This is a genomic window from Paenibacillus taiwanensis DSM 18679 (assembly GCF_000425125.1).
GTDB classification, from domain to species: Bacteria; Bacillota; Bacilli; order Paenibacillales; family Paenibacillaceae; genus Paenibacillus_B; species Paenibacillus_B taiwanensis.
Genome location: NZ_AULE01000023.1, coordinates 57,672 through 115,342 on the forward strand (window position 1 = coordinate 57,672; position 57,671 = coordinate 115,342).

Genomic DNA, 57,671 nt, shown 5'->3' on the forward strand with positions numbered 1-57,671 from the left:
GTGAACAGTATAAGTAATGCAATCATAAAGACAATAATTTTTTTCATAGTCTCTCCATTCCGAAAAACTCCCGTACGGGAAAATATAAATAATCCGCAGTACGCCTTATTCCCCTAAAGTGTAATAAGATATATATTATGAAGCTTATTAGCAAAATCTTGTTGTATGTGAAGAATCATACAATATAAAAAATTAGATTGCTATGATAATCTTCTACTTACTACGAACTATTCTGCTAGGAACACAAAAAGCCCCCTCTGCTTCATTAGCGGAAGGGGCAATAGTTTAGAAGTATTCCTCAATTTTCTCATCAAAGGTTAGCTCGATCTCTTTGTGATGCACTTATTTACTGCTACAGTCAGATAGAAACACTGCATTTAGTCAAACTTGACAGTTCAGGTAGCAGTGTCATTATCAACAGAACAACCAGAACACAAGCCATAAGCTGTGTTACCTTTTTACACATTCTTTTTCTACTTCATAGGGTCTTTCTCCGATAAAATTCATTCTTGCTTCAAACAATCCCTCTACTATTTCATCCAGATGGGCCAATAGAACGTGCTTTTCCTTATGATTGACACAGATAAAGTAAAAGCGGTAAAGTTATCCTATTCTAGCCATGTTATTGGAGGATCATTTCATGAAAAAACTAAGTTCTGATTTTGAATATTTAAAAGATATGTATATTGATGGATACTTCCCTAATTTTCTTGTGGATAAAGTCAAAGCTGAACTAGTTAAAGTTGTTGAATTTTTGGAACAAGGTAATCAAGATATCGAGGAAATTCAATCAAAGCTTAATTCCGCCATCAATGCAATCAATGATCTTGCAGAAGAGTTTGACGAAAATGACAGCGAAATTGAAACAGTTGGCAGAGAATCAATTGCACAAACTGTTGAAGATATTTTAGCCTTTTTTGGTATCGAAATAGATACAGAAGTAGCCATTCGTGAACGTGATTGGTAGTTTGTTAGGGGAATATATTTTTATTTCATCATCATTATACGCCAACATATACCTTAATATTGGTGAAGAGCGTATGTGAACATGGAGTGCTGAGGTTTTTGGTAATGACACCTCGTGTGAGATCAAGGAATATTTCTATGAGCAGTACAATCGGGGTTCGGAAGTTACTCAAATTGTAAGTATGTACACCCAACGCTTACTATCTACAGTTGGCATTGGAGTTCAGTACAATCTTGCTTATCCTTAGTTCGCAATCTCTATGAAATAGGCATTGCTACACTGGAAGCAAAATGAAGGCCTATAGAGTGAAGAAGTTTCTAAGGAAACGATTACTAGATTATACGGCTTTTTGTCCTCAACAAGTAGCTGTATATATTAGTAACTTAAGATATAAAGGGGATATATTATGAATATTGTTGTTGCGGAACATTGGAATCTTGAAAAGCATGAACTGCCCGGCGTTAATAGCATCATCTTTCCAAATGGCGCTGTAACTATCTTAAGTTGTTACAGCTTATATAACCCCAACACAAATGAAAGTAAACTTTATTGCTCTCCCTTGTGTGACACAACCATTGAAAGCATATCAAAGTATAATGTTGAATGTTGGACGATCGTTGATGAATGGGTCAGTATTGATTATCAAGACGGGAAAATCTGTGGCGGTGATGGTCAAATGGGAAATGAAGGATTTATTGCTTGTACGGATGCTGAAGACCGTTTGGTATGGGGAATATTTTTTGAAAATTCAAACCCTATAAAAAGCTTAGAAATTAAAGATAAAATCTTAATCGCTATTAATGAGCATAACGAATTACAAATTGAAATCAACTTAGAAAACCTCACCCAAATTAAAATGATGCCCATAAAATCCAAAAACGAGCCAACTAATTGATGAAACAAATACCAAGCACGAAATTTCCTAATATAGATTACTCACCTGGCTCCTGCGATTTTCTCGATCGATGGATGCCCCTCGTTTACCACTTAGTAATACAAGGTGAACCGTACCATAAGTAACGGTAAGTTTTTCGGATAATCCCGCAGCAGGCTTGGAACGGAGCCTTGAAGGACATAGGTTGAGGCGGGGTCGCGAGTAGCAGCGAAGATGGGGAAAACGGACTTTTGCGCTTTTTGGAATTACAACAATGGAGGGCTATAAATGAAGTACTTTTACGGAGTATTATCTTTTTTGGGACTCGTTTTGCCCTATTCGCAATTCATCCCTTGGGTCGTGCACAACGGCCTCGATTTGACTCTACTATTTAAAGCCATAACCAGTTCGCGTATCGGAGCTTTTGCATGGATGGATGTTTTAGTTACCGCGATCGTGCTTATGGGATTCATTCTGTTAGAAGGCACCAGAAAGAGAATGAAATATTTATGGCTGCCGATTGCAGGTACGCTACTGGTAGGTCCTTCACTGGGTCTTCCCTTGTTTTTGTTTCTTCGACAATTACACTTGGAGAAAAACATTCTAAAATAACATCAAAGGTGGTTTCTTTCGGCTTGGTCTTTCAGCCATTGTTCGACCTCCTCGTCATGCGCTTTGGCCTGCGTGAAGAACGTCATCATGTAGTCGTTATCGTACAGCAACGCTATTTTGTACTCATGGAGTCCTTCGTCTATGTCAGTTGTGAATCTAGGTGTTGAGGTATCATTAGTCATAGGTGGAGGGAATATTTTTCGCGGTAATATGGCGGAAAGCTGGGGAATAGAAAGAGCAGAAGCTGACAACATCGGGACGCTTGCTACTGTTATTAATAGCTTGATGCTTCGAGGAGTTCTTAAAGCCAAAACAGACAAAGAAGTTCGTGTGATGACAGCAATACCTATTACTTCAGTTGCAGAACCATATATCAGACTAAGAGCAGTTCACCATCTGGAAAAGGGCTACATAGTAATTTTTGCAGGAGGAAACGGGCAACCCTACGTTACAACGGATTACCCTTCCGTTCAAAGGGCAATCGAAGTTAATTGTGAAGCTTTGTTAGTAGCAAAACAAGGCGTAGATGGTGTTCTCAATGCAGACCCTAAGTTCGACAAAGAAGCAAGAAAGTTCAGGTCCCTTCACTACAACGATGTTTTAAAATATAACTTGAAGGTAATGGATCAATCAGCTTTCATCTTAGCTAGAGACTACAATCTGCCAATGCATGTGTTTAATTTTGACAAGCCGGGCTCGATGAAAGAAATTTGTGAAGGGAAAGTTAATGGTACAATAATTAGTGGTGAGTCAATTTTGGAGTTGGAATGAGTTGAAAATTATGAGGGAGTACAACAGCGCTCCCTCTTTTTCGTGATACTTGCCGTTACTGACAGCGCGGAGAACCGTATCATTAGTGACATTGTTCATTGTTCCAGACAGTTCTCTCAATTAACCGGAATACATTGCAGGGGGATATCTGAGGACTCGAAGGATTTGCGGGTTCTGGATGCTGCCATAAAGTATGGACCCTCATCACAAGAGGCGTTTACACGAGCATTTAACAAGGCTGTTCAGCTCATCCCTGCAACCTCCTCAAAAGCTTCCCTACCTATTCAGTTGGCTATTCGTCAGGAGCTAGCAAGGAACTTTGACCCCCAACGGATGGGAATATAAATGAATTGAAGTTGGGTGTAAACAGTGTTACTCTAACAACGGTAAACTCAAAAGCTATGCTCTACGATACGTTCACTAATAGTCACAAATTTAGTTATCAAGAAAGGTAATACTTATGATAAAAGTTGAAAACTTATCCTTCTCATTCCCACAAAAAGAACTATATACAAACATTTCATTTACGTTAGAAGAGGCACAGCATTGCGCTTTTATAGGAACAAGTGGCAGTGGTAAAAGTACACTGATCGATATACTGATGGATCCAGAAAAATATTTGTTCGAGGGCAAGTTAGAGATAGATCCAACCTGCACAATTGGGTATGTAAGTCAGTTCTCCCAACTAGACAGAACAAAAGAAACAACCGTTTTTGAATATATTGGAGAACAATTTATTGAAATACAAAATGAAATACAATCTCTTTGTACTGAAATGGAAACATCATCGGATATTGAGCCGTTACTCGAAAAGTACCAATTAGCTTTAGACGCGTTTAATGCAATTGGCGGCGATAATTTTGAAAGCAACATTAATAAAAAACTAAATCTAGCAAACCTCATGAAGCTAAAAGATGTTAGGGTATCCGAGCTGAGTGGTGGAGAGTTCAAGCTTATTCAAGTGATGAAGGAGATGCTTAGTAGTCCCGACTTGATGATTATGGATGAGCCCGATGTATTTTTAGATTTTGAAAACCTAAATGCGCTTAAAAATCTTATTAATTCTCACAAAGGCATCCTGCTAGTTGTTACCCACAACCGATATTTATTAAATCATTGTTTCAACAAAATTATTCACCTTGAAAACATGGAGATCCAGGAGTTTGATGGGCGATATATGGAATATAATTTCTCATTACTTCAGACAAAGATTGAGTTGCAAGAAATCGCAGTCGCTGAACAAGAAGAAATTGAGAGATACGATAACATTATTGATAATCTTAGAGCGATCGCAACTATTAATTCAGAAGCATCTAGGGGGAGAGCGTTAAAAGCTAGAGTTAGATTTCAAGAGAGATTGGAAGCGCGTAGAATTAAAGCACCATTTGTTGATATTAAGCAACCGAATATTCGTTTTGATATGGATCATGAGATTGAAGAAGACACGATTGTTGTAAATGTTAGAAATTATAGTGTTGCCTTTGATGAGCTGCTGTTACACAATGTTAGCTTTGAGATAAAATCTACGGATAAAGTAGCCATTATCGGTCCAAACGGTACGGGAAAAACGACTTTACTCCGAGATATCTTTAACAATAATCATGATTCAATTGAAATAAATGCTGAAGTGAAAATGGCTTATCTATCTCAGCTTCAAGGCGAAGTGTTAAAGGATTCTAATACAATACTAGAAGAATTCATTGATGCTGGGTTTAGCACTTATGATGAGGTTAGATCGTATATATCACACTATGGCTTTGAAGGAGAAATCGTTAATCAGAAGATAGCATCTTTATCTGGTGGAGAAAAAAATATACTCCAATTAGCTAAAGTTTCTGCTAGTAAGGCAAACGTGTTGCTTCTTGACGAACCTACAAGCCATTTAGACACCTATACACAAATTGCGCTGGAAAAAGCCATTGAAGCTTATAAAGGTGCGATTCTCATGATATCTCATGATTTCTATTCTGTTGTAAATGGTATGGATTATGTATTAATCATTGACGATAAGACGATTAGAAAAATGAGCATGCGAAAATTTAGACAAATGATTTATGCTAACCATTTTGATAAAGATTATTTAGAAGCGGAACAAAACAAAAAAGCAGTTGAAATGAAAATAGAATTGGCTTTAAAAAATACTGATTTTGAACTTGCAAAAGTATTAGTTGATGAGCTAGAAGAACTGATTAAGTTGCTTTAAATTACGATCCTCTGATTTAAGGAAGTCCCCACAGCAATTAAAAGAGAGGGCACCCGATCCGGGTGCCTTCTCTTTCACTCAATAGATGATATGCTGAACGGTATCACAAGTAGCGGCAAGTTTTTGTGGTTTCCTTGTAGGGGTTGGACTTCGTGAAACTCCCGTGCCTGTTCAAGTTGATTTTTCACTTTTTTGACCTCTGATTTTCTCATGATTCAGCAGCCATTCTTTGCGTGCGACTCCTCCGCCGTACCCGCCGAGTTTGCCAGAGGTGTTAATTACGCGATGACAGGGAATGACGATCGCTAGTTGATTGGCACCATTCGCTTGTGCTACCGCACGATATGCGGTGGGCTTACCAAGCGCCAGTGCGATATCGGCGTAAGAACGGGTTTCGCCCGGTACCCCTTGGTAACGACGTCGGTAGCCGAAAATCAGGCACCTATTTTGTAATAACACCATGCACACCGTAGGAGCTGGCGGGTCACACTCCAGCCGGATAATGCATAAAAGGATTGTACTCGTCTTTTTTTGATTCTATTGGAGAAGGGTGAGGATCAAACGCCCCTAAGAAATCGCAACCATGCTTCTGGGTAGTGCGATGCAGGCTGCTGCCTTTGCGTCCCTTTTCAGACTACCCAAATTGCGTTTCACTGCATTCAATAATGCCGTTGAGTTGATGATACATTGACCCCATAAAAGCAATAATTTATATGAAAAAGTATTTTATTTACAGGAATTTTCCACCTAATTGCCGAATTATGACTCTACATCATTCAGATTGCAACGGATAGCAAAGTCAATTAGGAAAGGAGCGTAACTTGACCATATAAAAGTTGAAGTATCGATCAACAGACATTGTTTCGCGTATTTTGAATAACATAATGATTGGTGCAACAGCCGTGTGATTTGAATACTTCTCAGTCCCAGTCGCCTCATGATTTGCCAGTTAAAGGCGTTGTACGATGTTGTACGAACGAAACGCTAAAGAATGCTGCTGCGGGCGAGCTTGCAGTATTAAAAGCGTTAACTACTAGGGAGTGAGAAAGGGGCACAATTCGTGGAAGCATTACGTATTAGCCGAAGCAAAAAAGGATTTAAAGCGAGGATAAAAGGTTACTTAATGGTGGTAGCTATTCTCGTTTCGTTAATGGCATTCGGATCTTCGTCATTTGCTGGCGGAGATATAGGGGCTGATAGCCAAAAGGTCGTGACTTATAATACAAACGGCGGTTCAACGATTCCCCCTGATTTTGTGTCGCCTGGTAGTACAATATATTTTCAACAAATCCCGGTTAAGAAATGCTCCAGCTTCAACGGCTGGTTTTACGACAGTGCACTAACACGAGCCTACCTTGCTTCAGATCCAATTAATAGTAACCTAACGCTGTATGCGAAATGGAAGGTCTCAAGTGCAGACGCGCAGTGCGGCGCAGCTATATTGACATTAACTTCGACGATCGGTACGGTAAGCGCTGGCGGTACGGTAAATGAGACGATTATTGTCGGGAGTGACGTCAAGCTAGCCGCGTTGAAGGCCGCAATCACACCGTCAGCGAATGCATCCTTTGAGATCTACAATGCAGACGGAATTACGAAAGCGACGACACTAGCGACGGGAATGAAGATCATCTTAACCTCGCCAACCGGTACGAATAAGGTGACGTACACAATAACGGTGAGTTCTCCGAACTTAGCGTTAAATAAATCCGCGAAGGCGGACAGTACATGCAACGCTTCGGAGACGGCGGCCAAAGCCGTGGATGGAATCGTTGCCAATGATAGCAAATGGTGCTCCAAATCCAGTAACCGTTGGCTGCAGATCGATCTCGGCTCCGTGAAGCAGGTGAACCAATTCGTTATCAAGCACGCATCAGAAGGCGGAGAGATGTCCTCCTACAACACGAAGGCTTATAATATCCAGGTTAGCACGGATGGTTTGAAGTGGAATAAGGTCGTGAGCGTAACTAATAACGTAAGCGGTATTTCTTTGGACAACATCACTACTGTGACGGCTCGATACATCAAGTTGAACGTTACGGTGCCTACGCAAACTACCAACCTTGCAGCAAGAATCTATGCTTTTGAGGTATACGGACCTGCAAATGAAGCATTAAATAAACCCGTAACGGTTGATAGTACGTGCAACGCCTCGCAAATCGCGTTCAAAGCTGTGGACGGCAGCGTAACCAATGACAGCAAATGGTGCTCCAAATCCAATAACCGTTGGTTACAGATTGATCTCGGCTCCGCGAAGCAAATAAACCAATTTGTCATCAAGCATGCATCGGAAGGTGGCGAGACCGCCTCCTACAACACCAAGGCCTACAATATCCAGGTCAGCACTGATGGAACGAGCTGGAACACGGTGGTCAGCATAATCAACAATACAAGCGGCATTACTGTAGACAAGATAACGGAAGTAACAGCTCGATATATTAAGCTGAACGTAACGACGCCTACACAGACCACAAACCCCGCAGCAAGGATTTATGAGTTTGAGGCTTACGGACCTGATTTTACGACATAACCCTTGACTGATATGATAGTAAAGATTTATTGCCTCTGAGACTTTAAGTTTCAGGGGCTTTTTGATTTTTCACAGGGAGGCCTTTTTCATACATTCAATGTTCGGTAAGATTTTTTATTTCCTTATGTTATTCCTTTTGAACTTTTCGTTTTATGCCTTTTGTTGTGACATTCCGTAGTATACTTTTATCACAACGAACTAAAGGGGTACATAAATGCTTCAATTTAATTCCAATTGGCTTGCACATTGCACAGAAATAAAAGATTTAGCCAAATCATTATTTCAAACATCAACGATACATCTTGATCGTGCGGCACTCTTACTAATTACGGATGGTCAAACGACTTTATCCATTAATGGGCACAAGGAGCATATTGTATTTGGACATTTTATTGCCCTTGAAGCTGGTGCAGTTATCCAACTTTCAAATACAAACCGCCTTGATTTTTCAGGTTATTTACTTAGCTTAGTGCTGTATGATACAGAAATGAAATCAACCTGTAATTGGTTTATCGATACAACAAATGGGTACTACATGCAACGAGTGCCTGAAGCGGTCATTGCAGATATTCGGTTATCACTCGCTCAAAACATAGACCACCTCCACATCACCCTTAAACAATTTATAGTATACAGCTTGTTAAAAGAATTACATCAAGAGCGATCAGCAGATGAATACACACTTGAACAAAGAATAGAACATACGGTTATTTATATGCATAAAAAATACAATCAAATGATGACCAGAGATGAACTGGCAGCTATCGCTGGGTATAGTCCGTGGTATTATTCGAGAAAGTTCATTGAGTTATATGATCAAACACCGATAGCCTATTTAATTCGTTATCGTATTTTCCGCGCGCAAGAAATGCTATTAACAACAGATGATTTATCACAAAATATCGCAAAAAAAGTTGGCTTTGATGATGTACAAAACTTTAGTCGACAGTTTAGACGCGTTGTTGGTCGCCCACCTAAGCAATTCAAAAATAAAGTTGGCGACTATCGCATTTGCTTTCTTTCACCTGCACACGCAGAAATTGCGATTGCATTAGGCGTTGTACCTAATTGTGTTACTGTGACTAGCTCCCTGACTCCAAAGTATCAACAGGTTCTTTTTCATGAAGCCGGTACTGCCATTTTACAAATGCCTCAATATGTAATTCAACAAGACATCATCGTACAACAGCAACCCGATTTAATTATCGGTGTCGACTTAACGGAAGAGACTAAACAGCACTTCCAAACGATCGCCCCTGTTATTACAGGGCTGCCTTATGATTTAAACGCACTAATACGTTATTTTGGTCAATTATTTAATAAAGAGAATGAAGCTGCACAAATCATTCACGAACTTACAGTAGAGGTAGATGCTCTAAAAAATAAAATACAACATTATATTGCAAAGGATGCTACTGTACTTTATTTACGTGTGGAGGAGCTGGGTTATCGCTATGTCGGTGAATCGTCTAGTGACTCGGCTATCCTTTTATATGAGGAACTTGGCTTACAAATGCCTGAACTATTACGCGCCAATAAAAATAGTTTCAACACATGTTCATTACAACAATTAGTGGCAGCTAATCCTACTTATTTGTTTATTGAAAAACGAATAATGGATTATTATACGGCCGACCTTAGCTTAGCTACTTTACAAAAAAGTGGGCAATGGGCAAATTTGGATGCTGTGAAAAATAAGCGTGTTTTTTATGTGGATACGGGTTTGTGGATTAACAATTGCAGTGTGTTTGGAAAAAGGGAAATTATGAAACAGATTGAACAATTGATTGTAGATCGTGTTTGCCCTAAAACACAATAATCCAATTTTTAAGGCACTTTATGCTATAGTAGGCACGCAAAATACCTGTTATTATTTGATAGTGATAATCATTATCAAATAATAAGGAGCTACAATCAATGAAAAAAACGATGCAATATATATTTTTAATGTTTCTTGCTTTAACATTAGTGGCTTGCTCAAGCACAAACAAGGAAATCGGTATTGAGGCAAACAATAAAGAACCAAAAAGCGAGCCTACAACGCGTATTGTAAAAGATGCTTACGGTGAGGTCACGATCCCTAACGAACCTAAAAATATGTTAGTCCTTCGTTCTAACTATGCTGAAAACTTAATTGAAATCGGTGTAAAGCCTCAAATGGTGACAGTCGTTGAAGAAATCGAACCTGAGTATCGCCCCAAATTATTTAAGGAAAACAACGTTAAAATCATTCCGACTGTGCAATATGAGGATAATTTAGAAGTTATTGTTGAAGCAGCACCGGATGTCATTATTGCTGAAGGTGCAGCTATCGATGCTAAAAAATACGAGGCTTTAAGTAAAATTGCCCCTACTGTTGCTGTTGATGCCGGCGTAGCAATAGAGGAGTATGTTCCTGTGCTTGGTAAACTGTTCAATAAAGAGAAAGAAGCTGAACTTGCACTCAAGAAGTTTAGCGAAAAAATAGAAGACACGAAGCAGAAACTACACCATGCTATAGGTGACGAAAAAATTCTCGTATTACGAGTAGAGCAAAAACAATATCGTGTGCTAGGCACTGAAAAGGGCAGCCCTGGTAGTGACATGTTATACACAAAGCTTGGATTAAATATACCTACTAAGTTAAAAGACAATAAGGAATGGTTTACGCCCATTTCCTTAGAGGTGTTACCTGAGATTGACGCAGACCATATTTTTGTCGAACAACGTCAAATGCAAAATTATAGTAGTGAGCAATCCATGAAAGATTTAGAGAATAGCCCGATGTGGAAAAATATGAATGCTGTGAAAGCAGGAAATGTTTACCCATTAAAAACAGCCGATTACGTTGTAGGTGAAGGTTTGATTGGCTCTCCACTATTTCTTGACTATTTAGTTGAAAAGTTGGTGCCTTAAATGGAACAACAAATCTATGATGTAATTATTATCGGTGGCGGTCCAGCGGGCATGTATGCTGCTTTTTACAGTGGCATGCGTGAAATGAAAACAAAAATGATCGAAGTAAAGCATGAGTTAGGTGGTTTTATGCGCACCTATCCTGAGAAATTAGTTTGGGATGTCGGTGGCATTGAGCCTGTTCGCTGTGAACATATTATTCAATCCTTAATCCAGCAAGCTATGACATTTAATCCAACTATCGTATTTGGTCAAGAAGTTGTCGGCATGGAAAAACGTGAGGATGGCATCTTCGTCTTAACAGCTAGAACAGGAGAGAAACATTTTACGAAAACGATTATTTTAGCTACAGGACGCGGTATTACACGCATTCAGAAATTGACAATTGAGGGCGCAGATCGCTATGAACTGAACAACCTTCATTATACGGTAACAAACATCAATAAGTTTAAAGATAAACGTGTACTCATTTCTGGCGGGGGGGATTCAGCTGTAGATTGGGCTATTGAAATGGCTCCTATCGCCAAAGAAGTGTACGTCGTTCATAGACGAGATGACTTTAGTGCTTTTGAATCGTCCGTGACGCGCATGAAGTCCGTCGCAACGACGTTTGTTCCGTATACGGTTTCTCATTTACATGGCAATGGCAACAAAATCGAACGTGTCACATTACAGCATGTGGATTCAAATGAGACGACAAAAATTGAAGTAGACGAAGTACTTGTCAATCACGGGTTTGAACGACACTTTGGTGGCGCCATTATGGATTGGGGTTTAGCCTCTGAAGAATGGGGCATTTCCGTTACACCCAAAATGTGCACAAGTATGCCAGGCATTTTTGGCGCAGGTGATATAGTAACAAATGATGGGAAAGTAAGACTGATTGCAGGTGCATTTAACGATGCCGTTCTCGCTGTAAATAGCGCCAAATTGTATATCGACCCTACACAATCAAAAATGGCGGGCGTGTCTTCTCACAATGACATCTTTGCTGAAAAAAATGACGCGTTACAACAAAAGAGTAAAGCTGAAACCACACCTTGTAACATTTCCACTTCGCCCGCAATATGATGAGTCTAGCTAGAAATTTAAAGAGGTGAGCCTATGGCAGTCGTTAAAGCCAGGAACCAAGATATTGATATGTTGGCAAGGTTGCTTCGAGCTGAAGCTGAGACTGAAGGCGAAATGGGCATGCTCCTTGTTGGCAATGTTGGTATTAACCGAATAAGATCAAATTGCTCTGATTTTAAAGATATTCGGACCATTCCCCAAATGATCAATCAGCCACATGCGTTTGAAGCCTTGCAGCATGGTATGTACTATCAAAGGGCAAGAGATAGAGAACGTCGTCTGGCGCAACGGGCAGTAAACGGGGAGCGAAATTGGCCAGCCAAGTTCTCCTTATGGTATTTCCGTCCAGGATCATTCGAAAATCCCGGGCCATGTCCGCCAACTTGGTATAATCAGCCGTTTGCAGGGCGATGGAAGAAGCACTGCTTTTATGAACCAACCGCGGAAGAATGTGAAGAAGTATACAATACACTTTAAGTGTATAAATGAAAAAACGATCAGGACCTCCTAACCTGACGTGATCCCCCTATGCTAGGGTAGACAAAGCCATATTTATCTCAAGAATTGCCGCGTAAATCGCGGCTTTTTTGGTAGGATTAAACATGTTACACTAAACTAATATGAAGTGACGGCTTGTAAATGAAGTGCCTTAATTTGAGTTAGGTGGTTTGCTATGAGTAAATTAGGGGCATCCATTATGTCTGCTCTATTCATGACTACAATTAATACGATATAAACCGTTAAATCCAGAGGCCGTATCTGGATCATACGGTCTCTGGAAGAAGGTACTTTTTATTGTTGCAGCCACTGTTCCAGCTTTATCGCGACACCGTCCTCGTCGTTGCTCGCTGTTGTATCCTTCGCAATGGAGGCCAGCTCAGGTATGGCGTTGTGCATTGCCACCGAATGACCGCAGTATCGGAACATAGCCATGTCGTTATAGTCATCGCCAAATGCTCCGATTTCCACGCTTGATAATCCATGCCTAAGCGCAATTCCTTCAACGCCAGATGCTTTGCTGATCGTGCGTGGAGCTAACTCCACACAAGGTGCGCTGGACAGCCTATACACATTCAACTCGCTTTGGAAGGTATCCGATAAATTATCTACATCATAAATGCGAGGCAGCAGCATTTTAGAGGGCTTCAGCTCTCGAATGGACTGTTCCGATAAAATAAGGGGTTCCAATTGATCAGCGGGGCCTAGGAAATAAGCTTTTTCCTCCTCAGAGAGCGGACGGTTGGCATGCCAGGTGTCAGCCACCTCCCATATACATATACCATCCGAATGATGGTTTAGCACATGCTGGTGGAGCCGATAAGCCGTATCGTTAGAGATAGGCTGTTCTACACGCCAGTCCCCGCTCATACTGACCACAACAGCTCCATTGTTATAAATGAAATAGTCCGCTACCGCCAATTGCGGAAATAACGGGAGCACTAGCCGCGGCGGTCTGCCTGTCGCTACGATGATGATACCGCCGCTCTCACTGTAAGCGCGAAGCGCTTGCTCTGTACGCGCCGACAAAGTTCCATCCGAACGCAGTAGCGTCCCATCCATATCAAAGGCCGCTGCCTTGGGCCTCCTCCTCGTTACGTGAATCGACATTCACATTCCCCCTATAAGATTCCAGTTTGAAGTATGCTCGATCCGCAGCATGTGCTGTGAACTGGCGTTACGCTCTAGCAGCCGTGCAAGCGGCTCTTTAAACTCGTACAGCTTGTTCATTCCACGAAGCATGGGATACCGATAAGCCTGGCTTGCCAAGTAGTCGGTCATTACAATTGTATAGGTATCGAGATGCTGTACCGCTTGTCCGTGATAGTGACATTTAACAAGACGCGATCCAATAGGCAGTGACAAATCAAAAGTGTACTGGATGCCTTCAAACATGATGAACTGGTACAGCAAAAGCTGCGGTTTTAACCAATCGGCATGCGGCTCTTGCGAGTTCTCATCATACCAAGAGGCACTAATTTCGAGTGCGGAGAGCAGTTCCGTCCCTTTTATTTGAAAAACACTGAGCGTATCCATATACGGAAATATCCGCTTGATGTCCGCTCGCGTCAATTGTCCCGATGGAAGCTTAACCTGTTTCTCACCCGCATAGGCTACAGCAGACAATTGAGCGCTGCTCTCTTTGAGCTGCACCCGATGCATCCACTCCACAAGAGGATGCTCACTGCGTGTTAAGTCGTGCCAATCATGGAGTTGCAAGTGCGAATCGCACGGACATAACACTTTGCCTAGTTCCGCTTCCGCTCTACTGCGGATCTTTAGCACTTCTGCAACGACCTCTACAGACTCCTCTTGCCCGGTTATATCGGTAATACTTCCTTCTATCACGATCGCTTCCGAATGTTTCACAGTGGAAAATGTAAGCGTAACTTCCCCTACGCTAGTACCGTGCGAGCCAGGTTGCAGCATTAACGTATTCCCTTCCCACCGGACAAAACGTTCGTGCTGATGGCCCGTCAGCAGCACATCGATTCCTTCCACTTCGCGCGCCATACGAAGCGCAGCATTTTCATGATCCAGCACGTCTTTTTGCTCCACGCCGCCGTGATAACATACAACGACAGCATCCACATGGGGACGAAGCTGGTCTACAATCGTTTTGACCGTCACAACCTCGTCATGCCACGTCCAGTCCTGCAGCCGATCCGGGTATTGCCACGCAGGGACGCGTGTGGTAACACCAATGAACGCGATTCGCTTGGCTCCGAATTGAGCGATATGATAAGGCTCTGCCAGCCTTTTTCCCGAACGGTGACCAACATTAGCAGCTAACCACACGCAGGAGGATGACGCGATGACACCCTTCAAATAAGGAATGCCGTAGTCAAAATCATGATTTCCAGGTATTATCATATCCACTCCGCTTGCCTGAAGCAGATCGCCGATCATCTCCGCTCCTCGTTCCCCTTCGTCCAAAGCGACATGACTTGCAAGTGGCGTGCCCTGAAGCAGGTCACCATTGTCGATCATCCATACGTGTTTGCGCCTATTTCTAATAGTCGCGGCATATTGGGCAGCACAAGCAAGCGACCCGCCCGACTGCCCTTCCGCGCGTGCCCAATGCCCATGTACGTCACTGGTGTATAGCAAAGTAATACGATTCTCATCGTTATGGGGCATGGTGTTCGCGCTCCAGCATCTTCCACTCGATTGACCAAAGTTCGGATTGGCTGGTCGATACCGCACATGCTCCTGCTTCATACAAAGCCCCGACTTCCTCTGGCAGCGTAATAAGTCCACTCGCGATAATAGGCACATCGTATTGCTCGGACAGCTCGCGGACGTTCTTAGGCAAGTTGCCTGGCGCAATGTTAATGGCGTCTGGCCGCAAATCATTAATTACTTTGCCGCTTAGTTCAAGGGAATAGCTATCGAGCAGAAACATCGTTAATATGCCGAATACACCAAGTCTTTTCGCTTCCTTAACCACATGAGCCTTATTGCTTACAATACCACAGATGGTAACTTCATTTAGCAGAAATTGAACAGCTTCCTTGTCCTGTGACAGTCCGCGAATCATATCAAAATAAACGAATAAGCGCATGCCATTTTTTTCAACTTGCTTGCTGTATACCTTTAATTCATTCAACGAGGATCGAACCAGAAACACATTACGTACACCCATGCGCTCAGCTCTTGCCATATCCAGTTCCGTTTTAACTGCTGCAATAACCGAAAAAGGGCTAAACAGATGATGTAATTTCATCAGGCTACTCTCCTATCGATAGATGGAATACGCAGCACCCCGAACAATGCCGCTGTAAATACAAGAAACAAACCTGCTACTACCATAATGGCATCGCTGAACGAGGCGGACTGCTGTAGTGCGCCGATTAGCCAGGTGGAGCATGCACCTCCTGCAAAGCCGCAAGCAAAAAATAAGCCCATACGCGAAGCAGCAAGCTCCCCCCAATAACGAACAGAGAACGCCGTCATGGTCGGAAAAATCATAGCAATCGCTATTAAAAACATCGCGTATCCGACAGCACCAAGCACGCCTGGGACAAAGCCTCCCCACGCGAGGCTTAGGATCGCAAGCGCTGCACATCGGGTGAGAACACCGTTGTAGCCCCAACGCTTCACGCTGCGGTTGACGCCAAGCCGCAGCGCCGTTAGGCCGGCAAAAGCGACTGCGTACAGCAGCGTTGCAAGGGCGGGCTCCAAGCCATAATGTTGGAGCAGCAAGGGGCGATACCATACCGTAAGACCAACCTCGGCCCCAACGTAACAAAAGTACAAAAGTCCGAAGCAGGCAAGCGGCAGAACGGAACGGGTATTTATTTGTTTCCTGAGCGATGTTCCGTCCTTATTTTTTCGTGCGGGCTTAACCCTTTCAGATTTGGTTTGCACGTCTGGCCAGACCATTTTGCTCCCGCCAAAGGCGAGCAGTGCGCCGAATACGGCAAAAAGAAGCAGGATCAGCGGCCACGTTTCCGCAGCCTGCGTTGTGGGCTTTCCGCTCACGGTCAACTCCAGCGCAAGCGGTCCCATCATAAAGCCGCAGCCCATCATAAAGTGCAGCCGTCCGAGCAATTGCCCCGCTCGCTCCGGTGAAGCGAGCGGAAGCGCTACGTTGCACACCATGCCGACAATTCCGTTGGCGTAACCCGTCATAAGAAACAGTCCGCACCATACTGCTGCGGAAGAAGCGGACAGCAGCGCCAATAGGGCCATGCCTACTGCAAAGATTACTTGATGTATACAAAAGGCTCTCTGCCATCCCCACAATGCCGTTACACGGCCGGCAAGCATATTGGCTCCTAGCAATCCGGCGGAGCTAAACGCAAAGATTAGTCCGCTTGTTTGCGCGTCAAACTGGTAATGGTTCAAAAAGAAGTCTGGCAGAAATCCTTTCATGGATTCCATTAAACCAGTAACCAGCATCGACAAGCCAGTCAGAAGAGGCAGCGCCCAACCCATTGCAGCTGGACGCTTCACCTGTTACCACCCCAATATCTTTTTGATTTCGGCAGCCGCCTTATCAAGCGCTTCATCACCCGTCATGTCGCCGGAGAAAGCGCCTTGAATATGGTTAAGCAAGGTGCGCGTTGCTCGCGTGCCCGCATCGCCAGGCCAGTTGAACCAAGGCACAATATGCTGCGCTTGCTTATAAGTAGCGGCTGCCATCGGGTTCTCCTTTAAGTAATCGGCCATAAGCTTGTCGCGCGCACTGTCGCGTACTGTCATATAACCCATCATTTGCGCCAACTGGGACGAGCTTTCTGGCGAGGTCGCGAACTTCACGAAGTCCCATGCCGCAGCTTCCTTCTCTTCGCTGCCTTGGAATACATACAGTCCTGCTCCGCCAGCTGGCAAGCGGAGAGGCGTTTGTTCACCCTCCCAAGTTGGAAGCAGCATAATGCCAAGCTTAAAGGAGGAGTTTTTGGACAAATTAGCTAGATTTCCTGTAGTAGCTACCAGCATGGACAGGTTGCCGCTTTGAAAAGCTTCCGCTGCTTGCGTGCCATTCATTGACGGAATGGACTTATCTTGTTGCATCATATCGAGCCAATAACGAAGAACTTCTTTGCCCTTGCTGTCATTAAACTGAATAGTCTTATCTTTAACGGAGGCGTAGCTTCCACCTTTCGTTTCCAGAAGCGTCTGGAACATCCAAGTATCAAAGTCCAACTGGAAGTAGACGCCACCACGGCCTGGTGCTGCCGCCGCAAGCTGCTTCGCCCAGCCACGTACCTGCTCCCAGCTTTCGGGCTGCTCCACGACTGGAATGCCTGCATTTTTGAAGTGATCCAGATTAACATAAATTAAAGGTGTACTCACTAGAAACGGCAGAGATTGCTGTTTGCCTTCCGCGTCTTGTCCTAGCTTGAGCATTTGAGCCGTATAGTCTTCGGTTGAATATCCTTCCTTGTCAATAAAGGTATGTATGGGGCGGATCGGCATGCGGGTGGACATAAACTCCCCGTTTGCGTAGCTGCCAATCGCGACTTCTGGAAGCTGCTTGGACACCGCCAACGTTTGGAGCTTCTCCAGCAGGCCGTCATAGAAGCCCTGCGTTTGCTCGGCTTTGACAATGACCTTGCTCTGGGAGGCGTTATAACGATCCACCATCTTTTGAATCGCCTCGCCTTGCGTACCACCAAATACATGCATAAATTTGATCTCTATCGGTTGCTCCGACTTGTTCTCTTTATTGGAAGCGGCTTCTGTTGTTTCTGCTGGTGAAGTCGAAGGGGCGGCACTGTTCCCTGAATTGGCGTTCCCTTGACCGCAGCCAACTAGAAGCAACATTAACGTAAATACTATCATCATATTTAAGCTGATACGTTTTTTCATTTTGGTTCCTCCTGTAGTTGTTATTTAATTCCGCTTTGCAATGAACTTTCTGTAAAGTAGCGCTGGGCCAGTACGTAAATTCCGATAACAGGCAGGACAGACAAAGTCGCGGCTGCCATCGTAGGCACCCATTCGATATAGCTGTCGTTGCGGAATTGGACGATAGCTACTGGCAGCGTCATTTTCATTTCATCGCTCAAAATGAGAAACGGCCAATAATAATCATTCCAGTTGTTAACAAATTGGATGAGGCCGACACCAAACAAGGTAGGTACCGAGGCCCTTAAATAAATGTGATACAAGGTTTGGACGGAGTGGCAGCCGTCAATTGTTGAAGCCTCCTCGAGATCCCGTGGAATAGCCATAAAAAATTGACGAAGTACAAAAATGACGTACGCACTTGCAATATGAGGTATAATCACCCCCTTATATGAATTGACCCAGTCAAACGAGTTGATGACCAAATATACGGGCAGCATGATCGCTTGAGGGGGGATCATCATCGTGCACAAGACGAAGAAAAATAAAGTTTCACGTCCCCTGAATCGGTATCTGGCAAATGCGTATGCGGCCAAGACACCAAGCAGTAGCTGCCCTGCTGTCAATACGCTCGTCAACAGTACACTGTTCATAAACCAGCGAGCTATCGGGGCTTGCTGGAACACTTGCAAGTATCCCTCAAAACTAAAGCTTGTCGGAATGAGCAAGGCTATGCGCTGGAACGGATCGGAGCTCGGAGACGAGGATACCGTTAGCATCCAGATGAACGGCACCAACACCACGAGCACGGATAATAGCAGAAATACATTTAACAACAGATTATTTCGTAACCTCAAGTTGCCCATCTCCCTACACCCATTGTGTGCGCTTCTGCATCCAGCGCACCTGAATAACGGTTAATCCTAGCACGATGACAAACAAAATCGTTGCCGCCGCGCTGGCAACACCCGTGTTGAAAAATTGGAACGCTTCCTGCCATATAAAGAAAGCCCAGACGTTCGTCGAATTGTTAGGCCCACCTTGCGTCATAATTTGAACGGTAGCGAACACCTGCAAGGAATGAAGCAGTGTGATCGTCCAGACGAACATATGAACCGGCATAAGCATCGGGAACGTCATATGGCGGAAGGACTGCCAGCCGCTCGCACCATCGATTGCCGCCGCTTCCTTTACCTCGTTATCCAACTGCTTCAAGCCAGTAATGTATAAGACGACGTTGTAGCCAAAGGACATCCATACCCCTACAATTGCTAGTGCGTACATGGCCAGCTGTGTGTCCTGAAGCCATGCCTTCGCACTGACTCCGAACAGAGCAAGCCATTCGTTGATGACTCCGTTTTGAGGGGAGAACATAAGCGAGAAAACTAGACCTGCCACCGCAACGCTGACAACTACTGGCACAAAAAACAATACTCGATACAAAGACCGCAGTTTGCCCGCACGCTCAATTGCCACCGCATATACCAAGCCCAGAGCTGCGGAGATCGGTACCGTTAACGCCATGTACTGAATCGTATTGCCGATCACTTTCCAGAACAACGGATTGCCCAGCACCTCTTTATAGTTGCTCAAGCCGATAAACTGCTTTTTATCCAGCAGCAGATCCCACTCCATAAAGCTGATATAGAGAGAGAAAAAAAACGGGAACACAAAAAATATCGCGTAAAGCACTAATACGGGAGATAAATACAAGTAGGGTTGCCATGGTATTCGTCTCATCCTAAGCCTCCTCTAAGCTGAAATGAACGCAACAAAGCCCGTGACTCCCCCTATGGTTCCATCCAGAATGGAAAAAGGGGAATCACGGGCATTCTCTGCAATTAAGCCCATTGCTATCAAATATTCAATTGCTTGTTGACTCTACTTTAACTTGGCAGTGTTAACGGAGTATTTGCGTCATATGTAAAAATAGTAAAAGCACGTTTTTATGGCGTGCAACCAAAGAATGGAGGTCGATTAGACCTCCATCGCCATCTGGTATCGGTGGAAAGCTATTGTTTTATGCTTGCACCGCGACGCCTATGCTTCTTACTTTGCCAAGCTGCCCGCCGATTGCTTTTCCTTCCACATCACCGTAAAGATAAGACCAATAAACATAATGACTGCTGCAAAAAGATACGGATAATTGATGTTTACATCAAAGAGGATACCACCTAACGCAGGCCCGACAATATTGCCCAAGCTTGTATAAGTGGAGTTCATTCCGGCGACAAATCCTTGTTCTTTTTCAGCCGTTTTAGATAAATAGGTCGTTAATGCTGGTCGCAGCAGGTCAAATGCAAGGAAGATGAGGCAAGTGACGATCAATATGGCTGCATAACCAGAAATTATTGTCGATACTACCGCTAATCCTACGCCTGCAATAAGGCATATTTGGATAAGTCGTTTTTCTCCGAGTCTTTCCACCATTTTACCAAACAAAAACACCTGAACGATAACCCCGAAGATGGAACTGATTGTAATGATCGTTGCAATGTCTCTTGGCGTAAATCCAAATTTATGATCGGAAAACAGACTAAATACGGTTTCGTAAGCGGATAAACCAAACGCCAGTACAAACACAATAATAAAAGCAATTAAGTATTGTGGCTGAATGGATCGTTTCAGATCCGTTACAAAGCTAGTATCTTTTTTCAGTTGAGCGATTTCGAGGAGCTCCTGTTTGGTTAGGGGCTCTTTTAAAATAAATACGGATGAAATACAAGTTATTAAAGCGAAACCAGCAGCAAAGTAGAATGGGGCACGCACACCAAGCTCAGCAATAAACCCCCCGATGCCAGGACCAATAATAAAACCGATGCTAATAGCAGCGGAAATGTACCCCATCGCTTTGGGCCGTTCCTCTACGGACGTAATATCTGCCACAAAAGCAGTTACACCCGGCATAATAAATGCACCACTAATTCCGCCTAAAATTCTCGATAAATAAAGGACAGATACGTCTGTGCCTAATCCAAAAATGACCTCTGACACACTAAAGAGGAATAAGCCGATGACGATCATTTTCTTTCTGCCAAAAGTATCAATCCATCGTCCTGCTAGGGGCGACATGAGTAATTGTGCAAACGCAAAGGCCGCCATCAAATATCCCATCGTTTGGCCAGATAGGTGCATTATATTCATAAAGGATGGCATTACAGGGACGATAAGTCCAACACCTAGAAACACAATGAATATATTACTTAGTAAAATGAGTAAGACTGTTTTTTGTTCTTTTAATGGTTTCTTCATGAAGCAATACCTCTTCCTATTCAATCATGGCTGCGAAATACCTCTCCAAAAAACAGTCCATGAGGCATTTAGTTTATCTTTTAAACGTTTCTCATCATTCCCATATACAAGTTCTAACATGATTGAGTCCACTACACCTAAGAAGGCGAGCGTAGGAATGAGCGCTTCATCCTTCATAATGGCTTTGTTGTCGATCCAAGCTTGAAATTTGCTTTCTAGTACGGATTGAATTTTGGTTTCAATATCGATAACTTCCTCATTAATGGCTGCTGCCAAATGGACCGGTGGAAAAAAGGACATACGCAGCCAAAACTTCAATTGCTCACTCTGTTGAAACAAATCAATGACCAGTTGCAAATATCCATATAAATCCGCTTTCGGATTGTCGGTATCCACTTTTCTCAAATATTGCAGCTTCGATGACATTTCTGCTTCTTTGGCATCTTGTAGAACTTGCAAAAACAAATCATCTTTCCCTTTAAAATGAGCATATAGAGACTGTTTTTTCATCCCTACATGGTCAGCAATTTGAGACAAGGATGCTCCTTCGTACCCGTGAATGGTGAAAAATTTTAGTGCGATTTCTTTAATTTTGCTGCTTTTCAATACAACCACCCCTATATTGACGAACGTTCGTCAGTTATTTTATCAAATTTAAAATTTTAATACAAATGGAAGTCGCTCTCCATAGTTAAGGTCGAGGGGTTATTCTACTCTCAAGGGTGCCATTGGGAGTGTTCCAAGTTGTTAAAGCATAACGCATATTTATGAGACTCAAAACTTCATTACTAACTTACATAAATACAAGCCACTTTCAAGGTTGCGCATATTTATATGTAGTAGTGTTTTCAAAATGAAACATAGGGGTGATCATATATGTGTACAAATATATCCATTCCACGTAAATCAAGAAGTCTTCCTTTGATTTCAGCGCGGACAATGGATTGGGCTACGAAGCTTCCCACAGCCATAACCTTTGTACCACGAGGTCAATCGTTTCCGGAATTAGGGCAGCGTGGCGAAATACGTTGGAGGAACCGACTTGCATTTATTGGTGCAAAGAACTCAGGGGAATTTCCGAGGTTTTGGGACGGTATAAATGAGGCAGGATTGTCTGCTGCTAGCTTGTCCTTGTTTTGCAGCATATTCCCGGAGCCTCAAGCCAATACGCCCCTGCTTAGCAGCTACAATGTAGTGTCTTATGTGTTAAGTAACTTCAAAACTATTAAAGAAGTAAAGACCGCACTTTCTAAATTAACTATCGTTAATTCGTACAATGATGCCTACCACTATATAATAAGCGACGCTTCTGGAGACCATTTAATTATAGAGTTTATAAATGGGAAGATGAAGACCTATACGACCACAAGAGGCGTGCTAACCAATGACCCACCATATGATTGGCATCTTACGAATCTCAGTTTATATGAACAATTAAGTCTTGAAGATAAATGTAATACGCTTTGTGATGAGGAACTTGGTGGTAGTGGGCAGCTTGGGATTCCAGGGGACCCGACACCTCAATCCCGTTTCATCCGTGGAGCTTTGCTCCAACAAACCGCTTTTATACCGAACAGTGTTCAAGAAAGTATTGGAGTGGCGCGGCAAATACTACAAACACTCTCTGTGCCAAACGGGACAGTCTATTTGCGCAAGTACAAAGGTTTATACGATTGGACGCAGTGGGGGGTTCTGCGGGATCATACGAATTTGAGTTACTATTTCTATACAGACTTTAACAGTAAGCTATATGGCATTCACTTTCATGAACTAAATTTAAACGCTCGGAACCAAAAGCAAATCAATATCGACCAGCCTAGCTGGTACAAAGATATTTCAGATAGATTCACATCTCATTGATTGATATTTAGGCACTCAGGTAATATTTTGCGATTGCTTCCCAGCACGCTACTGGGGAGCGGTCGTTTAATTTTTTTGAGGAGGGGAGTAAACATTTGAACCGGTCATTCGCTGGAGGGAGGTAACAGCACAGTTTATAATTTATAACCATATAGAACATGTGATACTATCTCCTTACAATAGGCGAGAACGATATGCGCTAGCAAGGATGGTTGGACTGGGGGATTTCATATGTCGTTTTGGAAGAAAGAGACACAACTTGATCGAATAATAAACAAACTCGTACAGGCTATGCGCACAGATATGGACTTTTTGGTGTTTGGAGCATCATCACACAAGTACAGGGTTAATAAAAAGCTTACAGCAAAAGAGCTTGCGGAATGGCAAGCAAGAAATCAGGTTACGCTCCCAGAGCCGTATACGCAGTTTTTAATGAATGTTGGAAATGGAGGTGCCGGGCCTTATTACGGGATTTATTCGATTGGAGAGGCAACCTCTCATACGGATAGACTTGGGCTTGCTACAAAATGCGTTCTGTACCCTGGAATGACAAAAGAGGAGTGGAACCATCTGGCGGCCCCCCTGATCCATGATGAGGACATCTCGGACTTGGAATACGATGCCGCTCGTGATCGGGTGATGGGAGGCATGCTGTGCATCGGCACGCAAGGCTGTGAATACGATATGTATCTCGTACTAGAAGGGAAGCACAGGGGGAAAATTGTTTACACTTCAGCTTTTTATCCTGATCATCCCTTTTTCTTTGTGTATGAAGACAACTTTCTGGACTGGTATGAGCGCTGGCTGGACGAAATTATTCTGGAATATGATATCGGGTGGTTTGGCAGCAAAATGCCGGGCGATGAAAATGCGTTGATACAAGTTTATCAAAACGGCTCAAACGAAGAAACCAGATTAAAAGCGCTTGATGGAATGTTCAAGTTTAAGAAAATTTCGCAGCCAACCATTGATTTCTTAAAAAACGTTGCTGAGCGAAGACAAAGTGATCGCACCACAGCCATTCAGCTCATCTGCAAAACCTCCTTTGACGCGGGAAGAGTCTATCTTCTGGAGCTGCTGCATTCTGATCAAAATGAGGATTTTTTACAAGCTTTAATGACTTTAAACTGGTACGGTAAATCTTATGATTTAGAGGAATTTATACAAGTGATCTTACAAAGTCTTGACAGGGTTCATGATTTGGAAACGTTACGTCGTGTGGGGTATGTTTTGGAATGCTCCGACGCAATTACCCTTCAAAACTTTAAGGCCTTTTTGTGCCACACCGACACGAATATACAAAAAGCCGCAATCTATGCCACACGCAGTTGCGATAACAAATCGGAAAGTTGGGAGATCATTGAGCAGATGTTATTAGGTGGCGATAAGGAGGTCATGAAAAGCTCAATTTTATATTGGGGGCTGGTCCCTCACGAGAAGTTATTTCCATATTATAAAGCGGCATGGCCGGAATATAAAAGCAATAATAATTTCAGGGAAACATTTATTGAGTATTTGAATGCGTTAAATTTGCCAGAAGATTATTTTGACAGAGAATGATTTCACTGCATTTATAAGAACATTTAGCTAAACTTACTTATAGATCTATTGATCCGAGGGTAATAAACTATTTTTTAAACCAATGGAACATGTGCACAATTGTTCTATTGGTATTTTATTATGAAAATGAACTACAAGCGGCGGGTTTAATTTTGTTGGAATAACAATTAGTAATATTTCAGTTGACTTTGACGTCGTGTCGTACCTAAATATTAGGTGAACTAACTATAAAAATAACAAGATGAAAGGACTTGGAAAATTTAATCCAAGCCCTTTTTATTGAATTTCTTCTATGAATTGTTGTACTTCTTTAGGAGATTTTAATACCTAGAGTACCGTGAATGCGGCGATGAAGTCAAACTGCTTCTTACGGAGTACCTAATACAGACTTCATGTAAAACTTTTTATTTAGTACTGGAGGTTACACCTTCATCTTACTACTCGATTTCCGATCAGGTATTTTTGTTACTTTATCTAACCCGAAATCCAAGTGCCGCGTCATGTATTTATTAAAAAAGTCGGAATCAATTCCTGTCATGTGATAAAAGAAGGATACTTCTACTTTCCAATCGTTCTCAATCATTTCGCCGACGTCTACAAGACCTCTGGTTGAAACGAGATCAATGATTGTTTTGATTTTTAATGGTTTCTGAATCGGGATAACATCATCAAGCGGTTCCATTTTTAAATAACCTTTGCGATGCATGGCCGCGTAAAAGTTGCGATGATCTTTTGGCGTAAGGAGTCCGAGATTAGCTGCCCTATATCCCAACACTTGTAACGAAGCTTTCCATTTCTTTTTTAAATCCAAGTAGTCATCTGGTTTTGTAATATGGAAGACATCCTTTATGTCTAACCTAAACTCATCTTCTGGTAACAATAGTGCTCCAGCAAACATATCTGCTTCACGCTCAATAATATTGTGCTCTTTCCGATCAAAGTTAGCGAACTCAAGACGATAGTGTAGCAACAGGTGACCTAATTCATGCGCAATATCGAAGTTCCTGCGAACGGCTGCACGTTTCATATTGCCTAAAATGATATAGGCCCTGTCGTTGCGGGTCCAGAGGCTATATGCGTCAATCTCTTCACCAATAGCCTTCTCAAAAATGAACACTCCACTCTTTTCGATCAGGAACATAAGATCATCATTATTAGATTTCGATAAATCAAGTCTGGTTCGTGCTAGATGTGCAACATGATTGATTTGGGTGACTCTGTCGTCCTCTGTGTGATTGACATACTCAATAACTTCGTCCCTTAACTGAATAATTTTGAGAGCAGGGAGGTTCACTTTAGTCGTTATATAATTTACAAACGTATCTAGATATTCGACATGCTTTGCCTCTGCCTGTGTCTTCGAAATGACATTTAATACTTTTGATCGATAGGCAATATTCATTAAGTCGATATTGGCTGGCGTCATATGTCGAGCGAGCATGTCGTCTGTGTAAAAGTATTTACTTTTTACGCTAAAAATTCGCTTTAATTCGTTCACAATCTGCATCTTCGGTGATGTATAAGCGTTCTCGTACTGCCAGACGGCTTGTTCTGTAACACCTAACTTCTCGGAGAGCTGCTTTCGCGAATATCCGCGCATGATTCTTAAATTGGTTAGGTTCTCACCAATAAACATGCCTGCTCCCTCCTTACTTCACTTACACGCTTTGTTTGCTTATAAATATTGTTCCTCATCTTCGTATATCCCAATATCGAATGCAGCCGGATCCATAATCTCCTCATTCATCTGAGGTGCCACTACCTCGCGCTCCGCATCCGTTAAATCAGCTCCGGAGATAAAGTCGGAGAGATTCTCTACAAGATAAGCGATATTATCATTTGGATTAGGTAAATAGTGCATGATCTCAGAAATCTGATAGGCCTCATCAAGTGCATACGTAAGTATATGAAATTGAGTGTAGGACGATGCGAAGCTCACAAGTTCATCTCTTATCTGGCTTTCTAAAAGGAACAAGGAGAGCTGTTCAACGCGTTCCGTTTCTTTCCCTTGTTGTGCTGACTGCCGTGTAGAGGGGAAATCCAAGTCTTTATTGATTTTTGAGAGCTCATGAAGATAGGTACGACGTGGTCCCTTCTTCTCGTTATGGCTTGGCAGCATCGCCTGTGAAAAGCAATCTTCATTAAAATAAGCGGCATTCTTGATGAGAAAAAGAATGTTGGAGTCTCCATGGATGAATTGGAGATAGCCCCATGTTAATCCTGCTTTTGATTTCTTGTAGGTAAAGCCGTGACCAACACATTCTTCGGCAAGTTTGCTTTCGATAAAGTTACCTTTAGTCAAAGAGAAAGCAGAGCTTATCTTCATTTTAGCTTTACGATCTATACGATGCTCAATATAGTCACGATAACCATCTACAATAGCATCAACAATCATTTTATTGTGATCAGGACTAAACTTGTATGGATCCATAGCAAACACTCCAATTCAATAGAATGAGGACAGTCTATATTTTAATCGAAATTGGGGTGTGTGAATATGATTTTTTTTGAAATTTTTAAAGTTTTATTATAATTGCGATGAATTTTTATAGTTGTCACAGCTCTTACAAGCAGTTGTGTTAAGGCTTGTTTTTTACGGTTATTGAGGTTTACGGCAGAATTCTCACTCCTTAACTGCAACAATATGTCATCATTGAAATTTATCGTCTTTTAAATCGTATATAGCTGTAATATAATAGTAAATAACTATATCTAAATTTATAACTAATAGTGAGAGCCTACGCTTATTGAAACGCTTACATCATTTCTTCAAATATTAGCGCATAAGGACGGTAAACATGAGCAATAAACAAACCAAAACGGACGTTATCTTAATTGGTGCCGGAATCATGAGTGCGACTTTAGGGTCTTTGCTGAAGGAATTAGTACCCGAGTGGGAAATTACAGTGTTTGAGAAGCTCGCCAACGCAGGGGAAGAAAGCTCTAATGAATGGAATAATGCGGGGACGGGTCATGCCGCACTATGCGAGCTTAATTACACCGTTGAGAAGCCAGATGGATCGATAGATATTAGCAAAGCGATAAAGATTAATGAACAGTTTCAGGTTTCAAGACAATTTTGGTCTTATCTCGTAAGCAGCAATTTGATCCGTAACCCACAGGACTTTATTGTCCCTCTGCCTCATATGAGTTTAGTGCAAGGGGAGCGGAATGTAGCGTTTTTACGAAAACGTTTTGAAGCGCTGTCAAACAATCCTTTGTTTCAAGGGATGGAGTTCTCGGACGATAAGGCTACCCTGACCGATTGGATTCCGCTAATTATGAAGGGTCGAACATCGAATGAGCCGATAGCGGCAACAAAAATAGAATCAGGTACGGATGTCAACTTTGGTGCTTTAACGCGATTACTGCTTGACCATTTAAAAAGTAAAAATGTCGATGTCCGCTACCAACGTAGTGTAGACGATATAACACGTACCCGCGACGGTGCATGGGAATTAAAAGTGCGCAATGTCGAGAACGGTACCGTTGAACGCCATTGTGCAAAGTTTGTCTTTATTGGCGGCGGGGGTGGAAGCCTACATTTGCTACAAAAGTCGGGTATTCCTGAAGGAAAAGGTATCGGAGGCTTTCCGGTAAGCGGACTGTTTATGGTGTGCAACAATCCGGATATTGTAGCGCAGCATCATGCAAAAGTATATGGCAAGGCGCCTGTTGGTGCTCCGCCGATGTCTGTTCCGCATTTGGACACCAGATATATTGACAACCAAAAATCGTTGCTGTTTGGGCCGTTTGCCGGCTTCTCACCAAGATTTCTAAAAACAGGCTCGATGTTTGATTTGCTAACGACCGTAAAAACACATAATCTTGTCACGATGTTGGCAGCAGGCGCTAAAAACGTATCACTGACCAGGTATTTGATTCAGCAAGTGATGTTGTCAAAAGAAAAGCGGATGGGTGATTTGCGAGAGTTTGTCCCGAACGCCAAGAGTGAGGACTGGGATTTAGTAGTAGCGGGCCAGCGTGTTCAAGTCATCAAGGACACGGCTGATGGGGGCAAAGGCACACTTCAATTCGGTACGGAAGTGATCAGTGCTGCTGACGGGTCAATCGCTGCATTGCTGGGCGCTTCTCCAGGCGCTTCTACTGCCGTCAACGTTATGCTTGAGTTAATAACTAAATGCTTCCCGCAGCACATCAAAGAGTGGGAGCCGAAAATAAAAGAAATGATTCCTTCGTATGGCGTATCGCTAGTGGAACATCCAGAACTGTTCCACCAGATTCATACGTTAACGACGCGGACGCTTCGTCTAAACAGTGAACGGCAGCCTGTCACATCGACAGCACAAAAGTTAAAATAAGTGAAGCGGCCTTCGTCCTGAATTCCATCGGACTGAGGCCGTTTAGCATTTCTTGATACGGTCAAACGGTGATCGCCGCCCGACTTAAACAAGCGAATAATTACGTCCATTTGGAATCTTAATTGAGGCATATGGGACAATAAAAGAGAATAACGTATGTTTCAGTCCAATTCTGGCAAAATGGAATTAGGGATTAAACGTAAAATAGGTTATGATTGCATGTATGAAAACGAATATGATGGACAGATCATATAAAAATTAGCAGAAGTAGGATAAATGTAAATGACAGATAACAAAGAACAAATGTACCGTTTTAGTGAAGCCCCGATCTGGGATTTGCAGCGGACTTATTATGAACAAAAAGGTATGAAGGCTTGGAACAATGACCAAGTGCCTCAGTACATTACGAGTAATCCAATGATCGCCACCACATATGCAGAAATGATCTTTGGGTTTCTTCAAGATCGGGCTGATCAGGGACATCGCTCAGCGCCGGTCTGGATTGTGGAGCTTGGAGCAGGAGCGGGACGTCTGGCTTACCACGTGCTGCATGAATTAGGTCGGCTGAGAGAATATGCGGGCATAGAACTAGAGCTGCCTCCATTTCGTTATATTATGACGGATTTGGCTATGAGCAATGTGTTGGCTTGGAAGGAGCATCCTGCTCTACAAACTTTTATTGAAGCAGGAATACTTGATTTTGCACGTTTTGATGCACTTCAGGACACAGAACTCCATCTGGTCGTAGCAGACACAACGATTAGTGAGGGCGATTTAGAGCAGCCCTTAATGATAGTCGCCAACTACTTCTTTTGTGGTATTCCACAAGAGCTGATTTATGTAGGTGATGGTCAAATTTACGAAGCCGATGTTATCGTGGATCGTCCTGATAATATGGATTCCCTTCAACCGTCAGAAGCGTTACATCAAATATCTTTACGTTATGAGTATCGGCGAGCTCCTGAGTATGAACAAGAAACGTATCCATACCGGGATGTGATTACGGTTTATCAGGAACAGCTAGAAGATTCCCACTTTCTATTTCCTGTAGCGGGATTGACGTGCTTGGAACGTTTAAAACGATTGTCTCAGGCAGGCTTTCTATTACTAACAGCAGATAAAGGCGATCATTTGCTTGATAATTGGAAGTTCGCAGAACCGCCAGAGTTGATTTTGCATGGAAGTTTTTCTTTAACAGCAAATTATCATGCCATTCAACACTATTATGAGCAAAGAGGGGCCACAGCTTTATTTCCACCGCATCATTATAAGAACCTAAATGTGGGCTGTATTATTCATTTGGATACGCCAAAAACATATATACATACCAGATTAGCTTATCGCCGGTTTATTGAACGCTTTGGTCCGGACGATTTCTTTAGTATGAAGGAATGGGTAGATCGTAACATAGACAGTATGCAACTACAGCAAATATTAAGTTTTTGGCGTTTAGGCGGATACGATGCTGAATTTTTTATTCAAAGTGCGAGTCGGATTTCGAGTTTGCTGCCAGATGCAAATGATGAGGAAATACAGGATATTTGGTTAGGTATTCAGCTTATGTGGTCTTCGTACTACATTATGGAACAGCGTTATGACCTGGCACTTGATGCGGGATTGATTCTGTTCGAGATGGACATGTATGAAGAGTCAAAACGCTTCTTGGAACTGTCGATACATACAGACCAGGACCAGATCGTATCCACCGTATTTTATTGTCTTGCCATTTGTTGTTTCGAGTTAGAGTTGGAAGATGAAGCATTACAGTACACACGAAAGCTAGTAGAGCTTGAACCTGATCATGAAGAGGCGCTGGAATTGTTAAGCCGATTCGAATGATTCCGCTATTTAGCCAATAGTATTCTTTTGATGTTTTATGATAGGATAAAGACTTATAACAGAGAGGAAGTGCATGAAAATGATTAACATAACCATCCCCAAGCCGGATGTAACGATTTACAAGCAAAAAAACCCCCAGCTGAGCAACATCTATGGTTTTACTGATTTTCATTTGATCACTAGAGAAACCGGTGGTTTCTTTATGTTTTATAACGATAAGGATGAGCTGCTCTTTGTAGGTAAGGCAAGAAAGCTGAGACCTAGAATTAAGAAGCATTTTGAAGATTCCGTATCGGTCGTGAAAAACCATCGTAATGAGATTGCCAAAATTGAAGTCTTTGTTAATGAAGATGCTGTTGAGCGGGAAATTTACGAAACCTATCTGATCAACACCTATAAAGCCAAATACAATGTAGAGAAAGTGTTCTTCAAATAAATAAAAGTACACACCTAAAAACGATAAGCGCAGTCATGAGAACTGTACTTGTTGTTTTTTTGTATTCTGGGCAAGGTAGCAGGATGCCGTGAGGCTGCACATGATCATTAAAAGACAACCGAATAAGCCGCATGGCTATATCGGTTGCTTTGGGTTGGCTTGAAAAACGCAACATGCCATATCTACAGGAGATTGTATCATGTTCTGAACTGACGCCAGCTGTTAAATGATCTTTACTGTACGTTTACCGAACGGCTACTTCCTTGCCTTGCGCTTGATTTGGAGGTTTTTATTTTTAGCAAAATAAATAGGAAAGCAAGCAATGCAAACATTATGCCGCTCCAGATGAGCTGATGCATGCCCAGGTGAGAAATAAACCAGCCGCCGATTGAAGTCCCTATAGTAATACCAAGATTGGAAAAGGAAACAAATAAACTGTTGCCGAATTCGGGCGCTTCTTTGGTCTCTGTCGTTAACCAAGCTTGGCTGACAACCAGCCCGCCAGAATGCACTGCTCCCCACACGAACACAATAACTACCATTGGAATGAAATAAGTTCCCCCATAATAAGCCAATAAATACACTGCTGCATAGAGCAAGGGGAACAAAATAACGGTTTTTGTCATGCTTTTATGCAGTAATTCCCCGAATATAAAATTCCCTACGATCATAATTACACCAAAAGCCATCAACATCATACTAATCCATGATCCGTTCATCTGAGTTACTTGACCAAGGTATTCCGCAAAGTAGCTGTACACAGAAAACATTGCTGCGAAAATAAAAATAACGGTCACGATGTTTAACCACAATTGGGGTTTGCGTAATATACCCACCTGCTTGCCATAAGACATTTTTTCCTTAACAGGCATGGAGGGCAGCCACATTAATATGCCTACAAAGGCAATTAGACTTACTAATGCTCCGAACAAGAATGCTGCTTCTAACGATAACTTTTCGGCGAGGTAAGAGGTCAACGGCACGCCAAACGCAAATCCAACCGTTATGCCAGCAAACACCTTTGTAACAGCCTTGCCGCTTTTTTCCGAGGGTACAAGTTTAGCTGCGGTTACGAGGGCTACGGAGAAAAAGACAGGATGAAAAATGGCTGGGATAATACGGAAGGCTAACATAACTTCAAATGTCGTAGTATAGGCATACACAATATTGGATATCGCAAACAGAAGAACAGCCGTCAAGAGAATGACCTTGCGGTTAATACCTGAAGTCAGTAAGGTAAGGAAGGGACCAGAAATGGCAACGACTAAAGCAAATATACTTACAAGCCAGCCTGCCTGTGAGGCGGATATATTAAACTTTTGCGTGACTTGGGGCAGAACTCCTATAATACCCATTTCCGTTGTAATAATGCCGAACACGCCTAAAGCCAAAATCAAGATCAAAAGCGAGTTAACCTTTTTCATAATAGATGTAATTCTCCATTCATATTTATATATATAGAAATATAGATTTAAAAAACCAAAAAAAGATTCCCTTTCTGTTATAGTTTTTCCTTAATATACTCGGAAAATTTCTGTATAGTCTGTTCATTGCGACGATAGTACGTCCACTTGCCGATCCGCTCAGATTCCAACAATCCAGCCTTCTGCATGGTCACGAGATAACTCGAGATAACAGACTGCGCAAGTCCAGCTCTAGCCTGGATATCGCCTACGCATACACCGATCCGGAAATTGAGACCTTGTTGTAAATAGGGCTGTTCATCAAAGAATTGCTCAGGGTTCTTCAGCCATAACATAATCTGACTGCGAGTCTCATTAGACAACGCTTTATAAATTAGTAAAGGTTCCATATATATTATTATATCTATTTTTATAGATTTGTAAATATGAAAAGTGCTATTCACTTATCCCATACAGAGTCAAGGGAGACAATCCGAGATTTGCAGCGTTGTGAAACATAATGGTACCATTTTGTACGTGGTAGCCTCGATTAATCTGCTTCTTCCGGTCTGTATGATCTCCCTATATTGATATAAGGGGGATATAACCTATTTCTAACAATCCCCCACTCTGTAAATACCTGGCGGCTTACAGCTGCGAAGCCAGCTCCAATGGTAGAAAGGCGTAGTTGCCATCCCTTAGGATCTCACCATGACGAACCGGAATTGCATGTTTAAAAATAGGCCCATCGATAACGGTAGTATGGAACTCCCCACCTTCACCGCAAGGATCAATACCACGAGCTACTAGCTCCCTTACATATTCAGCAGTTAGTGTGCGCCCAAGATCTTCTTCCCGCATGCCTAATGATAAATTAACCGTTACCAGGATCGTTACAAACCCTAGATTGATGAACGTTTCGACGGCTTCTCGATGATCCATTTCCCATAAAGGCATCCCTAGCTTTAGTCCAGCGTTTTGGGTTACTTTGTCATGCCAACATCCGTGAGCGGGTACATCCAAGTCCCCAGTCACCAGTACCTCAGCACCTTGCTGTTTAGCATTAACGAGCAAGCGTGTAAATATGGCCTCATAATCGGACCAACTGGTAGCTGCCATATATAGAGGCAGACCAATTGCATCGGCTTGGGCACGAATAAGCTCTGGGGGCATCCCGTGTGAACGGGACCGTTTCCCTTCTTCCTCCAACATAACAATGAGTCCGATTGCCTCTCCGACACTCATCGCTTTGTAAAGCGCTAGCATGCTATCCTTGCCTCCACTAAAGGAAGCTATAAATTTATGCCCTTGGGCACCATTTTTCCAATCCGCTACTTCCGTCATCTGTATCTTCTCCTCTTGTTCGCATGATTTGTGGTGGGGACCCAGTCAATCCGTTATCTATACTATAAATGAGGAGTTAGAAGTCTGTATATAAGTTCGGTTACAAGTCATGATAAAAGAGGTTTTTCCAATTTTGTTCTACAGCGAGGTTCTTCCTCCAGGAACAAAAAGATTAAGATGGGAAGTAGAAGGCGGGGTCGTCGATCAATATGACATTTCATTTGAATGAAAAGGGGTGTGTCGGCAGGAACGGACCCTACGGAGTTGGAAGATGTCATTAGCGGAAATACACGCAGAGTCATAACCGCAAGATCACTTTACATCCATATAACCTAAATTAAGAAAAACCCCGCGAGATGATATTCCGCGGGGATAATCTCCGTATTTTGTTGGAGCACGAGTTAGCTTAGGCCTTAGAGCAAAGCCCTAATTCCCATGCTGCTTTACATCCAATATTACACGCCACCATAACGGGTGGCAGTGCAGCAAATGCGAGGCATGCAACTGGACATGCTAATGCCCCGGATAATGAGCAGCCTAAGCGAACCCAATCAATGTCAAGAGTTGTGAATTCATCTGTCAATCCCATTTTGGCTGCTACATCTAATTTAAGCAGAGTGAGATCCTTTAATGTGATAACGGAATAGCCATCTTTAGCATCTATGATGTCAAATGCGATACTTTCAGGATTGCTGCTGTCGATATTTTCTTTTAGTTTGACGAGTTGTAGAGATTCCAGAGTACCTTGTTTATTTGTGCTGCCGCTAAGAGATGCGGATTCCGATGCCGTGGCTATGGAGAAGGTGTACTTCGTGGCTCCATCTTGAACAGTGTGAATAACTTTAACGTCTTTTAAGCTGCTTAATTCTATATGTTGTTGGTTCAGAAAGTTTGTAAACAGGACATCCGTCTTTACATGCTGTGTAATAAACTGATCCCCTTCTTGTACGCTCAGAATTTGAATGGAATCAAGACCTGATGCTCTAGTGGCGAGCTCTAAAGCTTCATCGGTTACTACAGAACCAGGCGTACAACAACCGCAGTTATTGGAGGAAGGTAGTGTCTGACTAGTGCGGTCAAGAGCGTTCACTGGAGAGTATGTTACAAAAACAAAAGCAAAGATCATCATAACGGCGATTATTTTTTTGACCATAGTTAAACCCCCACCTTATATAAAATTGTTGATGCTCAACAAAAATACGGTTTAAGGAATAAACAGTTTTCGCATAAAGGTTGAATTTCTCCAGTCAAAATAAAAGGCAGATATCGTGGTGAGGGCAATTAGTGAGAACGGTATAATAAGCGCGGTTATAGAGAATTGTTGCAGGAGCATATAACAAAAAATAAACGAGAGGGGAAGATAAACAACAAAGTTGGAAAATACGATTTCTTTGAAAAATGACTGGTCATAACGGTATTTGTAGAAGCTAGAAATAGTCGCGATCAAGAGGATACAGATGATGCTAGTATGGAGCCAAAAGGAAGTTTGGAATTGCCAAGCACTCAGTTGATGGTACAAGTCACTATTAAGTGTCCAACTTATCGTTAAAATATATGGCATAAAGCCCATGCCTCGCTTGAACTTTCCATTTGTGGGGGTCAATGAGCCTTCTAGCCCGTGCATTTCTTTTTTAACAATGTCTTTAGGGTTGCCGAGGTCAACGAATAAAGAACGTAATTCCGAAAGGCTGCTCCTAGAAGTGGATTGCTCCTCAATTAATAACTGATACTGTTCAAAAAGCTCCGTTTTACGAACAGGGCTTAAGTCACTAATCCAGATATAATACTGAAGTGACCTTAAATAACCATTAATTAGTTCATGTCTTTCCATCTACCAAACCTCCTGTTGGCTAGTCTTCTTTTTAATTTCAATAAACCCTTACATTTACCCTAACGATGTGTACTAGCTGTAGATAACGTTTTAATAAAGGCGTGCCCCCCATTTTTTTGAAAAATGAGTATGGAGCTTCTTTCTCGCCCTGTACAGTAATTGAGTTAAGGCATGTTCCGACATTTTTAACTTGTGAGCGATTACTCTACATGATTTGTTTTCCAGATAGTATAGCCGAATTACGGTTTGGTACTTAGCATTTAGTTGCCCTAGTGATTGATACAACATTTCTTGGCGAATTTTCGATTCAATAAGTTTATCTACTAGAGTTGTATCAGCCTGAGTATGATGTTCCAGATACCTTACAAGGAGTGAGTGCGGTAAGGGATAATACTTTCGGTGTTTTTTCATATAATCATATGCAGTATTTCGGGCCACTTTTTTAATCCAAGCTTTAAGATTATTGGAATGATGCAGTTTGGGTGCCTTCATCATTACTTTTATGAAGGACTCTTGTACAACATCTTCTGCTAACTCATGGTTGCGAAATAAAAGATAAATATCACGATAGATCAGCTTCTTATAAGAGTCATACACGGATTGTTGAGTCGAGCTGTCAAGATGATGAATATTGTCGCGTAGAAATAATAACCAGCGCTCCATATAATCCCTCCAAACTAGCAAACTACTCGTTGACATAAATACGTGCACACATAACTATTATCGTGTTATCTACTGGATGAGTAAGTGGGGGAACAGATATCAAATGGGGACTATAACGAATCAAAGATAGAACTAAATTGAACATAGAACATCTAATCGCTGATTAATTTGGAAATACATTCATGATTTATATTAAATATACCTTATTTATAAAGCAGAGGAAAGTGCAGTCCTATGCCAAAAGGGATTATGTCTGAAAAGGGACGGACATTTCCGTCAACAGGCATATCGACATCGATGTGTCCTATTATAACTTCAATCCAAAGGCCAGCCCTTGCAGTCCCAGTAGAGGGGAACAAGGTGCTGGCCCTTATCATACCTATTGGATGAGGTTAACATGCTGCTCATCCATAAACCTCACAGACGCTCCTGCTGTCCACGTTCCAGACTTTGAGCAAAGCCTGTACGCCAGGTTGGATATAATGGAGTCCAACCGTAATCGCCACGCGCCTTCGCATTGGAGGCGCCGCGCTCCCCTCGATTGCGCCCTGATTGAAGCGCAGGTACAGGCGCTTGCAGCGCAGCCGCATATACCGGCAGCCACTCTGTTCCTGCGGCGGGCTCATCGTCGACCACATGGACAGGTCCGGTAGGCCATTCCAGTGCCAGCAGAGCTGCATTAGCGGCATCCTCCACATGAAGGAAGGAGGTTATGCCATCCGTTGCTGGCATTTGGCTCTGCATCACCTTCTGAGCAATTGTGCCCTTATGGTCATACCAAGTGTGCGGCCCATAAAGCGTGCCGTATCTTAGAATAACGTGCTCCGGGATTTCAGCCACAGCACTTTCCAATGCAGCCACACCGTCAACTGTAGTTTTTCTCGGCAATGGCGCGTGGATATCCAAAGGCACCTGTTCCCCCGCAGGATGCTCCCCTGGCTCATAAGCCCATGATATGCTTTGTGCAATCATGCGTTGTACTCCAGCAGCATGCGCTGCATCAACCAAGTTGCGGGTTCCTTCGATGCGTATGCGCGCATTCTCTTCAATACTCCCATTGCTCAAGGAAGTAAGCTGATGGATGATGACGTCTGGGTCGACCGCACCTACCGCTGCTAGAACAGCTTCTTTTTCAAACACATCGACTACGATCGACGTTGCACCCAAAGCCTGAATGTGCGTCTTACGCTCCAGTTTATGTGTCATGCCGACCACTTCATGGCCTGCCTGAACTAATTTACGAGTTAACAGCTTGCCGATTACACCTGTAGACCCTGCGACTAAAATTTTCATATCTATACCCTCCGTGTGTAAGAAATAAGGAGCTTTTACTCCGCCCAACCCCCACTTTATATAGGTTGGTGTCCGGCTGTATGGTTCAACTGGCGTGGGACCATCAAGATTTGTAGCCCCATCAATACGACTGTAAGCAAGCATAGTCCTAGCATCGCAATTCCAAATTGATGAGTTCTATCGTGCATCCATCCGATTAGGAGCGGACCTAGCGCACCGATCAAATATCCGATGGATTGTGTCATCGCGGCCCAAGAGGATGCTTCTTCGGGTGTAGATGCGGTATCAACCGGCAGTAATGAAGCCAGCGAAAACAGCATTCCTGAGCCCAATCCGCATATTGAAACCGCCGCCCAAGGGAGCGTTGAGCAGAGAATCAAGGCAAGCCCAAGCAACTGCATGAGGGAGGCGCACAACAGCCATATTTTTTTGGAAGGCACTCGCCTCAGCAGCAGTTGGAGCAAGAAGCCGCTTGGGATTTGAACAAAGGCATAAAGGGTAAGTAAATGGGCTGCATCAGCATGAGAATAACCCAAACTTTCCATAATAGGTGGCAACCATGCCATTAAGGAGTAGAAAATCATCGCCAAAAGTCCAAAATGCAAAGTGAGCAGCCAAGCTTGCGTATTTTTCCAGGGCAAAGTGGGACTTTGCAAGTAGATATAGGGTAATGTGTGGGCCTTAGCTTGTCTATGCATGACTACGAACCAGATGGGAAGCGCTGCTGCTGCAAGCAAGGACCATAGGGCAAGGGATGCCTGCCACGAATTAAAGGTCATTTGCAACGGCAGGGACAAGCCAGATCCAAGGGTAGCTCCAAGCGACAATGCTGTCGTGTATATAGCGACCATCGCGGCTGTTTGTGCGGGAAAATACTTTTTCATAAAGCCAGATAATAAGGGTCCCATTGTAGCAATGCCGAAACCAATCAGCACAGCGGTAGCTAGCAAAAAGTACGCCGAGTTCGTGACCAGTCGTAATGACGTCCCCATCGTAATGAGTATCAACGACCAAGCAATTACTTGCTCAAGACCCCACCTTCTGCCTAACCGAATAGATAGCGGAGAAAGGCATCCCATACAGAGCACAGGAATCGACGTCAACAGGCTTGCAACTGTACCATTTAAGCTTAAATCGTGACGAATGAGCCCAAGCAATGGGGCAACAGCCGTGATCGCAGGTCGCAAACTTAGAGCGGCTGCAAAAAGAGCTACTGGCATAAGCCAACCAGCCATGATGTGCTTCTCCTGATGTGGAAAAGGATACGCAGCGTCAAGGCGCTGTAGAGGATGCCCCCCTTGTTGATGATGCGTGCGGGGCGGCAAATCGATAGGCGGACGCATCTTTGGCACCTTCCTTCTATGTAGTCCTTGTATTAGCAATTTCGATCTTATCATGTTAGATTGGACATCATAAGTACCACTTCAATAGAGTTTCCAGCATACCAATTATACCGATAAGGAGTGTATCCTATATGTCGACTACGTCTACTGCTTTGGTTCAAGAAACGAAGACCCAACAAGTGTACACTTTTCTGCGTGACCGCTTATTTGGGGGCATTTATATGGCGGGGGAACGGTTGCCTTCAACCCGAGATCTTGCACATGAAATAGGGGTGTCACGTGCACTTATTGTAGAGGTGTATGAGCAGTTGATTGCTGAGGGGTATTTGGAAGGACGTCGGGGATCAGGTACGTATGTGGTGGATTTGGGCGGTCGCAATCCCCTCGCAGCCGACATATATGAACAAGGCAGCTCTGTCGGGTTACGGGACCTCACAACAAGCGATACTCGCTTTACGGGGATTGATTTTCGCCCGAGCTTCCCCGCCCTTGATTTGATTCCGCGTCAAAAATGGAAGGAAGCATCTCTTGCTGTGCTAAATAGCACCTCCCTCTATGACTGGGGGTATGCTGATCCAGCAGGAAATGAAGAGCTGCGGGGCCAAATCTGCCGTCTATTGCTGCACAACAAAGGGATTCAATGTCATCCGTCACAAGTAATCGTAACGGCCGGCGCGACTCAAGCAATCATGCTATTGTGCAAGCTGCTGCTAGGCCCTAATGATGCTATTGCATCTGAGGACCCGACGGCCAGCTTTATTCGAGATATTTTTGCATCGTCTGGGGCCACTATCATCCCTACTCCTATAGATGAGCAAGGGTTATGTGTCGATCAACTGCCAACGCTCATTTCTCCCAAGTGTGTATTTGTTACGCCATCACATCAATTTCCTTTTGGCAGCATTTTATCAATTGGACGTCGGATTCAACTGCTGGAGTACGCACGGGCAAATCATAGCTACATTATAGAGGATGATTACGACAGTGAGTTCCGCTATGCGGGGATGCCGGTACGTGCGCTGCGTGAGCTAGATGCAAAGAGAGTCGTGTATGTAGGAACGTTTAGTAAAAATATGTTTCCAGCCTTAAGGCTTGGATACATGGTCGTGCCGCATGAATTAGTGGCACCGCTGATTCAACTTAAACGGTTGACGGATATGCACAGTCCTGCCTTATCGCAAGCTGCCCTTGCCAAGTTTATCGCAGACCGTCACTTGGAGCATCATATAAATCATATGAAGCGGATTTACAGGAAAAGACGAAATCGACTTCTTACCGCTTTAGGGGAAACATTCGGTGCAGAGGTTAACATAACAGGTGATGCGGCAGGTTTACATCTCGTCGCAGAGTTCCCAGGTCGGCGATTCGACACCGATTTGGCGGCACAGCTTGAATCACAAAATATTCGAATATACCCTGCGGGTACGTACACGATTAGCAAAGGCAAATATGAAGACCGGCTTATTATGGGATTCGGAAATCTTACAGAGGAGCAGATTGGCAAAGGAATAACAGCAATTGCTAATTTGTTGAAGTGAACGAATGGGAAGTTGGCATCAGCATCTGTTTGACTTGTCAGCAAATGAATAGCACCTGCCTCTCCAAGCGTGCTGGAGAAGCAGGTGCGGATGTAGATTGAAATGTTGAACAGATAAGATAAGTGCTGCTTCTTATTTAAAGGAAGCATAGCCCTCGTCGGCCATCACAACACTGCCGTTGATTGCACTGGCTTCTTCTAAGGACAATAAATACACGGAGTCCGCGACTTGCTCAGGCGTAGTTAATTTGTTGCCGATGACTTTGGCTTTCATCGCATCGACCATCCCTTGATCTTTGTAGCCCTGAATGATCGGCGTATCCACAGCACCTGGTGCTACCGCCAACACTCGAATGCCATACGGCGCCAGTTCAAGTGCGGCAGACTTCGTCATCATAATGACGGCGCCTTTGGAAGCGTGATACGCAAATGTGCCCGGAGAAGCTAAAAATCCAAATACAGAAGCGGTGTTAATAATGACCCCTTTTGTCCCCAGTTCACGCATTTTTTTGCCTGCCGCTATAATACCGTGAACTACCCCGTGTTGATTGACGTTGATGACACTATGGTAGTCACGAAGGTCTTGATCCAAGACAGGTGTGATTCGTCCGATGCCTGCGTTGTTAAACATAACATCGATTTTGCCGAATGCGGCTACCGCTTGCTCAACGAGCGCCTCTACTTCTTCAAACTTGGAGACATCTGTTTTTACAAAAATAGCTTGTCCGCCGTTCTCATTAATCATCTCCACCGTTTGAGTGCCAGCTTGTTCATTAAAGTCAGCAACTACAACCTGCGCGCCTTTACTTGCAAATTTAAGGGCTGTCGCTCTACCGATACCGCTTGCGCCACCTGTAATTACAGCTACTTTGTTTGTGTCCATCGATTATACCTCCATTAAGGTGATGTACTATAATAAAAATGTAATAGGTTCTATCTTGGTGCTGCTTCCATTCGATACACTCAGTGTAACTCGCTATAAATTTAAATAAAATTTAATTATATTTACTTATAATTAATTAAATCTTAACAAGGGGATTTGACGATGAATTTAGAACAGATGGAGTATATTGTCGAGGTAGCCAATACGGGCTCATTTACAAAGGCGGCTCAAAATACCCATGTCACTTTATCTGCAATCAGTCAATCGATATCCTTATTGGAAGCCGATCTGGGCATCACCTTATTTAATCGTTCGCGGGGTCAAGGTGCGCTCCCAACCGTTGAAGGAAAACAGATCATCAAGAAAGCGCAGGAAGTATTGGCCAAAGTGAATGAGCTAAAAGAAGAGGCAAGAGGATACAGCAATACATTAAGCGGTGAATTGAGAATTGCGACCATACCAGGCCCTATGCACCTGCTTGTGGATGTGGTGTCGTCGTTTAAGGCGGATTATCCACATGTGAATATTGAAATTTTTGAAAAAGGACCCAATGAAATATTGCAGGACCTGGAACACAGCAGAATTGATATCGGATTAATCGTGCTAAACGATGAGGTTATTAACAGAAAGGAATATGTGACGTTCGAAAAATTGTGGGAGGGGAAGATGGTTGTAGGGGTTCATCCGAATTCACCATTTGCCCACGAGAAGAAGATCAAGCCCGAACAGTTAGTCGGTCAAACGTTGGTTTTATATGATGACAAAGATTTATGGGAGGATACCAACACCTTAATTTCAAAACATGGCAAAGCCAATATTCTCTTTACTACAAACAATACCAAGGCAATCCAGAACGCAGTGAAGCGTGGCTTGGCGATTACGGTCGGGCTGGAGTATTCGTTCACGGACATAGCGGACATTGTGCCAGTAGAGCTGGATCAATCGGATGTAAGCCCCGTTTATTACGGCTGGGTGCTGCATAAAGGGAAGCATCCGTCACAGGCATCAAAGCGATTTATTCAACGATTGCAGAGTGAATTTTAACACCCTGTGTGCGGTAGTTAAGGACTAGCTAAGGACTGATCAACGTACAAATTGCAATCTGCTTTACTTGTAATCTCCTCTAAGGGGATGATCAACAAGCTTTTTCTCTATGAACTTTTATATAGGATGGGATGGGAAGCTTGCCATTAAGAGAAGACTATGCCAGTATATATACATATAAGGAACCTACTGGATGTTATTGTGTAGTATGCATGCCTATACTAATGCTGTGCGTTCGATAGTGTGAGACAATAATAATCCAAGCTAATGCACTAGTTTTAAAATGAGCCATAAAGATTGGAGAAATGAGAATGTCTAATTTGCCAAATTGTCCAGCATGTCATTCCGAATACACGTACGAGGATGGAAGTTTGTTTATTTGCCCAGAATGCGCACATGAATGGACACTAGATTCGGATCAGGACAACAACGAAGATCAAAAGGTCGTAAAAGATGCAAATGGCAACGTGCTGCAGGACGGCGATTCCGTATCTGTCATCAAAGACTTAAAGGTTAAAGGATCGTCATCGGTCGTGAAAATAGGAACTAAAGTTAAAAACATCCGGTTAGTGGATGGTGATCATGACATAGATTGTAAAATTGACGGCTTCGGGGCGATGAAATTAAAATCCGAGTTTGTCAAAAAGATATAATGTTCATTCCAAGCGAATAGTGGCAATCGAGACAAAAGCCTTCTAACTTAGAGGGCTTTTGTTTGTGTATGATGCCGCAATACAAGGCTTGGCACACCTACAAATTAGTTAAAAATAAATATTCCTTTACAGGAATATTCCCTTCATAGTATATTATATGCAAGGGTACAGAACAGATGAAATCAGGTGAGTTAATATGTATGAGAACGAGCCCATAACTCATAACGTACTCCATACCAACGCTACATTAGCAGGGACTACATCATGAAGGATATTACAACTTTTAGTGCGCTGTCAGAACCAAATCGCTTGCGTATAATCGAGCTATTGCGGCAAGGCCCTTTGACTGTAGGGGAGATTGCAGAACGGCTTGAATTGCGTCAGCCACAAGCGTCCAAGCATTTGCGTGTATTGCTGGAGGCAGGCCTGGTTGAGGTTGAGGCAGTGGCGAACCGTCGCCATTATAGACTCCGACAGGAGCCGTTCCAAGCGCTTGATACTTGGCTTGAGTCCTATCGCAAGGTTTGGAGTGAGCGCTTTGACAACTTGGATCATTACTTGCAGCAGTTGCAAAGGGATAATCACCAACAGGACGATGTGCCTGAATAGGAGGAATTAATAATGTCCAGTACGATGATCACAAGAGTAGAAGGCGCAGAGCTTATTTTGGAGCGCGTGTTTCATGCACCACGCGAACTCGTGTTTAAAGTGTTCTCTGAAGCTGAGCATTTGAAGCAATGGTGGGGGCCGCGAGGCTGGAACGTAACAGTATGCCATGTTGATTTTCGCGAAGGCGGCGTATGGCATTACTGTATGAAGTGCGAGGACAAGAATCAGGGTGATTTTTTTGGATTTGAGTCGTGGGGCAAGGCCGTCTATCAGGAGATTATAGCGCCTGAGAAGCTTGTGTATGTAGATTATTTTTCCGACGCGGATGGTAATGTGACAGAAGGTATGCCATCCTCGCAGGTCACCGTGACGTTTATTGAAGAGGAAGGCAAGACGAAGCTGATTTGCCGATCACGTTATGAATCTGCGGAAGCATTGGATAACGTGATGAAGATGGGGATGGAGCAGGGCATAACAGAAACATGGGATCGCCTTGATGAGTATGTGCAAAGTGTATAGGATTACGTGGTGCTTCGCCTAGGCTTGCATAACAGAACGACTACTATGCTCAGTCTCGGACGTTAATAGAATAGCAGAATCATACAAGGGGCTATCTCAAAGTCGATTTTTCGACTTAGAGACGCCCCTTTTGCTGTGTGTTCATCGGTTGTTGTGTTGTTACCTTTGGATACGCAGAAATTTATGACTTGATTAAGCTGGCCATGTTCCAAGTGAGCTGCCGAATTTTCCAACCGATCTTGCCGGTTAAGATGATGTCGAGCCCCCTATATCGTGTCCATACTACACCGCGATTGGGTCCTAATCCCACACAGAAGAAGTCCATAAAGCTTTTGTGGGAAGGTGCAGCAGTGCCTTGTAAATCGGCAAAGACAATTTTGCCTAATCTCGCGGCTTGAGCGTTGCCTTCTTTGCAGGTCATCTGATCCACCTGCCCGCTGGCAGGGTCCACGATTCGGGCACAGTCGCCAATGCTGTATATACATGAGCAACCCTTGACGCGGTATGAAGCATCTACGACGAGCTGCCCTTCCGGTGTGACGGGCAGCCCTAGGCTGCGTACGATCGGATTCGGCAGCAGGCCAAGTGTCCAGACGCAGACACCAACCGGAATGACATCACCGTCTGCGAGTGTAAGCTGACCGTCCTGCTCGTGCAGCGCCTTCTTTCGATGAAGGACGGTTACACCGCAGTCTGCCAAGCTTCGCTCCAGCTTACGGGCCATCTTGGCAGGGCCGTTCGGCAACAAAGTATCCTGCGCGTTCAGCAAGTACACCTTCACGTCCGCAGGATTAAGGCCAAGCCCTACCGCAGCCGCGCGTATAGCATGAGCCAGCTCTGCCGCAGTTTCGATGCCGCTAATGCCTGCTCCTGCAACAGCGAGTGTAAGCAATCGCTGCCTCAGTGCTGCATTCGGCTCACGAACGGCTTGCTGGAGGTTCGCAAGCCATAACTTGCGGATCGTTGCAGCCGCATGGATGCTGGACAGTGTAATGCCGCCTTGTGCAGGTGCTGCTTCCCGAATTACACTGCCAAGCGCCAATACGATGACATCATAGCCGATAGATTGCGTAGCGCCGTCCTCATCGGTGTAATGAAGCTTGCGGTGCGTGGGCTCCAAGGCGCTAACGGTGCCTTGGATCACCTCCACCCCTTCCGAAAAGAGCTCTTTGAGCGGCAAAGTTATATTCATGTCTGCCGCAGCAGGCTTAAATAACAATACTTTACGCAGATGATGCGGCTGCTTATCCATTAAGATGAACCGAACCTCCCGCCCCTTTACTTGTTCGCCAAGCGATTGGCGAAGGGCTTGCAGCGCATGAATACCGGCGTAACCTCCGCCCACGACGATACATGTGAATGGTGTCATTTGAACCATCTCCTTAAATGGGATTATATCTATAAGGCGAATGGGGAGAGCGTTTTGTGACAAGATGATGGGATTCCGAAAATTAAATTACGGCAGGGTATAAATATTGAGATAACTAGCAGCCTATCATAACGGTTTATTTTTTCGTACAGGTTGAAATGAGATCATAGCTGTATTATAATCCGTTTAAATAATTAAACTTATCAACGGAGTGAAATATGACTACACCTAACTGCACAAGCAAGTCGATTGACATGCTGGGTAAGCTCAGTCCTTACTTTCATGGTATGGGCGATCCCGTTCGTCAGCAGATTATTGCGCTTCTCATGGATAAGGAGAGCCTTAACGTAACGCAGATAGCGGAGCATATTCCAATGTCGCGTCCAACGGTATCTCATCATTTAAAGATACTAAAGCAAGCAGGCTTGCTCCAAGCAACCAAAAAAGGCACCGAATTGCATTATCGCCTGGAGTTTGAGGAAGCAATATCGCTGTTAAAGCAGCTTGTTATGCTTGTGGAAGAGGAATGTTTGACTGTATCAAACGATCAGAAATAGGGGCAGGAGCTGTCCCTATTTTTAACCGCTATATGTTGATAAGTTTAAACATATAAACATAATAAAAAGGAGCATGTGCAATGAAGAGCCAAACAAAAGGAGCTAGACAAACAGTATTGATTGTTGGCGGGTACGGTGTGGTAGGGAGCCAGATTGCACGTATTTTACTGCAACGACATCCCGGGATGATCATCTTGCTGGGTGGGCGTAATCCGAATCGGCCCGTCCCTTTTGAAGAAAAAAGCGTACAAACCGTTAGCGTAAACAACATGGCGGAGGACCCGTTGGAGCATGTTACCGAGGAGCTAACGTTAATTATCAATGTGGTCAACGATCTGGAGGATCGCTTACTGCTGTCGGCTGTGCGAAGAAGGATACCGCTAGTAGACGTTACGCGCTGGACCGAGCGCTTTATACATGCGTTTAACAAGTTGGAAGAGGTTAACACGAGTACACCTGTCATCTTTTCTTCTGGCTGGATGGGCGGCACAGCGGCCTTGTTCGCCAAAATCATTTCAGAAGGGCTGTGGGATACACACATTAACATTCATGCGCTCTATTCTTTGAAGGATAAGGCAGGACCTGATTCGACGGCGTATATGGATCGTCTGTCCATCCCATTTGATATCGTTGAAAACAAGGTCAAGCGCTCTGTTTATCCGATGACAGATCCGATTAAGGTCCGCTTCCCTAACGATTACATTACAAAAAGCTACCGCTTGGATACGCCTGACCATGTGACACTAGTAAAGGACAAAAATATTAGCGCAGCTCATTTTCGGATCGCTTTTGATAACAAAGCATCTACGTGCGCGCTTGTTGCAATGGTGAGAACAGGATTATGGGGGCGTTTAAGCGGTGAGCGGTTTCGGCGAGTGCGACATAGTGTGCTGTACAATCCGGGCAATGGACAGCCGCATTATCTCGTTATTCATATTCGTGGTCGTAATGTGGAAGGGCAATACGAAGAAAGAACGATTCAATTGACAGACCCGTTAGGTCAGACTCATCTGACCGCACTGGGGGCTGCTATTCAGGCCGAGAACATTGTGCGAGCTGCGGACAACTATTGGCGAAACCCGCGGGCCTACTATCCAGAGGAACTGCTGGACCTTGGTGTCAGCGCGACTAACGTGTTTGATTATTATCGTGCGCATGGGGTTGTAATAAACGAAGCAAGATGAGGATCACGGTTGCTAAGGAGAGGGAAATTAAACCCGTCATAAGCAGCACCTTCTGTTTTGTCCTTGCAGGGGTTCAACCAATAGAAAGAGGAGCCTTCCGGCTTAAAGCCCAGCTCCTCTTGCTGCTTTACTTTTTCAATAACAAATAAACAAAATACGGCGCACCGATCAGGGCTACTATTATGCCTACAGGTATGCCGTCAGGCTCGGCCACGTTACGTCCAATCGTATCTGCGATGAGCAAAAGCCAGCCGCCAAGCAGAATAGCCAGCGGCAGAAACAGCTGATGTCGTGGACCAACTAGCGACTTGGCAATATGTGGAGCCATCAGCCCTACAAAGGCAATACCACCTGTTACAGATACAGCAGATGCTGCCAATGCAACGGCTGTAAGCAGCAGTACAATTCGTTCTTTCTCCATCTGCACACCAACACCGATAGCTACGGGCTCATTAAGGGCAAGCAGGTTAAGTTTGTTGGCTTTGTAGAGCGCAAACGGAATTAACACGATAAGCCAAGGCAGTAATGTCCATATAAAAGGCCAATCGGTGCCCCAAATGTTGCCTGCGAGCCACTTCGCAATAAAGTCAACCTGAATGCGTTGGGCGGAAGAGATTATTACGATCATAACTCCAGAAAGTGCGAGCGAGAAGCCGATCCCAACCAAGACTAAGCGTACAGGCTGAAGGCCTGAACTACGGCTGTATGAGAATAAATAGATCAAGCATGCGGTCAGCATCGCCCCGATAAAAGCAATTAACGGCAGCATGTAAACAAAGGACCCTGTATCAATTGGAAAATATAATACAAACAATGCAATCCCCACACCAGCGCCCGAGTTAATGCCAATGATGCCAGGGTCGGCCAGATCATTACGCGTAATACTTTGCAAAATGGCTCCAGACAAGGCGAGCGCCATACCAGCCAACAGTGTAATGATGATGCGCGGCAAGCGAATCGAGAACAAGACAAAGCTTTCTTTAAACGTACCTTGGCCAAATAAGGTAGGGAGCAGCCGGTCATATGACAGGGATGAATACCCATGTCCTAAGCCGACTACAATTGTGATGGCAATCAAGGCAGCAAGCATGAGTACAAACAAGCGTTGTCTGCGAATTAGTGAGGGCTCAATCATTAGAATCCTTTACCTCCTTTATGTACGATAAACAGGAAGAAAGGCAAGCCCATCATGGCGACAATGGCCGCTACGGGTGTCTCAAAAGGCATGTTGATCGTGCGCCCAAGCGTATCTGCCATTAACATATATGTACCGCCAACTATGGCAGTCATCGGAACGATGTATCGATAGTCTGTTCCAACGATCGTACGGACGATATGGGGCACCATCAAGCCGATAAACGCCATATTGCCAACAAGGGCTACCGAAGCGCCTGTAAGTAAAATAATAACTACAAATAAGAGCGCTTTGATAACGGACGTCTTTTGTCCAAGGCCAACGGCAACCTCTTCACTGAGACTAAGAATAGTAAGCTGTCTGGAGAGAACCATCGTAATCAAAATGCCTACAATGATAAACGGAACAATAATTTGAAGCTGGTTCCATGATGTGCCGATAACCCCGCCTGCTGTCCACATGGACACATCCTGTGAAATCTTGAAGTATATACCGATGCCCTCGGCAATGGCGTATAAGAAGGCGGATACGGCGGAACCGGCCAGCACGATTCGAAGCGGAGAGAAACCGCCTTTCTTGGCCGCGCCGATGCCAAATACCAGCAGGGCACCGGCAGCAGCACCTATAAAGCAAGCAACCGTGATGCCTAAATAGTTAACCGTTGGCAGCAGCGCAATTGTGATAGCGAGCGCGGCGTTGGCGCCAGATGTTAAGCCGAGCAGGCCAGGATCAGCCAACGGATTGCGGGTCATCCCCTGCATAATAGCGCCGGATACGGCGAGTGCGGCACCTACGGCAAGCGCGCCAACTTCGCGAGGCAACCGAATCTCGCGAAGCATCGAGATGGCGTCACCCGTTGCGCTGGGGGACGTCAGCGCGAGCCACACTTCGCGAATAGACGTGTCTGCTGCGCCTAGCATCATAGAGATGACAAACATAACGATAAATAACAAGCTAGCCGCAATCCATTTGGCTGTGTATGGGATGGAACGTTGATCAGGTGTCGTCATCAGTGTCTCATCTCTTCTGTAATAGAATAAAGGAAAAGGAATTCTTATAATAAGAATCCCTTTTCTACCTTACTTAGTTGCCTAGACTTAATTGCCAAGAAAGCTTTGCTTAAAGAACTCAAGTTGGAAGTCCAAGGTGATCGGATCGTTAAAGTAGAACTCCTTAGCATTCACTTCAAACACTTTATTATTCTTAACGGCAGCAATGTTCTTGTACGTATCGGTCTGTTGGAACGAATTGTCCGTATCTTTGCTTTTGCTGAAGATCATATAATCCCCTGCAAATTGAGGCAGTACTTCAAGCGATAGAGCGTAGTAACCTGCTTTGAGTGCCATCTCTTTAACTTTATCGGGCATTTTTAATTTCATTTCTTGATAAATAATTTCGGTTCCACGGCCCCAGTTATCGCCAAACACGTACAGTTGCTTGTCAAAGTTCTCAATAACCGACACGGTTGTATTTTCACCAATCTTCGCTTTGATGTCCGTTCCAGCTTGTTGCGCACGTTGTTTGAAATCATCGATCCAGGCTTTTGCCTCTTTTTCTTTATTTAACAGTTTGCCGATTTCCAGGTGTTGTGTCAGGTAATCGACTTTGCCGTAAGTATAGGTGACAGTTGGTGCAATTTGCTTTAATTTATCCACGTTTTTAATGGTGGACAAGCCCACAATTAGATCAGGTTGCAGCTCAATAATTTTTTCCAGGTTCTCATCAGAAACTTCTGCCACATCTTTAAGTGTTGAATCAAAGCGTGGATTCATTTTGGACCAAGAGTCGACGCCAACAAGGTTGACGTTCAAGGCCATTACATTTCCTGCAAAAGTGGACAGGACGATGACACGTTTAGGATCGGCAGGTACTTCAACAGGGCCATTTTCCGATTGATACGTTATTTTACCCGATTTGCTTGCCGTTGGGGCTGCGGCCTCTTCCTTTTTCTCAACAGGCTGATTGTTGCCGCACGCGCTAATCATAAATACGCAAAGCAGCAAAAATGGAATTAGAACTTTTTTCATTATGTTATTCTCCCTTAACTAAGTTGTAGGTGACGCACATCGGTTTATGGGTCCGCGGATCGCGGCCGATCTCCGCATCAATCTGAAATACTTCCTTGAGCACGTCACGTTTCATGACCTCTTCACAATTGCCGGCCTTGACGATCTCGCCGTCCTTCATAGCGATCATATAGTCTGCAAAGCGGGCCGCCTGATTTAAGTCATGGAGAACCATCACGATTGTGCGCTCTTGCTCGACGTTTAGCTTTTGAAGCAGCTCCAGAACTTCAAGCTGATGCGCCATATCTAAATAAGTGGTCGGCTCATCGAGAAATATTATTTCTGTCTCTTGTGCGAGTGCCATCGCAATCCATACCCGTTGTCGCTGGCCGCCTGACAAGGCGTCTACGGGACGATACTTAAAGTCTGAGGTACCCGTTACTTCAAGTGCCCATTCGATCACACCAATATCATTTTGAGTTAAACGCCCGAATCCCTTTTGATAAGGAAACCGACCGTAAGACACAAGCTCTCCGACCGTTAATCCGCTTGCGCTCTCAGGTGTTTGCGGCAGGATGGCCATTTTTTTGGCCAGCAGCTTTGTATTTTGCTGGGCAATATGAGCTCCGTCCAAGATGACGGCTCCAGATTGAAGCGGAATAATTCGAGTGATAGCTTTTAATAAAGTTGATTTTCCGCATCCATTGGCACCGATGATGGTCGTCATTTTTTTGTCAGGAATTTGGACACTGAGATCTTTGACAATGATGCGCTCACCATAACTTATGTTCAGATGATCCGTATACAAGCGAACCATGCTGTGACCTCCCAGAATCCTAGAATAAAATCAATGCTGATGCAGCCAATTTATCATTGATAATGATAATCAATATTGACTTCATTAATATAATTGTATCTTTTTATGTTGTCAATTGTTCTTGAGCATTGTAAATATTGGGGGAAAGGCGTATATTTAATTGATAATGATAATCAATACTAATATATTTCCAAAGGAGTGATATATATGGTAGACGCAGAATTGTTTGATGTAACCATTATCGGTGGGGGACCAGCAGGGCTTTTCTCTGCTTTTTATAGCGGACTTCGGGAAATGAAAACGAAATTGATTGAGTTTCAGCCGTACTTAGGTGGCAAGGTGCACGTGTACCCTGAAAAAATGATTTGGGATGTGGGCGGATTGGTGCCGACAAGTGGAGATAAATTAATAAAGCAGATGGTGGAGCAGGGACTGACGTTCCAGCCGGAAGTAGTATTAAATGAAAAAGTAGAGTCGATTACACGCAACGATGAAGGTTTGTTTGTGCTTCATGCGGCATCTGGCCGCAAGCATTATTCGAAGACGGTCATTGTAGCGATAGGCGGCGGCATATTGATGCCGCAGAAATTAGAGATTGAAGGTGCTGAGCGCTTTGAAGTGTCTAATTTAAGCTATACGGTGAAATCGCTGCTTCATTTCAAGGATAAAACGGTAGTCATTTCAGGCGGAGGCAACTCTGCAGTTGATTGGGCAAATGAGCTAGAGCCTATCGCGAAGAAGGTATATTTAACTTATCGGAAGGAAGCGTTGTCCGGCCATGAAGCACAAGTGTCCCAACTGATGAACAGCACAGTAGAATGTTTCTTTGAGACGACGATTACTAAGCTGATTGCGGGTGCGGACCATCAAACAATCGAACGAGTTGAGCTTACAAACAACAGCACAGGCGAAGTGTCGCAGCTTGAAGTTGAAGAAGTGATCATTAACCACGGATACGAGCGTGATACGGCTTTGCTGTCCAACAGCCAGTTGGATATTAAAATGGTGGAAGATTTCTACATTGCGGGTAACGCGAGCAGCGAATCTTCAATTCCAGGCTTGTACGCAGCAGGTGACATTTTGCACCATGAAGGAAAGCTGCATTTGATCGCAGGCGCATTCCAGGATGCAGCAAACGCGGTGAATAAAGCGAAGCAGTTTATCGAACCAGAAGCTCGTGGGCATGCGATGGTGTCCTCGCATAACGATTTATTCAAGGAACGCAATCGTGAACTTGTGAAGCAGATGATGAAGTGAGTATTGGTGGACGCGGTTCCGAAAGGATGCTGGTAAGGCACTTGAAAAGTGCTGCAAAGTGCCGAGAAAGTGCTGACAAGGGTGCAGATCATGTACTGGATAGCAGGATCATCATGCAGCCTTAAATATAAGAAGCCGTGCCTTTTCGATAAAGAGGCACGGCTTCTTCATGTCTTTTTTAGAAATCAAAGTTGTCTGGGTCCGGTCCGACCCGAAAATTTTGATTCAGGCTATCGATACGTGCCATTTCCTCTGCTGTGAGCGCAAAGTCGAACACGGCTGCGTTCTCGATAATACGGTGCTGCTTCGTTGATTTTGGAATCGTAACGATGCCCCGCTGTAGATCCCAACGAATAATAACTTGCGCGACCGACTTGTTGTGACCTTGCGCAATGTCCTGCAAGACCGGATGGTTGAGTAACTGCCCCTGCATCAAAGGTGACCAAGCCTCAAGCTGAATGTTATGCTCACCGCAAAACTGCTGCAACTCCTGTTGAGTCAAATACGGATGAAGCTCGACTTGATTCACCATCGGTTTTATGTCAGCCTCTCGCATCAAATCCTGTAAATGGTGGGTCTGAAAGTTGCTGACCCCAATCGCTTTGACTTTGCCTTCCTTGTATAAAGTCTCCAACGCCCGCCAAGCCTCTTTATATTTGCCTTCTACCGGCCAATGAATGAGGTACAAGTCCAAATAGGGCAGGCCGAGTCGGTTGAGGCTTGCCTCATAGGCCGCTAAAGTGGACTCATAGCCGAGATCAGCATTCCACACTTTGGAGGTTATAAACAGCTCCTCTCTTGTCACAGCACCATTTTGAATACACGCATTGATCGCTTGACCAACACTTGTTTCATTTTGATAAATAGCTGCTGTATCAATGCTGCGATAACCATGTTGTATCGCGGTAGTTACTGCGTTGACGAGATCGTCACCATCCTCGACCTTGAATACACCGATACCGAGCCAAGGCATTTGAACACCATTATATAAAGTCGTGTTAGATCGTAAATGTTGTACCATGTGTAAGCTTCCTCCTTTAAGGTTGTGCCCTTGCTGTTGCTGTAAAGATTACTTTATCGACTACTGTAAAGATTACTGTAAAGATTGCCGATACGCGCCTTTAAACGGTAGGACACGCATGAGTGATTTTAGGGATGGCGGCGTGCTTTCTTTCAAGGTGACGGCTCCATCCGGTCAGCAAGACTGCGCCCAGCACCATCAGGGCGCCTACCCAAGTCGTATGAATGAGTCCCAGTTTGTCAGCGACGACTCCACCCATGTAGGCGCCGATGGCAATACCTGCGTTAAAGGCGGCAATATTAACAGCTGAAGCCACATCAACTGCACTTGGCGCATAACGTTCAGCCAGTATTACGACGTATACTTGCAGTCCAGGCACACTCATGAATGCAAGAAATCCCATGACAATAATCGTAATTATACCCATCACTTTAAACGGAGCTGTAAATAACAGCAGCACCAGTACAATTGCCTGTAAAATAAACATATAGAATAGGGCATCAATCGGCTTGCGATTAGCCGCTTTTCCCCCGACAACATTTCCGATCGCAATAGCGACGCCGTATAACAGCAAAATGATCGTTATCGTATTTTCCCCAAATCCGGTTATATCACGCAGTAAAGGGGACAAGTAAGTGAAGACTACAAAGGTGCCTCCGTACCCAAATGCCGTAATCGTAAAAGCTAACAACAGTCGCCCGTTAGTTACAAGCTTGACTTGATCGTGAAGCGGCGTGTGTGTACCTTTACGAAGGCCAGAAGGTACAAGCAAGAGGTTAGCCAATAAGGCGACGACACCTACAGCTACGATGGCGACAAATGCAGCCCGCCATCCCAATTGTTGGCCGATGAACGTACCTATCGGAACGCCGGTAACCGTGGCGACGGTCAGTCCCGAGAACATGATCGAGATCGCACTTGCCCTGCGATGCTCGGGTACTAGAGCTGCGGCAATTGTAGAGCCGATGGACATAAAAATGCCGTGCGCAAAAGCAGAGATGACACGTGCGATCAGCAGTACAGAAATGCTATCCGCCGCTGCGGCAAGGCTATTACCGGCTATAAATACGAGCATAATCCATAGCAAGAGTGTTTTGCGTGACACACTTGAAGTCAGCGATGTTAATACGGGAGCCCCAAAAGTAACACCTAAGGCATATAAAGTAACAGTTAACCCCGACGTTGTGACGGATATATGCAGGTCTTCAGCAATACGGGGGAGCAGCCCAATGCTGATAAACTCGGTTGTTCCAATTGCAAAGGCACTTATGGCCAAGGCTAGAAGCGCCAGCGTACTTTTTTGTTGATTGATTTGCATGGCTTCCACTCCTAAGGGTTGGTTATACCGGCCGGTAAATGTTATTATGTATTATTCGAATGAAGTTGAATAGTACGTACTTTTTGGTGATATAGTGACCAAAAAGTTATATAGTTACTTTAAAGTAACATAGGCACTTCAGAGTAATGTAAGGACTTCATAGTGCTCTGATACTAGGGAAGTTCATTTTAATGGAGGCATCGATAAGTTGGTAAAAAAGTATAACATCTCTGTCGAGGCAACGCTTGAGGTCATCGGGGGCAAGTGGAAATGTGTGATCTTATGCCACCTGACGCATGGCAGAAAAAGAACAAGTGATCTGAAGCGTATTATGCCTAAGATTACGCAAAAAATGTTAACACAGCAGCTAAGAGAGTTAGAACGGGACGGTATCGTCAATCGAATCAGCTACAATCAAGTACCACCCAAAGTAGAATATGAGCTTAGTGAATATGGGTGGAGCTTAAAGCCGATTCTGGACTCGTTGTGTGCTTGGGGCAATATTCATATCATTAAAGAGTACGGAGATAAATCCTTAATGCTGGAGGACAATGGGTTAAACGACTAGGCGCTCTGTTTCTGACGCATGCAGGATAGGGTTGTGAATGTCGCTTCAGCTAGCATAAAAGAGATCTTGAAACAGATAGACGAGAATAGCTTTCGGATGTGCAAGTAGACTAGAGCTGAATTTTACAGTAGTGAAATGAGGATAGGGAATGAATAAGCCTTCTATATATGGACTAACTTTGGAGCAACTCACAATATGGCTAGCTGGTCATGGGCATAAGAAATTCCGTGCTGCGCAAGTGTGGGAATGGTTGTATCGGAAGCGGGTGACCGACTTTGCCGAGATGGTTGACGTTAACCCGGATTGCTTGCGTGTGTTGGCGGAGCACTTTGCGATTACGACCTTAAAGGAACATGTTAAGCAAGAATCCGCAGATGGCACGGTTAAGTTTCTGTTTATGTTGGAGGACGGAAATCTCATTGAGACGGTGCTGATGCGGCACAAGTACGGCTTATCTGTATGTGTAACGACGCAGGTTGGCTGCAACATCGGCTGCAGCTTCTGTGCAAGCGGGCTGCTGGCGAAGAGCCGCGATTTGTCGAGCGGCGAGATTGTAAGCCAAATCATGAAAGTTCAGCTTCACCTCGATCAAGCCAAGCAGGGGGAGAAAGTGAGTCATATCGTCGTGATGGGGATCGGCGAGCCGTTTGACAACTTTACAAATCTTGTAGACTTTATTCATGTGGTGACGGATCATAAGGGGTTAGCAATTGGTGCGAGACGGATTACCGTATCGACAAGCGGGCTGGCAGGGAAAATTAAGGAGTTTGCTGATCTCAACTTGCGGGTCAACCTTGCGATTTCTTTGCATGCGCCGAATAATGAGCTGCGGACACGCATTATGAAGATTAATCGTGCTATCCCTATTGAGAAGCTTATGCCAGCGATTCATTACTACGTGGAGCGCACGAATCAACGCATTGCGCTCGAGTATATATTGCTTAAAGATGTGAACGATCAACAAGAGCAAGCTCACGAATTAGCGGAGTTGATCAAGGACATTCGCCATGCGGTCAGCGTAAACTTGATCCCTTATAACCCGGTGGATGAACATAGTCAATACCAGAGGAGCAAGCCGGAATCGGTGCGAGGGTTCTTTGACGTATTGAAGCAGCATGGCATTAATAGTAGTATTCGGCAGGAACATGGAACCGACATCGACGCGGCCTGTGGTCAGCTGAGAAGCAAACAAATGAACGAAGAGCAGGGCACCCTTTCCGATTAGGATCAGGGTGCGCTCGCATCATAAAATTACTTGCTGCCGCAGTTCCCGATGAGACGGATTGGCATTCCAGAAGACGTTGCTAGGCTGATCACTTTTATCGCAAGTGACGATTCGCAGTGGGTGAGCGGGCAATGGATCAAGTCGGAAGGTGGATACTTTGGCAAGTAGAACTAGAGGAAGGATCGTCCCAGTGGACGATCCTTTTTGTGCGAAGGTTTCATTTTCATACCATAAATCGGGTAATTGAGGCGGTAATAACAGCAGGTTATTCCAGTTGTCGTTACATGGCAGATGATCTAATTCATAATAAGATACAGATATAGTGAGGGTGATGAGCGTTGAAGGTACATATCGATCTAAATGATAATTACGAAGAAACGACGATAACAATCCATGCCAAAGCGTGGACCGAAGAGCTAGCCGCGCTGATGAGCAAACTGCAAAGCCCTGCATCCAAGCGTCTGATGGGTATAGAGGACGAAAGGTCGATTTTGCTAGATCCTGCACATATTGATTACATTTTTGCGGAAAGCCGAAAAGTATTTGCATCTGTGGAGCAACGCAAGATAGAGCTGAAGATGAAGCTGTACGAAGTGGAGGAACTGT

At 44.0% G+C, this 57,671-nt stretch carries 54 protein-coding genes and 2 pseudogenes (2 of these 56 cut by a window edge); 27 read left to right on the forward strand and 29 right to left on the reverse strand.

Annotated elements, in window-relative coordinates; translation table 11 throughout:
* Positions 1–47, reverse strand: partial view of a serine hydrolase domain-containing protein gene (locus H509_RS0102465; RefSeq protein WP_028543669.1) — the 5' portion only. 1,402 nt of this gene lie to the left of the window's left edge; only the first 47 of its 1,449 coding nucleotides appear in the window; its start codon is at positions 45–47; its stop codon lies off the left edge, out of view.
* Positions 48–640: 593 nt separating this feature from the next.
* On the opposite strand from H509_RS0102465, the gene H509_RS0102470 reads away from it, so the two are divergent.
* The 5 genes and pseudogenes from H509_RS0102470 (at position 641) to H509_RS0102490 (ending at position 5,427) form a co-directional block, all read left to right on the forward strand.
* On the forward strand, positions 641–967 hold the full coding sequence (locus tag H509_RS0102470; protein WP_028543670.1) for a DUF5713 family protein: 327 nt from the start codon (positions 641–643) through the stop codon (positions 965–967).
* A 406-nt stretch (positions 968–1,373) separates the two neighbouring features.
* On the forward strand, positions 1,374–1,862 hold the full coding sequence (locus H509_RS24045; RefSeq protein ID WP_084159048.1) for a hypothetical protein: 489 nt from the start codon (positions 1,374–1,376) through the stop codon (positions 1,860–1,862).
* A gap of 267 nt (positions 1,863–2,129) precedes the next feature.
* Entirely contained in the window at positions 2,130–2,453 is a 324-nt protein-coding gene (locus H509_RS0102480; RefSeq protein ID WP_028543671.1) for a DUF2834 domain-containing protein, read from the forward strand.
* A 141-nt stretch (positions 2,454–2,594) separates the two neighbouring features.
* Positions 2,595–3,224, forward strand: a pseudogene (gene pyrH / locus H509_RS24050) (UMP kinase); the annotation flags it as partial.
* Positions 3,225–3,684: 460 nt separating this feature from the next.
* A complete protein-coding gene (locus H509_RS0102490) occupies positions 3,685–5,427 on the forward strand; it encodes an ABC-F family ATP-binding cassette domain-containing protein (protein WP_028543672.1) in 1,743 nt (580 codons plus the stop codon).
* 171 nt (positions 5,428–5,598) lie between these two features.
* On the opposite strand, the pseudogene H509_RS0102495 reads toward H509_RS0102490, so the two are convergent.
* Positions 5,599–5,829 (reverse strand): annotated as a pseudogene (locus H509_RS0102495) (methylated-DNA--[protein]-cysteine S-methyltransferase); the annotation flags it as partial.
* A gap of 658 nt (positions 5,830–6,487) precedes the next feature.
* On the opposite strand from H509_RS0102495, the gene H509_RS0102500 reads away from it, so the two are divergent.
* The 5 genes from H509_RS0102500 to H509_RS0102520 all read left to right on the forward strand — a co-directional run bounded on the left by H509_RS0102500 (position 6,488) and on the right by H509_RS0102520 (position 12,400).
* Positions 6,488–7,957: a discoidin domain-containing protein gene (locus H509_RS0102500; protein ID WP_028543674.1), complete on the forward strand. Its 1,470-nt coding sequence runs from the start codon at positions 6,488–6,490 to the stop codon at positions 7,955–7,957.
* A gap of 214 nt (positions 7,958–8,171) precedes the next feature.
* On the forward strand, positions 8,172–9,776 hold the full coding sequence (locus H509_RS0102505; RefSeq protein WP_028543675.1) for a helix-turn-helix domain-containing protein: 1,605 nt from the start codon (positions 8,172–8,174) through the stop codon (positions 9,774–9,776).
* Positions 9,777–9,874: 98 nt separating this feature from the next.
* Positions 9,875–10,852, forward strand: a complete 978-nt coding sequence (locus tag H509_RS24055; RefSeq protein ID WP_051286769.1) for an ABC transporter substrate-binding protein — start codon at positions 9,875–9,877, stop codon at positions 10,850–10,852.
* On the forward strand, positions 10,853–11,923 hold the full coding sequence (locus tag H509_RS0102515) for an NAD(P)/FAD-dependent oxidoreductase (RefSeq protein ID WP_028543676.1): 1,071 nt from the start codon (positions 10,853–10,855) through the stop codon (positions 11,921–11,923).
* A 33-nt stretch (positions 11,924–11,956) separates the two neighbouring features.
* Positions 11,957–12,400, forward strand: coding sequence for a cell wall hydrolase (locus tag H509_RS0102520; protein WP_028543677.1), 444 nt, complete (start codon positions 11,957–11,959; stop codon positions 12,398–12,400).
* A gap of 315 nt (positions 12,401–12,715) precedes the next feature.
* Here the strand turns inward: H509_RS0102520 and H509_RS0102525 are convergent, their stop codons facing one another.
* From H509_RS0102525 to H509_RS0102565, 9 genes are all read right to left on the reverse strand, one after another.
* Positions 12,716–13,531 carry a Cof-type HAD-IIB family hydrolase gene (locus tag H509_RS0102525; protein WP_028543678.1) on the reverse strand — a complete coding sequence of 272 codons (816 nt, stop codon included), beginning with the start codon at positions 13,529–13,531 and terminating at the stop codon, positions 12,716–12,718.
* Positions 13,532–15,061 (reverse strand): bifunctional metallophosphatase/5'-nucleotidase, encoded by a 1,530-nt coding sequence (locus tag H509_RS0102530; RefSeq protein ID WP_028543679.1) that lies wholly within the window; start codon positions 15,059–15,061, stop codon positions 13,532–13,534.
* Entirely contained in the window at positions 15,051–15,647 is a 597-nt protein-coding gene (locus H509_RS0102535; RefSeq protein ID WP_028543680.1) for a glycerol-3-phosphate responsive antiterminator, read from the reverse strand. Before H509_RS0102535 ends, H509_RS0102530 begins: the two co-directional genes overlap by 11 nt.
* Entirely contained in the window at positions 15,647–16,879 is a 1,233-nt protein-coding gene (locus H509_RS0102540) for an MFS transporter (protein WP_028543681.1), read from the reverse strand. The genes H509_RS0102535 and H509_RS0102540 overlap by 1 nt, the downstream gene beginning before the upstream one ends.
* A gap of 3 nt (positions 16,880–16,882) precedes the next feature.
* Positions 16,883–18,238 carry an ABC transporter substrate-binding protein gene (locus H509_RS24060; RefSeq protein WP_051286770.1) on the reverse strand — a complete coding sequence of 452 codons (1,356 nt, stop codon included), beginning with the start codon at positions 18,236–18,238 and terminating at the stop codon, positions 16,883–16,885.
* Between the two features lie 20 nt (positions 18,239–18,258).
* Positions 18,259–19,074 (reverse strand): carbohydrate ABC transporter permease, encoded by an 816-nt coding sequence (locus tag H509_RS0102550; protein ID WP_245595971.1) that lies wholly within the window; start codon positions 19,072–19,074, stop codon positions 18,259–18,261.
* Positions 19,075–19,087: 13 nt separating this feature from the next.
* On the reverse strand, positions 19,088–19,957 hold the full coding sequence (locus H509_RS0102555; RefSeq protein WP_028543683.1) for a carbohydrate ABC transporter permease: 870 nt from the start codon (positions 19,955–19,957) through the stop codon (positions 19,088–19,090).
* Positions 19,958–20,266: 309 nt separating this feature from the next.
* Positions 20,267–21,469, reverse strand: coding sequence for an MFS transporter (locus H509_RS0102560; RefSeq protein WP_028543684.1), 1,203 nt, complete (start codon positions 21,467–21,469; stop codon positions 20,267–20,269).
* 24 nt (positions 21,470–21,493) lie between these two features.
* A complete protein-coding gene (locus H509_RS0102565; RefSeq protein WP_028543685.1) occupies positions 21,494–22,075 on the reverse strand; it encodes a TetR/AcrR family transcriptional regulator in 582 nt (193 codons plus the stop codon).
* Positions 22,076–22,345: 270 nt separating this feature from the next.
* Here H509_RS0102565 and H509_RS0102570 point away from each other — a divergent pair, with 270 nt between their 5' ends.
* Complete coding sequence (locus tag H509_RS0102570; protein ID WP_028543686.1) at positions 22,346–23,329, forward strand: linear amide C-N hydrolase; 984 nt, start codon at positions 22,346–22,348, stop codon at positions 23,327–23,329.
* 231 nt (positions 23,330–23,560) lie between these two features.
* Positions 23,561–24,889, forward strand: a complete 1,329-nt coding sequence (locus H509_RS0102575; protein ID WP_028543687.1) for an SMI1/KNR4 family protein — start codon at positions 23,561–23,563, stop codon at positions 24,887–24,889.
* A gap of 421 nt (positions 24,890–25,310) precedes the next feature.
* Here the strand turns inward: H509_RS0102575 and H509_RS0102580 are convergent, their stop codons facing one another.
* Both H509_RS0102580 and H509_RS0102585 read right to left on the reverse strand, forming a co-directional pair.
* Entirely contained in the window at positions 25,311–26,525 is a 1,215-nt protein-coding gene (locus tag H509_RS0102580; protein ID WP_028543688.1) for a spr1629 family repressor/antitoxin, read from the reverse strand.
* A 39-nt stretch (positions 26,526–26,564) separates the two neighbouring features.
* Positions 26,565–27,320 (reverse strand): spr1630 family ClpXP-sensitive toxin, encoded by a 756-nt coding sequence (locus H509_RS0102585; RefSeq protein ID WP_028543689.1) that lies wholly within the window; start codon positions 27,318–27,320, stop codon positions 26,565–26,567.
* Positions 27,321–27,687: 367 nt separating this feature from the next.
* On the opposite strand from H509_RS0102585, the gene H509_RS0102590 reads away from it, so the two are divergent.
* The 3 genes from H509_RS0102590 (at position 27,688) to H509_RS0102605 (ending at position 31,486) form a co-directional block, all read left to right on the forward strand.
* Positions 27,688–29,211: a malate:quinone oxidoreductase gene (locus tag H509_RS0102590; protein ID WP_028543690.1), complete on the forward strand. Its 1,524-nt coding sequence runs from the start codon at positions 27,688–27,690 to the stop codon at positions 29,209–29,211.
* Between the two features lie 282 nt (positions 29,212–29,493).
* On the forward strand, positions 29,494–31,050 hold the full coding sequence (locus H509_RS0102600; RefSeq protein WP_028543691.1) for a hypothetical protein: 1,557 nt from the start codon (positions 29,494–29,496) through the stop codon (positions 31,048–31,050).
* A 79-nt stretch (positions 31,051–31,129) separates the two neighbouring features.
* Positions 31,130–31,486 (forward strand): nucleotide excision repair endonuclease, encoded by a 357-nt coding sequence (locus H509_RS0102605; protein WP_028543692.1) that lies wholly within the window; start codon positions 31,130–31,132, stop codon positions 31,484–31,486.
* A 233-nt stretch (positions 31,487–31,719) separates the two neighbouring features.
* Here H509_RS0102605 and H509_RS0102610 read toward each other — a convergent pair whose 3' ends face one another.
* The 8 genes from H509_RS0102610 to H509_RS0102645 all read right to left on the reverse strand — a co-directional run bounded on the left by H509_RS0102610 (position 31,720) and on the right by H509_RS0102645 (position 39,363).
* The gene (locus tag H509_RS0102610; RefSeq protein WP_028543693.1) at positions 31,720–32,910 is read right to left on the reverse strand and encodes an MFS transporter; all 1,191 of its coding nucleotides are present in this window, start codon (positions 32,908–32,910) and stop codon (positions 31,720–31,722) included.
* Positions 32,911–32,987: 77 nt separating this feature from the next.
* Positions 32,988–33,299 (reverse strand): ArsR/SmtB family transcription factor, encoded by a 312-nt coding sequence (locus tag H509_RS0102615; protein ID WP_028543694.1) that lies wholly within the window; start codon positions 33,297–33,299, stop codon positions 32,988–32,990.
* Positions 33,300–33,537: 238 nt separating this feature from the next.
* Entirely contained in the window at positions 33,538–34,233 is a 696-nt protein-coding gene (locus tag H509_RS0102620; protein WP_028543695.1) for a Dph6-related ATP pyrophosphatase, read from the reverse strand.
* Between the two features lie 406 nt (positions 34,234–34,639).
* A complete protein-coding gene (locus H509_RS0102625) occupies positions 34,640–35,386 on the reverse strand; it encodes a hypothetical protein (protein WP_028543696.1) in 747 nt (248 codons plus the stop codon).
* Between the two features lie 51 nt (positions 35,387–35,437).
* Positions 35,438–36,064, reverse strand: a complete 627-nt coding sequence (locus H509_RS0102630) for a hypothetical protein (RefSeq protein ID WP_028543697.1) — start codon at positions 36,062–36,064, stop codon at positions 35,438–35,440.
* A gap of 90 nt (positions 36,065–36,154) precedes the next feature.
* Positions 36,155–36,727, reverse strand: a complete 573-nt coding sequence (locus H509_RS0102635; protein ID WP_028543698.1) for an RNA polymerase sigma factor — start codon at positions 36,725–36,727, stop codon at positions 36,155–36,157.
* A 417-nt stretch (positions 36,728–37,144) separates the two neighbouring features.
* Positions 37,145–38,020, reverse strand: coding sequence for an NAD-dependent epimerase/dehydratase family protein (locus H509_RS0102640; protein ID WP_028543699.1), 876 nt, complete (start codon positions 38,018–38,020; stop codon positions 37,145–37,147).
* A gap of 56 nt (positions 38,021–38,076) precedes the next feature.
* Positions 38,077–39,363: an MFS transporter gene (locus tag H509_RS0102645; RefSeq protein ID WP_051286771.1), complete on the reverse strand. Its 1,287-nt coding sequence runs from the start codon at positions 39,361–39,363 to the stop codon at positions 38,077–38,079.
* A gap of 131 nt (positions 39,364–39,494) precedes the next feature.
* Here H509_RS0102645 and pdxR point away from each other — a divergent pair, with 131 nt between their 5' ends.
* Positions 39,495–40,901 (forward strand): MocR-like pyridoxine biosynthesis transcription factor PdxR, encoded by a 1,407-nt coding sequence (pdxR, locus tag H509_RS0102650; RefSeq protein WP_051286772.1) that lies wholly within the window; start codon positions 39,495–39,497, stop codon positions 40,899–40,901.
* A gap of 132 nt (positions 40,902–41,033) precedes the next feature.
* Here the strand turns inward: pdxR and H509_RS0102655 are convergent, their stop codons facing one another.
* Complete coding sequence (locus H509_RS0102655) at positions 41,034–41,783, reverse strand: SDR family NAD(P)-dependent oxidoreductase (protein WP_028543702.1); 750 nt, start codon at positions 41,781–41,783, stop codon at positions 41,034–41,036.
* A gap of 162 nt (positions 41,784–41,945) precedes the next feature.
* On the opposite strand from H509_RS0102655, the gene H509_RS0102660 reads away from it, so the two are divergent.
* The 4 genes from H509_RS0102660 (at position 41,946) to H509_RS0102675 (ending at position 44,608) form a co-directional block, all read left to right on the forward strand.
* Complete coding sequence (locus tag H509_RS0102660; RefSeq protein ID WP_028543703.1) at positions 41,946–42,827, forward strand: LysR family transcriptional regulator; 882 nt, start codon at positions 41,946–41,948, stop codon at positions 42,825–42,827.
* A gap of 311 nt (positions 42,828–43,138) precedes the next feature.
* Positions 43,139–43,480: a zinc ribbon domain-containing protein YjdM gene (locus H509_RS0102665; protein ID WP_028543704.1), complete on the forward strand. Its 342-nt coding sequence runs from the start codon at positions 43,139–43,141 to the stop codon at positions 43,478–43,480.
* Positions 43,481–43,744: 264 nt separating this feature from the next.
* A complete protein-coding gene (locus tag H509_RS0102670) occupies positions 43,745–44,089 on the forward strand; it encodes an ArsR/SmtB family transcription factor (protein ID WP_028543705.1) in 345 nt (114 codons plus the stop codon).
* Positions 44,090–44,101: 12 nt separating this feature from the next.
* Entirely contained in the window at positions 44,102–44,608 is a 507-nt protein-coding gene (locus tag H509_RS0102675; RefSeq protein WP_028543706.1) for an SRPBCC domain-containing protein, read from the forward strand.
* 181 nt (positions 44,609–44,789) lie between these two features.
* Here the strand turns inward: H509_RS0102675 and H509_RS0102680 are convergent, their stop codons facing one another.
* On the reverse strand, positions 44,790–45,977 hold the full coding sequence (locus H509_RS0102680) for an NAD(P)/FAD-dependent oxidoreductase (RefSeq protein WP_028543707.1): 1,188 nt from the start codon (positions 45,975–45,977) through the stop codon (positions 44,790–44,792).
* A 218-nt stretch (positions 45,978–46,195) separates the two neighbouring features.
* Between H509_RS0102680 and H509_RS0102685 the strand changes: the two genes are divergently transcribed.
* On the forward strand, positions 46,196–46,534 hold the full coding sequence (locus H509_RS0102685; RefSeq protein WP_028543708.1) for an ArsR/SmtB family transcription factor: 339 nt from the start codon (positions 46,196–46,198) through the stop codon (positions 46,532–46,534).
* An 80-nt stretch (positions 46,535–46,614) separates the two neighbouring features.
* Positions 46,615–47,718, forward strand: coding sequence for a saccharopine dehydrogenase family protein (locus tag H509_RS0102690; protein ID WP_028543709.1), 1,104 nt, complete (start codon positions 46,615–46,617; stop codon positions 47,716–47,718).
* 127 nt (positions 47,719–47,845) lie between these two features.
* Here the strand turns inward: H509_RS0102690 and H509_RS0102695 are convergent, their stop codons facing one another.
* The 4 genes from H509_RS0102695 to H509_RS0102710 form a co-directional block, all read right to left on the reverse strand.
* Positions 47,846–48,853: a FecCD family ABC transporter permease gene (locus H509_RS0102695; RefSeq protein ID WP_028543710.1), complete on the reverse strand. Its 1,008-nt coding sequence runs from the start codon at positions 48,851–48,853 to the stop codon at positions 47,846–47,848.
* Positions 48,853–49,863, reverse strand: coding sequence for a FecCD family ABC transporter permease (locus tag H509_RS0102700; RefSeq protein WP_028543711.1), 1,011 nt, complete (start codon positions 49,861–49,863; stop codon positions 48,853–48,855). The genes H509_RS0102695 and H509_RS0102700 overlap by 1 nt, the downstream gene beginning before the upstream one ends.
* 87 nt (positions 49,864–49,950) lie before the next feature.
* Positions 49,951–50,880 (reverse strand): iron-hydroxamate ABC transporter substrate-binding protein, encoded by a 930-nt coding sequence (locus H509_RS0102705; protein ID WP_028543712.1) that lies wholly within the window; start codon positions 50,878–50,880, stop codon positions 49,951–49,953.
* 4 nt (positions 50,881–50,884) lie between these two features.
* Entirely contained in the window at positions 50,885–51,676 is a 792-nt protein-coding gene (locus H509_RS0102710; RefSeq protein WP_028543713.1) for an ABC transporter ATP-binding protein, read from the reverse strand.
* 207 nt (positions 51,677–51,883) lie between these two features.
* Between H509_RS0102710 and H509_RS0102715 the strand changes: the two genes are divergently transcribed.
* A complete protein-coding gene (locus H509_RS0102715; RefSeq protein ID WP_028543714.1) occupies positions 51,884–52,933 on the forward strand; it encodes an NAD(P)/FAD-dependent oxidoreductase in 1,050 nt (349 codons plus the stop codon).
* Between the two features lie 178 nt (positions 52,934–53,111).
* Here H509_RS0102715 and H509_RS0102720 read toward each other — a convergent pair whose 3' ends face one another.
* Positions 53,112–53,954, reverse strand: a complete 843-nt coding sequence (locus tag H509_RS0102720) for an aldo/keto reductase (protein ID WP_028543715.1) — start codon at positions 53,952–53,954, stop codon at positions 53,112–53,114.
* A gap of 100 nt (positions 53,955–54,054) precedes the next feature.
* Positions 54,055–55,272 (reverse strand): MFS transporter, encoded by a 1,218-nt coding sequence (locus H509_RS24065; protein WP_051286773.1) that lies wholly within the window; start codon positions 55,270–55,272, stop codon positions 54,055–54,057.
* A 208-nt stretch (positions 55,273–55,480) separates the two neighbouring features.
* Between H509_RS24065 and H509_RS0102730 the strand changes: the two genes are divergently transcribed.
* The 4 genes from H509_RS0102730 to H509_RS0102745 form a co-directional block, all read left to right on the forward strand.
* Positions 55,481–55,840 (forward strand): winged helix-turn-helix transcriptional regulator, encoded by a 360-nt coding sequence (locus tag H509_RS0102730; RefSeq protein ID WP_281169716.1) that lies wholly within the window; start codon positions 55,481–55,483, stop codon positions 55,838–55,840.
* A gap of 148 nt (positions 55,841–55,988) precedes the next feature.
* Positions 55,989–57,065 carry a dual-specificity RNA methyltransferase RlmN gene (gene rlmN / locus H509_RS0102735; protein ID WP_028543717.1) on the forward strand — a complete coding sequence of 359 codons (1,077 nt, stop codon included), beginning with the start codon at positions 55,989–55,991 and terminating at the stop codon, positions 57,063–57,065.
* Between the two features lie 48 nt (positions 57,066–57,113).
* Positions 57,114–57,233, forward strand: a complete 120-nt coding sequence (locus tag H509_RS27070) for an SDR family oxidoreductase (protein WP_084159071.1) — start codon at positions 57,114–57,116, stop codon at positions 57,231–57,233.
* 170 nt (positions 57,234–57,403) lie between these two features.
* Positions 57,404–57,671, forward strand: the 5' portion of a protein-coding gene (locus H509_RS0102745; RefSeq protein WP_028543719.1) for a LytTR family DNA-binding domain-containing protein. It continues 194 nt past the right edge of the window; the window shows 268 of its 462 coding nt (coding positions 1–268); its start codon is at positions 57,404–57,406; the stop codon falls past the right edge of the window.

What these genes read in the sequence shown, in the direction of transcription:
- H509_RS0102470 (WP_028543670.1), top strand. Translation starts at nt 641, where the DNA reads ATGAAAAAACTAAGTTCTGATTTTGAATATTTAAAAGATATGTATATT.
- H509_RS24045 (WP_084159048.1), top strand. Translation starts at nt 1,374, where the DNA reads ATGAATATTGTTGTTGCGGAACATTGGAATCTTGAAAAGCATGAACTG.
- H509_RS0102480 (WP_028543671.1), top strand. Translation starts at nt 2,130, where the DNA reads ATGAAGTACTTTTACGGAGTATTATCTTTTTTGGGACTCGTTTTGCCC.
- H509_RS0102490 (WP_028543672.1), top strand. Translation starts at nt 3,685, where the DNA reads ATGATAAAAGTTGAAAACTTATCCTTCTCATTCCCACAAAAAGAACTA.
- H509_RS0102505 (WP_028543675.1), top strand. Translation starts at nt 8,172, where the DNA reads ATGCTTCAATTTAATTCCAATTGGCTTGCACATTGCACAGAAATAAAA.
- H509_RS24055 (WP_051286769.1), top strand. Translation starts at nt 9,875, where the DNA reads ATGAAAAAAACGATGCAATATATATTTTTAATGTTTCTTGCTTTAACA.
- H509_RS0102515 (WP_028543676.1), top strand. Translation starts at nt 10,853, where the DNA reads ATGGAACAACAAATCTATGATGTAATTATTATCGGTGGCGGTCCAGCG.
- H509_RS0102520 (WP_028543677.1), top strand. Translation starts at nt 11,957, where the DNA reads ATGGCAGTCGTTAAAGCCAGGAACCAAGATATTGATATGTTGGCAAGG.
- H509_RS0102525 (WP_028543678.1), bottom strand. Translation starts at nt 13,531, where the DNA reads ATGTCGATTCACGTAACGAGGAGGAGGCCCAAGGCAGCGGCCTTTGAT.
- H509_RS0102530 (WP_028543679.1), bottom strand. Translation starts at nt 15,061, where the DNA reads ATGCCCCATAACGATGAGAATCGTATTACTTTGCTATACACCAGTGAC.
- H509_RS0102535 (WP_028543680.1), bottom strand. Translation starts at nt 15,647, where the DNA reads ATGAAATTACATCATCTGTTTAGCCCTTTTTCGGTTATTGCAGCAGTT.
- H509_RS24060 (WP_051286770.1), bottom strand. Translation starts at nt 18,238, where the DNA reads ATGAAAAAACGTATCAGCTTAAATATGATGATAGTATTTACGTTAATG.
- H509_RS0102555 (WP_028543683.1), bottom strand. Translation starts at nt 19,957, where the DNA reads ATGAGACGAATACCATGGCAACCCTACTTGTATTTATCTCCCGTATTA.
- H509_RS0102560 (WP_028543684.1), bottom strand. Translation starts at nt 21,469, where the DNA reads ATGAAGAAACCATTAAAAGAACAAAAAACAGTCTTACTCATTTTACTA.
- H509_RS0102570 (WP_028543686.1), top strand. Translation starts at nt 22,346, where the DNA reads ATGTGTACAAATATATCCATTCCACGTAAATCAAGAAGTCTTCCTTTG.
- H509_RS0102575 (WP_028543687.1), top strand. Translation starts at nt 23,561, where the DNA reads ATGTCGTTTTGGAAGAAAGAGACACAACTTGATCGAATAATAAACAAA.
- H509_RS0102580 (WP_028543688.1), bottom strand. Translation starts at nt 26,525, where the DNA reads ATGTTTATTGGTGAGAACCTAACCAATTTAAGAATCATGCGCGGATAT.
- H509_RS0102585 (WP_028543689.1), bottom strand. Translation starts at nt 27,320, where the DNA reads ATGGATCCATACAAGTTTAGTCCTGATCACAATAAAATGATTGTTGAT.
- H509_RS0102590 (WP_028543690.1), top strand. Translation starts at nt 27,688, where the DNA reads ATGAGCAATAAACAAACCAAAACGGACGTTATCTTAATTGGTGCCGGA.
- H509_RS0102600 (WP_028543691.1), top strand. Translation starts at nt 29,494, where the DNA reads ATGACAGATAACAAAGAACAAATGTACCGTTTTAGTGAAGCCCCGATC.
- H509_RS0102605 (WP_028543692.1), top strand. Translation starts at nt 31,130, where the DNA reads ATGATTAACATAACCATCCCCAAGCCGGATGTAACGATTTACAAGCAA.
- H509_RS0102610 (WP_028543693.1), bottom strand. Translation starts at nt 32,910, where the DNA reads ATGAAAAAGGTTAACTCGCTTTTGATCTTGATTTTGGCTTTAGGCGTG.
- H509_RS0102615 (WP_028543694.1), bottom strand. Translation starts at nt 33,299, where the DNA reads ATGGAACCTTTACTAATTTATAAAGCGTTGTCTAATGAGACTCGCAGT.
- H509_RS0102620 (WP_028543695.1), bottom strand. Translation starts at nt 34,233, where the DNA reads ATGACGGAAGTAGCGGATTGGAAAAATGGTGCCCAAGGGCATAAATTT.
- H509_RS0102625 (WP_028543696.1), bottom strand. Translation starts at nt 35,386, where the DNA reads ATGGTCAAAAAAATAATCGCCGTTATGATGATCTTTGCTTTTGTTTTT.
- H509_RS0102630 (WP_028543697.1), bottom strand. Translation starts at nt 36,064, where the DNA reads ATGGAAAGACATGAACTAATTAATGGTTATTTAAGGTCACTTCAGTAT.
- H509_RS0102635 (WP_028543698.1), bottom strand. Translation starts at nt 36,727, where the DNA reads ATGGAGCGCTGGTTATTATTTCTACGCGACAATATTCATCATCTTGAC.
- H509_RS0102640 (WP_028543699.1), bottom strand. Translation starts at nt 38,020, where the DNA reads ATGAAAATTTTAGTCGCAGGGTCTACAGGTGTAATCGGCAAGCTGTTA.
- H509_RS0102645 (WP_051286771.1), bottom strand. Translation starts at nt 39,363, where the DNA reads ATGCGTCCGCCTATCGATTTGCCGCCCCGCACGCATCATCAACAAGGG.
- pdxR (WP_051286772.1), top strand. Translation starts at nt 39,495, where the DNA reads ATGTCGACTACGTCTACTGCTTTGGTTCAAGAAACGAAGACCCAACAA.
- H509_RS0102655 (WP_028543702.1), bottom strand. Translation starts at nt 41,783, where the DNA reads ATGGACACAAACAAAGTAGCTGTAATTACAGGTGGCGCAAGCGGTATC.
- H509_RS0102660 (WP_028543703.1), top strand. Translation starts at nt 41,946, where the DNA reads ATGAATTTAGAACAGATGGAGTATATTGTCGAGGTAGCCAATACGGGC.
- H509_RS0102665 (WP_028543704.1), top strand. Translation starts at nt 43,139, where the DNA reads ATGTCTAATTTGCCAAATTGTCCAGCATGTCATTCCGAATACACGTAC.
- H509_RS0102670 (WP_028543705.1), top strand. Translation starts at nt 43,745, where the DNA reads ATGAAGGATATTACAACTTTTAGTGCGCTGTCAGAACCAAATCGCTTG.
- H509_RS0102675 (WP_028543706.1), top strand. Translation starts at nt 44,102, where the DNA reads ATGTCCAGTACGATGATCACAAGAGTAGAAGGCGCAGAGCTTATTTTG.
- H509_RS0102680 (WP_028543707.1), bottom strand. Translation starts at nt 45,977, where the DNA reads ATGACACCATTCACATGTATCGTCGTGGGCGGAGGTTACGCCGGTATT.
- H509_RS0102685 (WP_028543708.1), top strand. Translation starts at nt 46,196, where the DNA reads ATGACTACACCTAACTGCACAAGCAAGTCGATTGACATGCTGGGTAAG.
- H509_RS0102690 (WP_028543709.1), top strand. Translation starts at nt 46,615, where the DNA reads ATGAAGAGCCAAACAAAAGGAGCTAGACAAACAGTATTGATTGTTGGC.
- H509_RS0102695 (WP_028543710.1), bottom strand. Translation starts at nt 48,853, where the DNA reads ATGATTGAGCCCTCACTAATTCGCAGACAACGCTTGTTTGTACTCATG.
- H509_RS0102700 (WP_028543711.1), bottom strand. Translation starts at nt 49,863, where the DNA reads ATGACGACACCTGATCAACGTTCCATCCCATACACAGCCAAATGGATT.
- H509_RS0102705 (WP_028543712.1), bottom strand. Translation starts at nt 50,880, where the DNA reads ATGAAAAAAGTTCTAATTCCATTTTTGCTGCTTTGCGTATTTATGATT.
- H509_RS0102710 (WP_028543713.1), bottom strand. Translation starts at nt 51,676, where the DNA reads ATGGTTCGCTTGTATACGGATCATCTGAACATAAGTTATGGTGAGCGC.
- H509_RS0102715 (WP_028543714.1), top strand. Translation starts at nt 51,884, where the DNA reads ATGGTAGACGCAGAATTGTTTGATGTAACCATTATCGGTGGGGGACCA.
- H509_RS0102720 (WP_028543715.1), bottom strand. Translation starts at nt 53,954, where the DNA reads ATGGTACAACATTTACGATCTAACACGACTTTATATAATGGTGTTCAA.
- H509_RS24065 (WP_051286773.1), bottom strand. Translation starts at nt 55,272, where the DNA reads ATGCAAATCAATCAACAAAAAAGTACGCTGGCGCTTCTAGCCTTGGCC.
- rlmN (WP_028543717.1), top strand. Translation starts at nt 55,989, where the DNA reads ATGAATAAGCCTTCTATATATGGACTAACTTTGGAGCAACTCACAATA.
- H509_RS27070 (WP_084159071.1), top strand. Translation starts at nt 57,114, where the DNA reads ATGAGACGGATTGGCATTCCAGAAGACGTTGCTAGGCTGATCACTTTT.